Source organism: Thalassotalea sp. LPB0316, from assembly GCF_014898095.1.
Taxonomy (GTDB): domain Bacteria; phylum Pseudomonadota; class Gammaproteobacteria; order Enterobacterales; family Alteromonadaceae; genus Thalassotalea_G.
Map to the genome: position 1 here is coordinate 576716 of NZ_CP062946.1, position 57671 is coordinate 634386.

The 57671-nt window shown below is 42.1% G+C and carries 53 protein-coding genes (2 of these 53 running past the window's edge); 34 read left to right on the forward strand and 19 right to left on the reverse strand.

Annotation, left to right across the window (positions count from 1 at the left end; translation table 11 throughout):
* A protein-coding gene (locus LP316_RS02580; RefSeq protein ID WP_193022533.1) for a DUF2909 domain-containing protein crosses the window boundary here: on the reverse strand, positions 1-51 show its beginning. The gene continues 165 nt to the left of window position 1, outside the view; only the first 51 of its 216 coding nucleotides appear in the window; the start codon lies at positions 49-51; the stop codon falls past the left edge of the window.
* Positions 52-104: 53 nt separating this feature from the next.
* Here LP316_RS02580 and LP316_RS02585 point away from each other — a divergent pair, with 53 nt between their 5' ends.
* The 5 genes from LP316_RS02585 to LP316_RS02605 are packed head-to-tail and all read left to right on the forward strand — an operon-like array spanning position 105 to position 3960.
* On the forward strand, positions 105-830 hold the full coding sequence (locus LP316_RS02585; RefSeq protein WP_193022534.1) for an SURF1 family protein: 726 nt from the start codon (positions 105-107) through the stop codon (positions 828-830).
* Between the two features lie 4 nt (positions 831-834).
* Entirely contained in the window at positions 835-1398 is a 564-nt protein-coding gene (locus LP316_RS02590; RefSeq protein ID WP_193022535.1) for a hypothetical protein, read from the forward strand.
* Position 1399: 1 nt separating this feature from the next.
* Positions 1400-2392 carry a COX15/CtaA family protein gene (locus LP316_RS02595; RefSeq protein WP_193022536.1) on the forward strand — a complete coding sequence of 331 codons (993 nt, stop codon included), beginning with the start codon at positions 1400-1402 and terminating at the stop codon, positions 2390-2392.
* Between the two features lie 9 nt (positions 2393-2401).
* The gene (gene cyoE / locus LP316_RS02600) at positions 2402-3316 is read left to right on the forward strand and encodes a heme o synthase (protein WP_226960785.1); all 915 of its coding nucleotides are present in this window, start codon (positions 2402-2404) and stop codon (positions 3314-3316) included.
* A 17-nt stretch (positions 3317-3333) separates the two neighbouring features.
* Entirely contained in the window at positions 3334-3960 is a 627-nt protein-coding gene (locus LP316_RS02605) for an SCO family protein (RefSeq protein WP_193022537.1), read from the forward strand.
* 46 nt (positions 3961-4006) lie between these two features.
* Here LP316_RS02605 and LP316_RS02610 read toward each other — a convergent pair whose 3' ends face one another.
* A complete protein-coding gene (locus tag LP316_RS02610; RefSeq protein WP_226960786.1) occupies positions 4007-5089 on the reverse strand; it encodes a polysaccharide deacetylase family protein in 1083 nt (360 codons plus the stop codon).
* A 39-nt stretch (positions 5090-5128) separates the two neighbouring features.
* Here LP316_RS02610 and LP316_RS02615 point away from each other — a divergent pair, with 39 nt between their 5' ends.
* Complete coding sequence (locus LP316_RS02615) at positions 5129-6460, forward strand: MATE family efflux transporter (protein WP_226960787.1); 1332 nt, start codon at positions 5129-5131, stop codon at positions 6458-6460.
* Between the two features lie 54 nt (positions 6461-6514).
* Here the strand turns inward: LP316_RS02615 and nfuA are convergent, their stop codons facing one another.
* Positions 6515-7093: a Fe-S biogenesis protein NfuA gene (gene nfuA / locus LP316_RS02620; RefSeq protein ID WP_193022538.1), complete on the reverse strand. Its 579-nt coding sequence runs from the start codon at positions 7091-7093 to the stop codon at positions 6515-6517.
* A gap of 222 nt (positions 7094-7315) precedes the next feature.
* Here nfuA and LP316_RS02625 point away from each other — a divergent pair, with 222 nt between their 5' ends.
* Positions 7316-9877 (forward strand): M14 family zinc carboxypeptidase, encoded by a 2562-nt coding sequence (locus tag LP316_RS02625; RefSeq protein ID WP_193022539.1) that lies wholly within the window; start codon positions 7316-7318, stop codon positions 9875-9877.
* 11 nt (positions 9878-9888) lie between these two features.
* Here LP316_RS02625 and LP316_RS02630 read toward each other — a convergent pair whose 3' ends face one another.
* A complete protein-coding gene (locus tag LP316_RS02630; RefSeq protein WP_193022540.1) occupies positions 9889-10611 on the reverse strand; it encodes a ComF family protein in 723 nt (240 codons plus the stop codon).
* 69 nt (positions 10612-10680) lie between these two features.
* Between LP316_RS02630 and bioH the strand changes: the two genes are divergently transcribed.
* From bioH to LP316_RS02645, 3 genes are all read left to right on the forward strand, one after another.
* Positions 10681-11454: a pimeloyl-ACP methyl ester esterase BioH gene (gene bioH / locus LP316_RS02635; protein ID WP_193022541.1), complete on the forward strand. Its 774-nt coding sequence runs from the start codon at positions 10681-10683 to the stop codon at positions 11452-11454.
* 106 nt (positions 11455-11560) lie between these two features.
* On the forward strand, positions 11561-11854 hold the full coding sequence (locus LP316_RS02640; protein ID WP_193022542.1) for a flagellar basal body rod C-terminal domain-containing protein: 294 nt from the start codon (positions 11561-11563) through the stop codon (positions 11852-11854).
* Between the two features lie 68 nt (positions 11855-11922).
* Entirely contained in the window at positions 11923-12891 is a 969-nt protein-coding gene (locus LP316_RS02645; protein WP_193022543.1) for a putative metalloprotease CJM1_0395 family protein, read from the forward strand.
* A gap of 118 nt (positions 12892-13009) precedes the next feature.
* Here LP316_RS02645 and pyrE read toward each other — a convergent pair whose 3' ends face one another.
* Both pyrE and rph read right to left on the reverse strand, forming a co-directional pair.
* Positions 13010-13651, reverse strand: a complete 642-nt coding sequence (gene pyrE / locus LP316_RS02650; protein ID WP_193022544.1) for an orotate phosphoribosyltransferase — start codon at positions 13649-13651, stop codon at positions 13010-13012.
* 13 nt (positions 13652-13664) lie between these two features.
* Positions 13665-14378, reverse strand: a complete 714-nt coding sequence (gene rph / locus LP316_RS02655) for a ribonuclease PH (protein WP_193022545.1) — start codon at positions 14376-14378, stop codon at positions 13665-13667.
* A 232-nt stretch (positions 14379-14610) separates the two neighbouring features.
* Here rph and LP316_RS02660 point away from each other — a divergent pair, with 232 nt between their 5' ends.
* From LP316_RS02660 to LP316_RS02710, 11 genes are all read left to right on the forward strand, one after another.
* Positions 14611-15126: a thioredoxin family protein gene (locus LP316_RS02660; RefSeq protein ID WP_193022546.1), complete on the forward strand. Its 516-nt coding sequence runs from the start codon at positions 14611-14613 to the stop codon at positions 15124-15126.
* Between the two features lie 9 nt (positions 15127-15135).
* Entirely contained in the window at positions 15136-15771 is a 636-nt protein-coding gene (locus LP316_RS02665; protein ID WP_193022547.1) for a gluconate 2-dehydrogenase subunit 3 family protein, read from the forward strand.
* Positions 15768-17474: a GMC family oxidoreductase gene (locus tag LP316_RS02670; protein WP_193022548.1), complete on the forward strand. Its 1707-nt coding sequence runs from the start codon at positions 15768-15770 to the stop codon at positions 17472-17474. Before LP316_RS02665 ends, LP316_RS02670 begins: the two co-directional genes overlap by 4 nt.
* Positions 17475-17671: 197 nt before the next feature.
* Complete coding sequence (locus LP316_RS02675) at positions 17672-19000, forward strand: efflux RND transporter periplasmic adaptor subunit (protein WP_193022549.1); 1329 nt, start codon at positions 17672-17674, stop codon at positions 18998-19000.
* 43 nt (positions 19001-19043) lie between these two features.
* Entirely contained in the window at positions 19044-19727 is a 684-nt protein-coding gene (locus LP316_RS02680) for an ABC transporter ATP-binding protein (protein ID WP_193022550.1), read from the forward strand.
* A 10-nt stretch (positions 19728-19737) separates the two neighbouring features.
* Entirely contained in the window at positions 19738-22221 is a 2484-nt protein-coding gene (locus LP316_RS02685; protein WP_193022551.1) for an ABC transporter permease, read from the forward strand.
* Between the two features lie 217 nt (positions 22222-22438).
* A complete protein-coding gene (locus LP316_RS02690) occupies positions 22439-23131 on the forward strand; it encodes a hypothetical protein (RefSeq protein ID WP_193022552.1) in 693 nt (230 codons plus the stop codon).
* Positions 23132-23210: 79 nt separating this feature from the next.
* Positions 23211-23909, forward strand: coding sequence for a 2OG-Fe(II) oxygenase (locus LP316_RS02695; RefSeq protein ID WP_193022553.1), 699 nt, complete (start codon positions 23211-23213; stop codon positions 23907-23909).
* Positions 23910-24010: 101 nt separating this feature from the next.
* A complete protein-coding gene (locus tag LP316_RS02700) occupies positions 24011-24874 on the forward strand; it encodes a YicC/YloC family endoribonuclease (RefSeq protein ID WP_193022554.1) in 864 nt (287 codons plus the stop codon).
* 205 nt (positions 24875-25079) lie between these two features.
* A complete protein-coding gene (locus tag LP316_RS02705) occupies positions 25080-26318 on the forward strand; it encodes a tyrosine-type recombinase/integrase (RefSeq protein WP_193022555.1) in 1239 nt (412 codons plus the stop codon).
* Positions 26319-26533: 215 nt separating this feature from the next.
* Complete coding sequence (locus LP316_RS02710; protein ID WP_193022556.1) at positions 26534-26872, forward strand: hypothetical protein; 339 nt, start codon at positions 26534-26536, stop codon at positions 26870-26872.
* On the opposite strand, the gene mobV is transcribed toward LP316_RS02710, so the two are convergent.
* The 4 genes from mobV to LP316_RS02730 form a co-directional block, all read right to left on the reverse strand.
* Positions 26863-27723 carry a MobV family relaxase gene (gene mobV, locus LP316_RS02715; RefSeq protein ID WP_193022557.1) on the reverse strand — a complete coding sequence of 287 codons (861 nt, stop codon included), beginning with the start codon at positions 27721-27723 and terminating at the stop codon, positions 26863-26865. The genes LP316_RS02710 and mobV overlap by 10 nt on opposite strands.
* Positions 27716-28189, reverse strand: a complete 474-nt coding sequence (locus tag LP316_RS02720) for a hypothetical protein (protein WP_193022558.1) — start codon at positions 28187-28189, stop codon at positions 27716-27718. The genes mobV and LP316_RS02720 overlap by 8 nt, the downstream gene beginning before the upstream one ends.
* A gap of 569 nt (positions 28190-28758) precedes the next feature.
* Positions 28759-29199, reverse strand: a complete 441-nt coding sequence (locus LP316_RS02725; protein ID WP_193022559.1) for a replication/maintenance protein RepL — start codon at positions 29197-29199, stop codon at positions 28759-28761.
* Between the two features lie 426 nt (positions 29200-29625).
* Positions 29626-30873: a DNA cytosine methyltransferase gene (locus tag LP316_RS02730; RefSeq protein ID WP_193022560.1), complete on the reverse strand. Its 1248-nt coding sequence runs from the start codon at positions 30871-30873 to the stop codon at positions 29626-29628.
* A gap of 88 nt (positions 30874-30961) precedes the next feature.
* On the opposite strand from LP316_RS02730, the gene LP316_RS02735 reads away from it, so the two are divergent.
* Positions 30962-32704, forward strand: a complete 1743-nt coding sequence (locus LP316_RS02735; RefSeq protein ID WP_193022561.1) for a hypothetical protein — start codon at positions 30962-30964, stop codon at positions 32702-32704.
* A gap of 134 nt (positions 32705-32838) precedes the next feature.
* Here LP316_RS02735 and LP316_RS16170 read toward each other — a convergent pair whose 3' ends face one another.
* Entirely contained in the window at positions 32839-33063 is a 225-nt protein-coding gene (locus LP316_RS16170; protein ID WP_193022562.1) for a helix-turn-helix transcriptional regulator, read from the reverse strand.
* Positions 33064-33501: 438 nt separating this feature from the next.
* On the opposite strand from LP316_RS16170, the gene LP316_RS02745 reads away from it, so the two are divergent.
* The 3 genes from LP316_RS02745 (at position 33502) to LP316_RS02755 (ending at position 37926) form a co-directional block, all read left to right on the forward strand.
* Positions 33502-34089, forward strand: coding sequence for a class I SAM-dependent methyltransferase (locus LP316_RS02745; protein WP_193022563.1), 588 nt, complete (start codon positions 33502-33504; stop codon positions 34087-34089).
* A gap of 33 nt (positions 34090-34122) precedes the next feature.
* Positions 34123-37239 (forward strand): DEAD/DEAH box helicase family protein, encoded by a 3117-nt coding sequence (locus LP316_RS02750; protein ID WP_193022564.1) that lies wholly within the window; start codon positions 34123-34125, stop codon positions 37237-37239.
* Between the two features lie 81 nt (positions 37240-37320).
* Positions 37321-37926, forward strand: coding sequence for a DUF1294 domain-containing protein (locus LP316_RS02755; protein WP_193022565.1), 606 nt, complete (start codon positions 37321-37323; stop codon positions 37924-37926).
* Positions 37927-37995: 69 nt separating this feature from the next.
* Here the strand turns inward: LP316_RS02755 and LP316_RS02760 are convergent, their stop codons facing one another.
* The 7 genes from LP316_RS02760 to dbpA all read right to left on the reverse strand — a co-directional run bounded on the left by LP316_RS02760 (position 37996) and on the right by dbpA (position 48368).
* Complete coding sequence (locus LP316_RS02760) at positions 37996-39339, reverse strand: type II toxin-antitoxin system HipA family toxin (protein WP_226960788.1); 1344 nt, start codon at positions 39337-39339, stop codon at positions 37996-37998.
* On the reverse strand, positions 39284-39544 hold the full coding sequence (locus LP316_RS02765; RefSeq protein WP_193022567.1) for a helix-turn-helix domain-containing protein: 261 nt from the start codon (positions 39542-39544) through the stop codon (positions 39284-39286). The genes LP316_RS02760 and LP316_RS02765 overlap by 56 nt, the downstream gene beginning before the upstream one ends.
* 675 nt (positions 39545-40219) lie before the next feature.
* Positions 40220-42145: an alpha/beta hydrolase family protein gene (locus LP316_RS02770; RefSeq protein ID WP_193022568.1), complete on the reverse strand. Its 1926-nt coding sequence runs from the start codon at positions 42143-42145 to the stop codon at positions 40220-40222.
* Between the two features lie 158 nt (positions 42146-42303).
* Entirely contained in the window at positions 42304-43815 is a 1512-nt protein-coding gene (locus LP316_RS02775) for a tryptophan halogenase family protein (protein ID WP_193022569.1), read from the reverse strand.
* Between the two features lie 264 nt (positions 43816-44079).
* Positions 44080-46395 (reverse strand): Tex family protein, encoded by a 2316-nt coding sequence (locus tag LP316_RS02780; protein ID WP_193022570.1) that lies wholly within the window; start codon positions 46393-46395, stop codon positions 44080-44082.
* A gap of 55 nt (positions 46396-46450) precedes the next feature.
* On the reverse strand, positions 46451-46954 hold the full coding sequence (gene greB / locus LP316_RS02785) for a transcription elongation factor GreB (RefSeq protein WP_193022571.1): 504 nt from the start codon (positions 46952-46954) through the stop codon (positions 46451-46453).
* A gap of 25 nt (positions 46955-46979) precedes the next feature.
* Positions 46980-48368, reverse strand: coding sequence for an ATP-dependent RNA helicase DbpA (dbpA, locus tag LP316_RS02790; RefSeq protein ID WP_193022572.1), 1389 nt, complete (start codon positions 48366-48368; stop codon positions 46980-46982).
* Between the two features lie 117 nt (positions 48369-48485).
* Here dbpA and LP316_RS02795 point away from each other — a divergent pair, with 117 nt between their 5' ends.
* Positions 48486-48962 (forward strand): NYN domain-containing protein, encoded by a 477-nt coding sequence (locus LP316_RS02795; RefSeq protein WP_193022573.1) that lies wholly within the window; start codon positions 48486-48488, stop codon positions 48960-48962.
* A 2-nt stretch (positions 48963-48964) separates the two neighbouring features.
* Here LP316_RS02795 and LP316_RS02800 read toward each other — a convergent pair whose 3' ends face one another.
* Positions 48965-49846, reverse strand: a complete 882-nt coding sequence (locus LP316_RS02800) for a peptidylprolyl isomerase (RefSeq protein ID WP_193022574.1) — start codon at positions 49844-49846, stop codon at positions 48965-48967.
* A gap of 307 nt (positions 49847-50153) precedes the next feature.
* On the opposite strand from LP316_RS02800, the gene LP316_RS02805 reads away from it, so the two are divergent.
* The 8 genes from LP316_RS02805 to recG all read left to right on the forward strand — a co-directional run.
* Positions 50154-50861: a DUF445 family protein gene (locus LP316_RS02805; RefSeq protein WP_193022575.1), complete on the forward strand. Its 708-nt coding sequence runs from the start codon at positions 50154-50156 to the stop codon at positions 50859-50861.
* A 181-nt stretch (positions 50862-51042) separates the two neighbouring features.
* Positions 51043-52233, forward strand: a complete 1191-nt coding sequence (locus LP316_RS02810; protein ID WP_193022576.1) for an amino acid aminotransferase — start codon at positions 51043-51045, stop codon at positions 52231-52233.
* A gap of 122 nt (positions 52234-52355) precedes the next feature.
* Positions 52356-52982, forward strand: coding sequence for a guanylate kinase (gmk, locus tag LP316_RS02815; RefSeq protein ID WP_193022577.1), 627 nt, complete (start codon positions 52356-52358; stop codon positions 52980-52982).
* A 98-nt stretch (positions 52983-53080) separates the two neighbouring features.
* Positions 53081-53356: a DNA-directed RNA polymerase subunit omega gene (gene rpoZ / locus LP316_RS02820; protein WP_193022578.1), complete on the forward strand. Its 276-nt coding sequence runs from the start codon at positions 53081-53083 to the stop codon at positions 53354-53356.
* A gap of 207 nt (positions 53357-53563) precedes the next feature.
* Positions 53564-55675 carry a bifunctional GTP diphosphokinase/guanosine-3',5'-bis pyrophosphate 3'-pyrophosphohydrolase gene (gene spoT, locus LP316_RS02825; protein WP_193022579.1) on the forward strand — a complete coding sequence of 704 codons (2112 nt, stop codon included), beginning with the start codon at positions 53564-53566 and terminating at the stop codon, positions 55673-55675.
* 6 nt (positions 55676-55681) lie between these two features.
* The gene (locus LP316_RS02830) at positions 55682-56071 is read left to right on the forward strand and encodes a RidA family protein (protein ID WP_193022580.1); all 390 of its coding nucleotides are present in this window, start codon (positions 55682-55684) and stop codon (positions 56069-56071) included.
* A 196-nt stretch (positions 56072-56267) separates the two neighbouring features.
* On the forward strand, positions 56268-56981 hold the full coding sequence (gene trmH / locus LP316_RS02835) for a tRNA (guanosine(18)-2'-O)-methyltransferase TrmH (RefSeq protein ID WP_193022581.1): 714 nt from the start codon (positions 56268-56270) through the stop codon (positions 56979-56981).
* A 19-nt stretch (positions 56982-57000) separates the two neighbouring features.
* Positions 57001-57671, forward strand: the beginning of a protein-coding gene (gene recG / locus LP316_RS02840) for an ATP-dependent DNA helicase RecG (protein WP_193022582.1). It continues 1432 nt past the right edge of the window; the window shows 671 of its 2103 coding nt (coding positions 1-671); it begins with the start codon at positions 57001-57003; its stop codon lies beyond the right edge, outside the window.

Genomic DNA, 57671 nt, shown 5'->3' on the forward strand with positions numbered 1-57671 from the left:
AGCCATAAAAAATAGAGCAGCTACAAGTAGTATTTTAAAGAGTAACAGCATGCGTTTTTTTCCACCTTTTTTGTTGTATCTCGCACGAGTTGCGGTTGTTTAGTATGGGAAAATTTTCCTATCAACACCTGGTGTTAACACTGTTTACCTTGCTAGTTTTTTCAGCATTAATCAAGTTGGGTTTGTGGCAACTCAACCGCGCACACGAAAAAGAGGCGCGTATCGAACAAATGGCTATTTGGCAACAACAAGGCGGTATTTCACTCGCTAGCGCCCTACAGGTTTTCAGTAAAACCCCTGAGATAGCCAACGATTTGTTAGTCAACGAGCGAGGGAGCTTTACTGACGACCCAATATTTTTACTCGACAATCAAGTCAGCAATGGCCAATTTGGCTACCGAGCACTGCAGGTTTTTGAGGTTGATCAGCAACATATTTTAGTTAACTTAGGCTGGCTTGCAGGTGATCGCAGCCGCCAAGTGATGCCAAGTGTCCAAGCCATAAGTGGCGAATATTCGCTCAGTGGCGCATTGCGCATAGTTGAGCCGGGTATAACGCTTAAGTCACTAGAATTAAAAGAGAATAATGGCACTGTTTTGATTCAACAAATCGAGTTGGAAAAAATTTCTCGTTTAATTAATAAACAGCTATTGCCCTTTGTCTTTTACTTAGATAAAAATGAAGACATAGGATATGAAAAAAATTGGCAACCTATCGTTATGCCACCAGAAAAACATCGCGGTTATGCGTTTCAGTGGTTTTCGTTAGCGATTGCATGGTTAGCCCTGATGGGTTTTGCCGCCAGAAAATATAAAAACAACAAGGCGTAGCAGTATGAATAATCCTGAAACTAAAAAAAATCGACGTAGTTTTATTCTTTTATTATTTGCGTTTATCTTACCGATTGTTTTAGCCAAACTCGCGCTTGAGCAACAGTGGTTTAATTACGGTGTCACCAATCAGGGTCAACTCGTTGAAGGCGAGCTCACCCTTGAAAATACCGGTATTAACCTGCCGAGTGTCGCAGAAAAACAATGGTTAATGCTCTATGTTATGCCGGATAACTGCCAAGACAAATGCGATCAAGTACTCAGCGGCGTTAATAATACCTATATCGCGCTTGGCAAAGAAATGCCACGTGTCACGCCTGTTGGTCTATTCCAGCAAGTGATCACGCCAAATTCGCTCACCAATATCCGCCAACAAGATTGGCAATTTATCAAACTCGCCGATACCACCAAGCAGCGATTACAACAAAACCATATCTATATTGTTGATCCGTTGGGCAATATTGTTGTGAGCCACGTTATCCCAGAAAATTCAGATGCCATTCCAGCATTTGGTAAAGCCGTTGTCGCAGATTTTAAAAAATTATTGAAGTATTCAAGGATTGGTTAAGATGAAAAGTTTACGTACCCTAGTTTTAATTTCGATTATCTTAGCCATTGTCGTTGTTACCCTTGGAGCCTATACTCGCCTGACACATGCGGGATTAGGTTGTCCTGATTGGCCGGGTTGTTATGGCCAAATTGATGTACCACGCACTGCCGAACAAATAGCCAAAGCAGAGCAGGCGTTTCCCGAGCGCCCAGTCGAAGTACAAAAGGCTTGGAATGAAATGATCCACCGCTATTTTGCCGGCGCATTAGGCTTATTTGTTTTAGCTATCGCTGTTCTTTCATATCGCAAAAGGCATTTGGGCACACCGCTGTTTTTACCCATGTCTATCTTGGCCTTAGTCATTTTTCAAGCCGCACTCGGGATGTGGACCGTCACCATGAAACTCATGCCGATTGTTGTCATGGGGCATTTATTAGGTGGCTTTACCACCTTGTGTTTATTGTTTTTACTGTACTTAAGGCTGTCGAATTATCGCATTCCAGAAGGTGATTTTGCCGTAAAAAAATACGCGAAATTTGCCGGTATTGGCGTCATTATTTTAACCTTGCAAATCGCCCTTGGTGGTTGGACATCATCAAATTATGCTGCCTTGGTGTGCACTGAGCTACCGATTTGCCAACAGCCTTGGGTAGAAAATTTAACCTTTGAAAACTCATTCGACCCCATTCCACCTAAGCGCGATACCTATGAATATGGCCACTTAGATCATTACGAACGGGTCACTATTCACGCTATGCATCGCATTGGCGCAATTATTACTGCCGTGTATTTATTGTGGTTAGCACTAAAAATATTTACCCGATCACAAAGCCAACTAGTTAAGCAAACCACCGCGATACTCACCCTGGTTTTGTTCGTTCAAGTTGGCTTAGGCGTGAGTAATATCGTGTTATCACTGCCGCTAGCGATTGCCGTTAGCCATAATATTATCGCCGCCTGCTTGATGATGGTGCTGATCAAGCTCACCTATACGCTAAAACGGAAAATTTAAGGAGCATTCATGCCAAAATCTACCAGTATTCATATGCCGTTAAGTGTTACAGCTAAAGCCACGTGGCGAGATTACTATGAATTAACTAAACCGCGTGTTGTCGCGCTTTTAGTGCTTACCGCGCTGGTTGGCATGTGCCTATCAACACCGGGCGTTATCCCGTGGCAAGTGCTTATTCCTGCGATGTTGGGTATTGGTTTGTTATCATCTGCGGCCGCCGCTATTAACCATATTGTCGATGAGCGCATTGACGCCATTATGGCGCGCACTCACAAACGCCCCTTACCTGAAGGAAAAATTAGCCAAGCCAATGCTATTGCTTTTGCCAGTGGCATCGCTATCTTAGGCTTTGCGATGTTGTACGCCTTAGTTAACCCGTTAACCGCTTGGTTAACGCTATCTGGCTTAGTTGGCTACGGTTTTATTTACACCATGTACTTAAAACGGGCAACGCCACAAAACATTACGATTGGTGGTTTAGCGGGTGCTATTCCTCCCCTCTTAGGTTGGACGGCAATGACCAATGAAATTCACCCTAATGCCTTGTTATTAGTGTTATTAATTTTCACTTGGACGCCACCACACTTTTGGGCACTGGCGATCCATCGCAAAGACGATTACGCCAAAGTGAACATTCCCATGCTCCCTGTCACTCATGGCGTTACTTTCACCAAAACCCAAATATTACTTTATACCGTCTTACTCTTTGTCGTCGGGTTAATGCCTTATTTGGTGGGCATGAGTAACTGGTTGTATTTAATCGGCTCGATTGTGCTGAATTTGATTTTCTTTGCGTACGCTTGGAAGTTAAAATTCAACGCCGATGAAAACACAGCAATGGATACTTTCAAATTTTCTATTATCCATTTAATGCTGCTCTTTATCGTGTTACTTGTTGATCATTATTTATTACCGGTGAGTTAATTCGAGGATATTACGCTATGAACAAAGTGGTATTGCCGCTGATTATTGCTGTTATTGCGGCGTGCGCAGGCGTTTTTCTGTATCAAAAAACCATGCTTGCTCAACCTGAGCACAGCTTGTATTACGAAAACCCTCGCGAAGTCAAAGCGTTTGAATTTACCGATCACAATGGCCAAGCATTTACTAACAGCCAATTAGAAAATCACTGGACGTGGGTATTCTTCGGCTATACCTCGTGCCCAGATATATGTCCGACAACCTTGCAAGAGCTCAACTTTGTTTACGACGATTTAAAGGCCGTAGCAAATAACACGCAAGTATTAATGGTCAGTGTTGATCCAAATCGCGATACCCAAGCGCGTCTATCGCAATATATTCCCTACTTTAACGATGAATTTTTTGGCTTAACGGCCGGCCATGACGTGTTATTCCCATTCTCGAGAAATTTGGGCTTAATGTACTCAGTCCATGACGATACCACGGAGCAGAATTACTTGGTTGATCACAGTGCCTCAGTAGTTCTGATCAATCCGGCAGGTAAGATAGCGGCGATTTTTAAACCCGATCACGAATTAGGTAAACTCCCGATTGTTAAAGGGGATGACCTGCTAGCTGACTTTAGTAAAATCGTTCGCCTACATTAAAAACTACTGGGGTCAGAGTCATTTTACTCTGACCCCAAATTGGCTGCTACAGTGGGAACCATTGGCCGTCTTGTTGTAAAACAAACCAAGGTTTTGAATACCAATAATAACGGCTTGGCATACTTATGCTAGGTGCTGTGCAGTTACAACGCTGACGCCCAGGCTTTAAATCTTGAGTAAAGCTCACTTTAAACGTTGTCTCATCCAGCCAAGTAACCTCTTGTTTACCTAAACCTGAAACATAACAAGCTAAAAGCTTAGGATGAAAGTCAAGATTATTAACTTGCATCACCAACTCTTTGACTGAGCCATAACTAACCACTGTGCTTTTACTGGTGGCAAGCGGTGTTAGGTCAAAGGCTAAAGTATTGAGTTTATCCGATAAATTAGCAATTTTGTCGTAAGGTTGTGACACGGGAAAACGCGGTACAATCGTTAAATCAGTAAAGTCGCCTACCGCACCAGACTGTTGTGAAAAAGCAATAAAGTCATTGTCTTTTAACCACGCTTGCCACTCTGGCGTATACTCACCGTAAGGGTATGCAAACAATCGATAATCTTGCCCCGTTTCCTGAGCGATTTTAGCTTGGGCAGCAAGTATTTCATCGCCTTTTTGTTTGACCCATTCAGCAATTGAGGTGCCAGTGGGAATACGCGCTAAAGAGTCGTGTGTTAAGCCATGATTAGCAATAGTTGCACCGCGCTTGGTCAATGCTTTTAATTCAGCCCAAGTGAGCGAGCTCGCGCTTTTTTGATCGACAACCTGTGGGTTGATAAAAATTGTGTAGGCAAAGCCATATTTTTCCAACTCAGGAATAGCATGCTCAAGTAGGTTGTTGTAACCATCATCAAAGGTAATGGCGACGTGATTAACAACATTTTGCCCTGCGGCAACTTTAGTCATCAAATCGGGTAATGAAACAACTTGATACTGCTTTTCCTGTAGCAAAGCTAAATGTTTGGAAAATTGCTCCGGTGCAATACTGGTTATCTTAGGCGTTTGTGTACTGACATGGTGATACTGCAAAATAACCGCAGCTTGTGCTTGGTTGACCATCGTCGCGATCAAGCTAAAAAACATCAGCAAAAAAGCATAAAACGATTTATGAACTACCCCTAACCGTTGCATAATATTTACCTTACTTCTATTTATCTGTTGAGTATTTACGTGACACCAATTTCACAAATGGTCCACAAGCCATTGTTTGCGCTCGCCTTCCCCATGATCATTTCGAATATCACGGTGCCGTTACTCGGCTTAGTTGACACCGCAGTCATTGGTCACTTACCACACGCCTATTATTTAGGTGCCAGCGCCGTGGGCGCAATGATTATAACCTTTATTACTTGGTTATGTGGATTTTTGCGCATGTCTTCAACAGGATTATCCGCACAAACATTAGGTAAACAAGATGTAGCACAAAGCCTACAGGTTTTATTACGCGGTTTATTGGTTTCACTCACAATTGCCATCGTATTTATTTTGGCGCAATCACTGTATTTCGATATCGCTTTCTTTTTAGCCGGAGGCTCTGCCGAAATACAGCACTATGGCCGAGAATATGCCGAAATTAGGATTTGGGGCTTACCTGCTTCACTCGGCAGTTTAGTGATTTTGGGTTGGTTGCTGGGGCAACAACAAGCTCGGCCGGTAATGTGGCTGTTGATCATCACTAATCTATGTAATTTAGTCCTCGATCTCTTATTTGTTTTAGGCTTTAACTGGGGTTTACAGGGTGTTGCTTGTGCAACATTAATTGCCGAATACCTCGGCTTTATCACCGGATTAGCATATATCGCTCACTATATTCACCGTAAGGTTGCGATAACAATAGATATTAGCGCAATGTTCTCGAGTATTTTTAAAGCGGATAAACTCAAGCAATATTTTGCCCTCAACCGCGACATTTTAATAAGAACACTATGCCTTGAGGTGTGTTTTGTTTTTATTACTTTTCAAGGCGCTCGCTTAGGTGATGAGGTTGTTGCAAGTAATGCGATTTTAATGAACTTTGTCCTGCTGATATCTTTCGGCCTTGATGGTATCGCCAATGGCGCGGAAGCGATGGTCGGCAAAGCCCATGGCGCTAATGACAACCAACAACTCAAACGGGTTGTTGATACGTCTTTACTTTGGACCTTTATTTTCGCACTCGGTTATAGCCTGTTTTTCGCCTTTTTAGGCGAGCAATTTATCGCATTGATCAGTGATATAGAGTCAGTTAGGGCGTTGGCGAGTACTTACCTTCCTTGGATAGTCATACTGCCGATACTCGCCTGTTGGTGTTATTTATACGACGGAATTTATGTTGGTTTAATGCAAGCGGATGTGATGCGAAATAGTATGATTTTCTCAACCTTTGGCTGCTTTTTTCCTGCCTGGTACCTTTTACAATCGCTGGGTAATCACGCTATTTGGGGAGCTTTTTCAATCTTTATGATCGCTAGAGGGCTGTCTTTAGCTTGGCATTTTCACAATAAAAGCTTGAGTTCAGAGTAATAAAATAGGGGTCAGAGTCAATTGACTCTGACCCCTATTTTGTAACACAAGGGTTTAGTAGTATGAGTGCTCACCACGTTGGTGCTCAGTCATATCGCGAACGCCTTTAATTTCATCGCCCATCAATTCGATTAACTGTTTTTCAATGCCGTCTTTCACCGTTACATCGATTTGGCTACAACCATTACAGCCACCACCAAATTGCAATACCGCGTAACCATCTTCGGTAATTTCCATTAACGTACATTCACCGCCGTGGCCAGCAAGTTGAGGGTTAACTTCTGCCTGAAGAAAGTAGTTTACTCGGTCGAATAATGGTGCATCATCAGCTACTTTGCGCAGTTTCGCATTCGGTGCTTTTAATGTTAATTGCGAACCCATTTGATCTGTGGTGAAGTCAATTTCCGCGTCTTCTAAAAATGGTTTGCTATCGGCGTCAACAAATGCAGAAAAACCATCAAATTTAAGTTCTAAATCTTCAGGCTCAACCGCATCAACAGGGCAATAAGAGACGCCACATTCAGCGCTTGCAGTACCAGGATTAACAACAAATACACGAATATTGGTACCTTCAGCTTGTGAAGATAAAAGCTTTGCAAAGTGTGCTTGTGCCGCTTCAGAAATAGTGATCATAAAAACTCATCTCTCGTTTAAACTACCCGACAGTATTGCCCGAGCATAGTACCCGAGCAATTTACTCAGGTATAGTATTTTACTCTGCATTGCAGACAATAACTAGTGGTTGAAAATAACAAATACGAATAAATTAACCGACAACTTGAGTTAACAGCTCGCTAACTGGTTTAAAGCACAATTGTTTGGTATCTTGGCTTACGCACATTTAGGAGAAATATCATGTCGTTATCACGTATACTAATGCTGTTTGCTTTATTCAGTACTAGTGTTTTTGCTTTACCTGTTGAACAGTTTTTACCAAAGAACAGTCAACACGATATTGCCATTGCAAAACCTGAACAGGTTTTGGGTTTTGAAGTCGGTGAACGCCACGTTCGTCATTTCCAAGTGGTCAACTACATGCAAACGCTTGCTCAGCAAAGTGATCGCGTACTTATTGAAGAATTTGGCCGTACGTTTCAGCAACGCCCGCAACTCTTATTAACAATATCTAGCCCGAAAAATCTCGCGCGATTAGATGAAATTATTGCTAATCGTCAATTGCCTAATAAGCAAAAGCCCAAAGATGAGCCCTTGGTAATCTGGTTAGGTTACAGTGTGCACGGCGATGAAATCTCGGGAACCAATGCGGCTTTGGTTGTCGCCTATCACCTTGCTGCAAGCCAAGATAACGCTGTTAAACAGTTACTTGATGAAGCCATTATTGTGATTGAACCATCGATTAACCCCGACGGCATGGACCGTTTCGTCAATTGGGTTGATACCTTTAGAGGTGCAAGTTTTAACAGTGATCCAAACCACATTGAACATCACCAAAATTGGCCAACCGGCCGCACTAATCACTTTTGGTTTGATTTAAACCGAGATTGGTTACTACTCTCGCAAATCGAGTCAAAAAACCGCATCAAACAATTTCACAAATACGCGCCACACGTACTCGGTGATTTCCATGAAATGGGCGCGAACAGCACATACTTCTTTCAACCAGGTATCCCGTCACGCACGCATCCGCTGACGCCTGAAAGTAACATTACGCTCACTAACGAATTAGCTAATTATCACGCCAGTGCGCTTGATCAAACTAAACAGCTTTATTTCAGCCAAGAGTCGTTTGATGACTTTTACTATGGCAAAGGCTCAACCTATCCAGATATCAACGCAAGTGTCGGTATTTTATTTGAACAAGCGAGCTCTCGAGGCTTCGCTCAAGAAACGATCAATGGCTTATTAACCTTTGATCAAACCATTGCTAATCAAGTGACAACCTCTTTCTCAACCATCGAAGGCGCATGGCAAAACAAAGATAAACTCAAAGCTCATCGCAAACAGTTCTACCTAGACGGTTTTAAACTCGCAAGTAATCAAGATTTCAAAGGCTATTTATTTAGCGTAAATAACGATGATTACCGCTTACACAGCTTTATTGAAAAATTACAAGCGCACCAAGTCAAAGTCTACCAAACGAGTCGAGATCAAACCATCAACGGCAAATTATTTAAAGCTAAGCAAAGTTTTTATGTCCCGTTAGCACAAGCTCAGTATCGAATGATTGAAGCTATGTTTAATCAGCAGACAGATTTTAGAGACAATACTTTTTATGATGTATCTGGCTGGACGATACCATTAGCGATGAATATCACTTTTGAGGCCATTACTAAAACCTCTGGCCTTGGTTTAGCGAAACAAAATTACCAAATAAACACTCAAACAACTGCGCCATTTACCTCAGGTGCATATGCCTATGCGTTTGATTGGTCACACTCGTTAGCGCCTAAACTGCTTAATCAGTTGTTGAAAAAAGACATTAAAGTCCGCGTATCAACACAAGACTTCAGCGTAACGAGCCAAGGCAATGTCGTCGATTTCAACGCCGGCACTATCGTTATCCCGGCAGGTATCCAAACCGCTGATAACTGGGAGCAAACACTCTCGGCCTTGAGCGCTAAAAATGGTATTGAAATATCAGCACTTGATACCGGCTTAACGGTTAAAGGCATTGATTTAGGTAGCCGCAATATGCAGATTATTAGCCCGATTAATGTCTTATTGGTTGGCGGTAAAGGTGTTTCGCAATACGAAGCCGGTGAAGTCCTTTATTACCTTGATAATTTAATGCAAATCCCAGTGAGTGTGGTGGAGAAACAACGTCTTGCAAGCATCGATTTAACTCGCTACAGCCATATTATGCTCGTTAATGGTCGCTACCGAGATTTATCAGAAGTCGCGATAAATAACCTCGCCCTGTGGCTAGAAAACGGCGGCGTGATGATCGGCCAAAAAGCAGGTGCACAGTGGCTAGCTCAGCAGTCTTGGTTACGCGCTGATTTTGTCAGTAAAGCAACGTTAGACGACTTATTCGACACGAGCTCACTCGGTTATGGCGATAAAGAAGCACTAGGGGCTCGCAAACGAATCGCAGGGGCGATTTATCAAAGCGAATTGGATCTCAGTCATCCGCTAACCTTTGGTTATCAGCAAAAAACCTTACCGTTATTTAAAAACTCAACCCTGATCATGAGGCAGCCACAAACGCCATTTATTAGTGTTGCTACCTACAGCGATAAACCATTAATGAGTGGTTATAGCGATCGCAACTTAGTTAATCAAATCGCAAACAATTCAGCGATCATCGCACACAATTACGGCAAAGGTCGGGTCATTGGCTTTACTGATAACTTAACGTTTAGGGGCTATTGGCTGGGAAGTGCCAAGTTACTCGCCAATAGTTTGTTTTTCTCAAAAGCCTTTTCAGCTCAGGCACCACGCCAAGCACAAGACTAAAACTCAAAGCGCTAGCGCTTGATACTAAGCGCTAGCGTAAACACCGAAACACTGTTCGCGCCAGCCGCTTTTAGTAATTTTGCCAACGCATCGACGGTACTTCCCGTGGTTAAGACATCATCAAATATCACAAGGTCTTTGCCCCTAACACTGTATTTGGCATTTAATTGAAAATAGCGCCTTCTTCGCCGACGTTCTTTACCAGATAAGGTTTTTTGTTGTGACTGCGCTTTCGTTTGATGGAATAAATCTGGCCGGTAATCGCACAGGTCTTTATGCTTAATACGCTTAATAATTTCATGACACTGATTAAACCCACGCTGCCCCCAACGCGATGAATGTATCGGCACTATGGTTAAAATAGGAAGTTGCTCGCTTGATAAAGCGCGTAGTAATTGCTCGAGATGGCTTTCGCTGAGCTGCGCGAGCAATCGAGCGAGCATCAAATGACGCTGATATTTTAATTGGTTAAGCCAGCGGCTAAGCGGCTTTTGATAGGGTGCCAGACAATGAAGCTGATCGATCTCGGTCTGCTCAACCGCATTTGAAATAGCTGGATAAGCTAATAAATTGGTGACTGGCCAACGGTTAAAGTCGGCGAGGCAAGTGGCACAAATCGCTTGATTTATATAGCACGGCAACTGACACAAATAACAATGCCCGAGCGTTGAACACACCGATAAACGCATCGCCTTATCGGCAATTTGTGAGACCACAAATGACAAATTAGTCATAGAATTCCTTTCCATAACAAATAGCGCTCACGTAAAATAACTATTTCAATTGGTACAATACAATTAATCATGGCTGAAAATAACAGTAATTCCACCCCGATAACCAAAAAAACGCTAGTCCTGTTGCACGGCTGGGGTGTTAACTCAGCTATTTTTGAGCCATTAAGCCAGCAACTCAGCCCTTATTTTCAGGTCGTTTGTCTTGATTTGCCCGGCTTTGGCGACAGCATCAACACTAGCCCAATCCCCTATGTTCTCGAAAGCGTTGCAGAGATGGTCGCTAACCAAATACCTGACAACTCGATACTCGCAGGCTGGTCGTTAGGCGGCTTAGTTGCGACAAAGATTGCACTAAACCACAGTGAAAAAGTCAGTAAACTCATCCACATCGCATCAAGCCCTTGTTTTGTTGTCAAAGACGCTTGGCCAGGCATAAAAGCCAATGTGCTAGCGAGCTTTCATCAACAACTTGACGCCAATATCAGTAAAACACTGTCTGGCTTTTTAAAACTACAAGCCATGGGTAGCCCGCATGTAAGAGAAGATATTCGGCTCATTCAGCAGCTCGTTGAACAAAAGCCGCAACCATCAAAGTTGGTGTTAGATAGCGGCTTAAATATTCTTGAACAAGTCGACTTACGCGATCAGTTAGCCAATATTCAGCAACCGTTTTTGCGGATTTACGGCAAGCTTGACTCGTTAGTACCAAATAAAGCCGTCGAACTCATTGATCAACTAGCGCCAAACAGCAAAAGCGTTGTTGTAGAAAAAGCTTCACATGCCCCTTTCATTTCCCATCAGGTTGAATTTATTGATATTTTAAAAGCGTGGCTAGACAATTAAAAAGATGTTAATCGAACTCCACCAAAGCCTAATAAATACTGGACTTCAGCCGCATTTTGGTCAATAATTAAACGAATGAATTATCTCATATAGTGTGGAGGCTGTTATGGAAATTCAATCTGCGTTTAATGCTGGCGTTGCTGGTTATAACAACGCTACCGAAGCGGCGACAGAAGCGGCGAGTAACATTGCACGTGAAACAGCGCGCAATGATCAAGCTCAGCAAACACTGGAAACTGAGCAAACGCCAGCACCGCAACCAACAACAACCAATGAGCCAGTGAATTTAACTGAAGAAGTGGTTAATTTACGCGTAGCGGAACTGCAAGCTCAAGCCTCTGCACAAGCTATTCAAACAGCTGATGACACCTTAGGCACACTGCTCGACGTGCGCGTTTAATCAGTTTTTTGGATAACAGATAATTAAAGGTTTTCAGCAAAATTTTTAGTTAGGGTTTACGTAGCAAGATGAACATTACACCGCAAGCAACACAGCTTCCACTCGCCACTGTGGTTAATCCGCAGACGGATAGCTTGCGCCGTGAAAATGTTCAACGCGAAGTTATCACCCAACCTGTGGCAGTAAAGCCATCACTTGCCGAACAAAAACCCGCCGGCGATAAAGAGCGGGCGAGAACGCCAGGCCAGCTCAATGAGCAAGTTGATTTTGCCCAATTAGAAAAAAATGCGGCCCAAGCCAAAGCCACGATTAACGGTCAGCAAGAGCAAAACAGCGAGCAAAACCCACAACAACAGCAAAACCAAGATCCTTCGTCGGAAGATAGCGGCAACAAAGAATCGGCACAACCAAGCCAAGAGCAAGTTGTAGAGCAAAAAGTCATTGAGCAAATGAAAGCTCGAGATACCGAAGTAAGGCTTCACGAGCAAGCGCATGACGCAGTGGGCGGCTCTTACACTGGTGCGCCAAGTTACACTTATCAAACTGGCCCAGACGGTAAACGCTACATTGTTGATGGCGAAGTGTCAGTCGATCTTTCTAAAATACCCAATGATCCGCAAGCGACAATCGTTAAAATGCGCAAGGTTTACAGCGCGGCATTGGCACCGGCAGAGCCATCTGCGCAAGATCGACGAGTAGCTCAAAAGGCAAATAAAGCTATCGTTGAAGCTCAAGCAGAATTACGCGCTGAAAAAACCGGGATGAGCGAAGCAAAATCGTCGTCGATTGGGCCAAATAAAGTTGATTTAGACAAGCAAGGCTCGATAGAAAGCGACGAATTATTTGCCGAGAGTTCGCGCCAGCAAAGTAAAGATTTTGATCAGTTTATCAATGAAACACTTGCTTCTCAGGAAACCATTGCGCCAAGCCAAGACAGCCTATTTAGTCAGCGAGCCAATGTTATCAATAGCTTCTACAGCAATATTGGCAATGCTTATGATAGGCCACCACGCTCACAGTTTGAGTTGACGGCATAAAACCGAAAACAAAGAACAAACGATAAAGAACAAGCACAAAAAAGGGAGAGTAAACTAATTACTCTCCCTTGTTTGCTATCTAGACATTATTGCTTCAATTGGCATGACACCAAACGAATTAAATGCCGTAATCTTGGCGATATTGCTTAATGTTCGCTAAGTGCTCAGCCATTTCTGGTTTATCTTCAAGGTAGCTAATGAGATCAGCAAGGGTGACAATCGAAATCACTTTCGTGCCAAAGTCACGCTCAACTTCTTGGATTGCAGATAACTCACCTTTGCCTTTCTCTTGGCGATCTAAGGCAATTAACACGCCTGATAACTCAGCGCCATTGGCTTGAATAATTTCCATTGATTCGCGAATCGCGGTACCTGCGGTGATCACATCATCAACCAACATCACCTTGCCTTCAAGCGCACTACCTACTAGGTTGCCACCTTCACCGTGGGTTTTCGCTTCTTTGCGGTTAAAGCAGTATGGCATATCCATATTATGGTGATCGGCCAATGCTACCGCTGTTGTTGTTGCGATCGGAATACCTTTGTATGCTGGACCAAATAATAAATCAAACTCAATGTCGGCATCAGCTAAGGCTGATGCGTAAAAGCGACCTAAACGCGCTAAATCGCCACCGGTATTAAATAAACCAGCATTAAAAAAGTAAGGACTTGTGCGGCCAGATTTCAAGGTGAACTGACCAAAACGCAACACCTGCTTTGACAGTGCAAATTCAATAAACTCTTTTTGATACGCTTTCATGTTAGTTCCTTTCTTAATTTAGAGCCGATTTTTGGGCGTCAAATAATTCATTAATGCCATGCTTAGCAAGTTGCATCATTTCATTCATCTCATCAAAGCTAAATGGCTCTTCTTCTGCTGTGCCTTGTACTTCAATTAACTTGCCTGTATCTGTCATGACAACGTTCATATCAGTTTCAGCAGCCGCATCTTCAAGATATTCTAGATCAGCAATTGGTACGCCTTGGTAAACACCAACAGAAACCGCAGCAATCATGTGCTTTAATGGGTTGGTTTTGATGATTTCTTTTGCGCGCATATAATTAAGTGCTTCAACTAATGCAACACAAGCACCCGTAATAGAAGCCGTGCGCGTGCCACCATCAGCTTGAATGACATCACAATCAATCGTAATAGTATTTTCACCCAAGGCAGCTAAATCTACTGCTGCACGTAACGAGCGAGCAATTAAACGCTGAATTTCCATCGTGCGGCCACCTTGTTTACCCGAAGCGGCTTCACGGCGCATACGCGTATGAGTAGAGCGTGGCAACATACCATATTCTGCCGTCACCCAGCCTTTGCCCTGACCTTTCAAAAAGCGCGGTACACCTTCTTCAACGGTTGCTGTACAAATGACTTTGGTCTCACCAAATTCAATTAAGATTGAACCTTCAGCGTGTGCGGTAAAATTACGAGTAATGGTAACTGGGCGAATCTGCCCTGGAGTTCTGCCACTTGGACGCATGTTATGACATTCCTATAAAACTAAAATTGGCGTAATTATAAAGGTATGTGAATAAATATAACACAGCCAGATGAAATCAATTTTCACGCTTAGCCATAAACCAAGCTAAGATCTGTAAGCCTCAACGATAGCGACATCGACCAATTGATAACATATACTGATAATTAACTGAAAGAATGTCTGACTTGGCTAGGTCTGTTAAAACAGAATGTAAAAATGGAATATCAGTATTATGAAATTTGTTGTTAGTGTGCTACTTGCCTTAGCACTTGTCACCAGTACTCAAGTGTTAGCCTCTTCCCTTCAGCACACGTTACCACAGTACAGTAAACAATTTGACGACACTCGCGATCCCTTTAAAGATGCGATCCATGCAATAAATCTTGCCAAAGAAACCAACCGCAATATCTTGATCAAAATAGGCGGAGAATGGTGTGGTTGGTGTCACAAAATGGATAAATTCTTAAAAGATAACCCAGATATTTACGCCCAACTTCACAACAACTTTGTTTTACTCAAAGTTAATGTTAGCGACACCAATGAAAACGCAGAATTTATGAAAGGCCTACCACCTGTGGAAGGCTACCCGCATATGTATGTCACGACAGCTACCGGTAAAATGCTGTTGTCGAAAGATACTGCGGAGTTTTTAGATGACGAAGAGTATTCTCGTACTCAGTGGCTAACTTTTATTGAAAACTGGCAACCAACGGGCGCCAAAGCAATCGCCATTCAAGCGGGTCATTAGGAGGAGCAGGTGTCGTTTTTTGATAAAAATTACCAAACACCAAGTTGGTACAAAACCAAAGTATCACGCCGAAGCATTTTAAAATCAGCCGCTGGTGCTAGCGCAATCGTTGCAATGCCAAGTATCGCGTTTTCGGGTGGCAAGACATCGGTTAATTTAGCCCAAGAGCCTTGGTTAACCTTAGATGCAGTGGTTAATCATTTACTGCCAAGCTCCAATTCAGGCCCAGGCGCAAAAGAATTACAAATCACCCAATACCTCTATTTGTTGATCAAAACCCAACCTATCGATGATGCCGAAAAAACCTTCATTCAAAATGGCGTAGGCTGGTTAAATGGCTATAGCCAAAGCCAAACCCAACAAGATTTTGCGCAGCTCGACAACGACACTAAAGAAACTATGTTACGGGCGATTAGTAACTCCGAAGCTGGCTACAACTGGATCAATACCCTGATCAACTATATATACGAAGCATCACTTTCCGCGCCAAGCTACGGCGGTAACCCCAATGGTATTGGTTGGCAATGGCTCGAGCACAAAGCCGGCTTTCCACTACCGCCAAAAGGCAAACGCTATTTCGAACTCCCCGGCAGCCACCGTATATCTGTGAGTCAGGTCACCAAAGAGGAATCTACCAAGTCATGAGTTTTGATATCTGTATTATTGGCAGCGGCGCTGGCGCATCTCCTATTGCCTATGAGCTCTCAAAAGCCGGTGCGAAAGTTATTGTGTTAGAAAAGGGCCCTTGGCTGACCGAAGACGACTTCTACAAAGACGAAATAGCCATTAGCCTGCGCGATGCTTACAACCCAAAACTCACCGAAGAGCAGCACGTTATTGAAGAAGAATACGAAGATGCCAATGGTGAATCATTCTGGCAAAAACAAGCAACCAGTGATTCGGGTTGGAGTTTTTGGAATGGCACGGTTGTTGGCGGTTCATCAAATTTTATGAGCGGCTACTTCCACCGCCTCAAGCCGATTGATTTTCGCTTAAAATCTGAGTTTGGCGAAATTGACGGAGCTAATGTGGCCGATTGGCCCATCTCGTATGACGAGCTAGAGCCGTTTTATACGAAAGTTGATCACCTCGTTGGGGTGTCAGGTAAAGTCGTTGAACATCCATATAAAGAGCCGCGCAGTGAAGCCGACTACCCATATCCACCCATCGCTGAACATCCAGTTGCGAGCTGGATAGACAAAACCGCAAGCGAGCTAAATTATCACAGCTTACCCGTAGCCCGTGCGGTATTATCTCAACCAGCTATGGGTAGACAAAGCTGTGAATATTCTGGCTATTGCAGTAGCTATGGTTGTTCATCTGGCGCTAAAGGCAGTGGCAGAGCTGCACTACTAAATCACGCCGTAGCAAGCGGAAATTGCACCATTACCCCGCACGCAAAAGTTTATAAAATTGCCACCGATGATAACGGCGACATTACCGGAGTGTGGTATTACGATAAAAAACACCGCAGCGTAGAGGTTAAAGCCAAAATTTACGTTGTTGCTTGCCAAGCAATTGAAACCTCAAGGCTGTTGCTCGCCTCTACAGGTAAAAAGTTTCCCAATGGCCTTGCTAATAATCACGGCCAAGTGGGTAAAAACCTCGTATTTAGCGCAGGCGGTACTGGCCGAGGCGATTTTTTCTTTGATGAGCTCACAAGTGAACAAGTAGCGCAACTAAAAGCGGTTGGCCCTTTTATTAATCGCGCCCTACAAGACTGGTACGAAATAGACGACAAAGCCTTTGGCAAACGCGCAAAAGGCGGCACGATAGACTTTCTGTTCTACCAAAACCCAATCGCTCGTGCTCGTGGTTCGCAATACGACAACAACGACAATCTCGTTTGGGGCGAACAATTAAAAGCCAATCTAAAACAAGAGTTTACTACCTATAAAACCTTGCGTTTTGAAGTATTTAACGACTGGCTACCAACCGACAACTGTTTCGTTGAGCTAGACCCTGACGTAACCGATAAATGGGGAGATGCGGTTGCTAAAGTGCGAATTGGTTTTCACGAGCACGATTTAAAGGTAGGTGAATATATCGCTGAAAAAGCCGAAACGGTATTAAAAGCCATGGGCGCGAAAAATGTTAGCTCATCGGTTAGCTCATATCCACCAACCAATTTAATTGCCGGCGGTTGTCGATTTGGTAATGATCCCAAAACCTCAGTATTAAACAAATACTGCCAAGCGCATGAAGTTGAAAATCTTTATGTCACCGATGGCTCATTTATGCCAACCGGAGGCAGCGTACCTTATACCTACACTATATATGCCAACGCCTTTCGGGTGGCTGAGCATATCAAAGAGCAGTGGCAAACTATCGCTAAGAACATTGATTGATACAACAATATATGACCGAGGCTCGCCTAATAAACAATTACCAAAATCACCACTTAATGGTTTTATTGGCTAATCAAGGGTGGTTAATTTACCTAACTCAAATTCCAAACCAATAAAACCCCTTAAAAAACAACAAGGTAAAATCTGGCACAAGCTCTGCTGAAGGTTCGTTAACATTCTCAAACAACGGACCTAACATGAGTCAGGTATTAAAAGAGCAACCAACAAAACCGACCGCGGTCAAGCTGACGCCGAATTCCGGCCAGACAATGGATCGTAAGATCGCAAAAACTACCACACCTTATAAAAAAATCATTATCGGGCTTTTGATCACCACTGTAGCAGTCGGCGCTGGTTACCACTATTTGGGTAACGACACCGGAAAAACCCTGTCACTAGATAACCAACGTCTTAATATTTCCACGGTTAAAGCTGGTGTCTTTGATGATTTTATTCCGATCAGAACGCGAGTGGCACCACTAAAAACCGTTTATTTAGACGCCATTGAAGGTGGCCGTGTTGAGCAGGTGCTGGTAGAGGATGGCAGTGTTGTTACCAAGGGCCAGCCGATTGTCAGACTTTCTAATACTCAACTTCAACTGGATGTAATGCGCAATGAAGCGGCGGTAACCGAGCAGCTAAACAATATGCGTACTATTGAGTTATCGTTAGAGCAAAACCGCTTAAGCCACAAACGCAACCTAATCGAATACAACCACGAAATCAAACAATTGACCCGCCAACTTGATCGTGAACGTGTGATCCGTGCCAATGGCAGTATTTCTGAAAGTCAGATACAGGAAACCGAAGACGAGCTTGAATACAACAAGCAAATGCGCGAGTTGACGCTAGAAAGTCAGCAAACCGATGCTCGCATGCAGGAGCAACAACTAGCGTTCTTAAAAGAAACTAATGAGCGTTTAGAAGCTAGTCTGGCCTTTGCCCGCGATAACATGAATAACCTCAATATGCGCGCGCCAGTAGCAGGCAAGCTGTCTGGCTTTGATGTTGAAGTAGGACAGTCAATTAATCGCGGTGAGCGCATTGGTCAAATTGACGATCCTGATAACTTCAAACTCGAAGCCAGCATTGATGAGTACTACCTCGAACGTATTCAGCTTGGTCAGAAAGCCAGTGTCAGTAAGAGCTCAGAAACCTTTATGGTCGCTATTAACAAGATTTATCCGGACGTTAAGAATGGCCAGTTTCAGGTCGATCTAACTTTTGATGGTGATCAACCTGACAATATCCGCCGGGGACAAACACTACAAGCCAAACTAACGCTCGGTGATAGCGCGGAAGTGTTACTGATCCCCAACGGTGCCTTTTATCAGGATACCGGCGGTAACTGGATCTTCGTGGTCAGCCCTGACGGTAAAACAGCGGTTAAGCGCAGTGTCAAATTGGGCAGAAAAAACAACCAGTACATTGAGGTGATTGAAGGGCTTGAGGCGAATGAAAAAATTATCACTTCACCTTATTCGAGCTTTAAAAGCATGGACACCCTGATTTTAACCAATAACTAAAGCAGAAAACTAAGAAAGATAACGAGAGTAGCAGAGAAAGACTATGATAAATCTAAAAAATATCCACAAATACTACCGCACTGAAGACGTTGAAACAGTTGCGCTTAATGATGTTTCAATTGATATTGCGGCGGGTGAGTTTGTTGCCATTATGGGACCTTCGGGCTGCGGTAAGTCAACCTTGTTGAATACTCTGGGAATGCTCGACAGCCCCTCAGAAGGGCAGTACCTGTTTGACGATGAAAATATTGCCGGCTATGGCGAAGCACGCCTAGCTGACCTGCGCAAGCGCAATATCGGGTTTATTTTCCAGAGCTTTAACTTAATCGATGAATTGTCGGTCAGTGAAAATATTGAGCTGGCCCTGCTTTATCACGGCATCCCCGCGCAAGAGCGCAAGGCACGAGTACAGCAAGTGATGGAAAAGGTTGGCATTGCTCACCGTGCTAACCACATGCCCAGTCAGCTATCCGGTGGTCAGCAGCAGCGGGTCGCGGTCGCGCGCGCTGTGGTAGGAAATCAACGGGTGATTTTAGCGGATGAGCCAACAGGTAACCTAGATACCCAGCACGGCATTGAAGTGATGGAAATGCTTCAGGCACTCAATAAAGAGGGCACCACGGTGATCATGGTAACTCACTCACCAGAGCACGCGCGTTATGCTTCTCGCACCATTAACCTGCTTGATGGTCAGGTTCAAACTGAACAGTTGCGCGCGGCATCGTAGGAGAGCGGTTATGTTATTAACGAATTACTTAACTTCCGGCTGGCGTAACTTGTTTAAGAACAAGTTATTTTCTGCCATTAATATCTTTGGTCTGGCGATTGGTATTACCGCAGTTTGCCTGATCAGTTTGTTTGTTCGTTCTGAACTCAGTTATGACAAGTTCTGGCAAGATTCAGATCGCATTGCTCGCGCCCATGTAACCTTTAGCGTGCCCGGTCGAGACCCTATTGCTTCGGTAGCAACACCTGGCCCTTTTGTGCATGCTCTGAAAAAAGACTTTGAGCAGGTTGAATACGCAGCGCGCCTTGGTTTGGTCAGCCCGTTGATCACGCATCAAGAGCAAAGCTTTATTGAACAAATTTCAATGGCTGATGCCGATATTCTAAACATCTTCAACTTTGACTTTATACACGGCAATGCAGAAAGCGCACTCTCGAATCCGCATTCGTTGATACTGAATGAGACATTAAGTGAAAAGTACTTTGGCGATCAAAATCCGGTAGGGCAAACACTGACCATGGATTTTGGCGAGTTCAAACGCGATTTTAAGATCACTGCAGTGATTGCCGATTTACCCGATAACACACAGCTTGAAGTGACTGGATTAATGCTGATTGACGAGGCAGACTGGCAAGATCAACCGTGGCGCTTGGAAGCTTGGTTTTCAGTCAACACGCAGACTTACTTTAAAACCTATCAATCTGACGACCTAGCGTTTATTAATAGCCAGTTAGATGACTTTACTGAACGCAATTTTCCTACGTTACCAATAGGTGACGAGTCAGCAAAGAAAACCGACTTTATCGCACTCTCTGCCATGCCGTTAACCGAGCTACATTTAAATGCAAGTGGTATGGGAGAGTATCGCCCTACAGGTAGCAAAACCACAGTATACACCTTCAGCACTATCGCTATGCTGATCTTGATCGTTGCCGCCATTAACTTTATGAACCTATCAACCGCACGTGCCAGTCAGCGCGCAAAAGAAGTATCACTGCGCAAGGTAATGGGGGCATCACGGAGCAATTTAGTGGTGCAGTTTTTAGGTGAATCAGTACTCATTACGCTGATCTCGCTGGTTATTGCCGTTGTTTTTATTGAGCTCGCTTTACCTGTTTATAACGAAATGCTCGGTAAAACCCTAGCGGTTGATTATCTCTCAACCGATTTGCTGGCGTTATTAATACTTTCGTTAAGTGTTGGCGTACTGGGCGGTTTGTATCCAGCTTTTGTATTGTCAAACTTCAGACCGGCGACCGTGCTTAAAGCCAATAAATCGGCTGAGTCTGGCGCTTCAATGAGCCTGCGTTATGCACTAGTAGTATTGCAGTTCGCGGTATCTATCGGCTTATTTATTTCAACCAGTGTGGTCTATAGCCAGATGAAGTATGCCGACAGTATGGATGCCGGCTTTACCAAAGATAACTTGTTGGTCGTTCATCGTTTAGGCCGTGATGCAGCCAATGAAAAACGTGAAATGCTGGTTAAGGAAATCACTAAGATGCCGGGTGTAGTTGATGTGACTTGGTCAAATGAAACACCTGCCAGTGGTAATGAGAATAATACCATGGTGCGCACCGAAGGTATGGCGGCCAAAGATTCGATGTTGATAGGCCAGCGCGGAGTGGGTTACAACTTCTTTAAAACCTATCAAATACAACTGATTGCCGGACGCACTTATCAGCGTGATCGCAATGACACAGCACTTACAGCTGATGAATTGCGTGAGGGCAATAACAGAAAGTCGTCAATTATCGTTAACGAATCAGCGGTAAGACGACTGGGTTTTGCTTCACCTCAGGAAGCTTTGGGACAGTCAATCTTTATGGGACGCGGTAATCCAGAGGAAGAACTCGAAGCGGAAATGGAAATCATTGGCGTGGTTGGCGACGTACACTTTGAGAGTCTGAAATCTTCGATTCGTCCGGAAATTTATAACCTGAATACAGAATGGGGCGCAGCCTTAACCATACGTTATCAGGGAGACGCTGATGCGGTCGTTAAGCAGGTTGAATCATTATGGGAGAGTGAAGTTGCCACCGTACCATTTTCTTACGCTTTTGTTGCTGATGATGTTGCTGAGCAATATCTGGCAGAACAAGGGCAGGCGAGCATGTTTGCTGGATTCTCAGGGTTAGCAATTTTAATTGCCTGTCTTGGCTTATATGGCCTAGCAAGCTTTACTGCTGAGCGCCGCACCAAAGAAATAGGTATTCGCAAAGTGATGGGCGCATCAGTTAGTAACATTATTAGTCTGCTGGTCTGGCAATTTAGTAAGCCAGTTATCCTAGCTAACCTAATAGCCTGGCCAGTGTCGTTTTATCTAATGAATAACTGGTTACAGTCGTTTGTTTACCGCGTAGACAGCAGTCTTATCCTAATATTGTCGTTGGCTGCGGCAATTGGAGCGTTGTTGATTGCTTGGGTAACGGTTGCCGGCAACTCGTTTTCAGTGGCCAGATCTAATCCTATTCTCGCACTCAGGTATGAATAAGGCTGTAGTTAGTGTGATCTCTAACCCAACAAAAAGCGCGGCTCATACCGCGCTTTTTGCTTGAACTACCCTTTACTACCATGTCAAATTCCACCCTATTACACGCTTTATTTAGATTCCTGAGTAATAACTATTGGTTTACTTTACCTTCGTGAGCATTACTGATAAAAAAGGTAATAAAAATAAATTGATACGTTAGCACAAGAAAGGATTCGACATGTGGAAATCAATCACACTGATCATTACTGGGGTAATCGGCCTTATAATTTCCATGTATACCTTTCAAAAAGGTAGTTTAACTTTTAGTGATATCGCCTCATTTTTTAATGGCGAAAAAACATTTTATCAAGTATTTGTCGAACCCCAAAAGCCACTAATTGCGCCTTCAAGAGCTAAGTCATATAAGCAATCTGAAAGTTTTGAAAATACACCCAATACCTGCCTTAATCTGAATAATAGCCGAGCCTTTATTGCACAATATTTACGTCAATATATAGACCTAGATTCAACCTTCACCACAGAGCTTCAAAAAGTCACGTTACTCAAAAGTTATTTCGATACGCTCCAAAACGATTATTACATTGGTGAATATGAATTTAGTGGCCAAAAAGCGCTAATGTTTCACAGTGCACCAGTGCACACACAAATGGATTGTGCCAAACCCCTCAATAAAATCTCTGATATTGTATACAAAATTGCATCGAACTCCTCTAGACAACAAATAAAAGAGTTTTCAGGCTACATAGAGGGAAATGATAGCCACCCTTTTGAAAATGAGCAGATAATGGTTTCGCACCCCTTTGTGTTTCAGTTTTCTAAAGGCAAGTTGATTGACTTCAAATACAAAGCATTGAGTGAGAGTAATTATGCAAACCACTATCTTGATGAAATGCTTTGGCCTAAAAATTAATGCTATAAATCACTATTGATGTTCTGCACCTTGTTAATATAAAGTTAACACCCCTTAAGCCATAATCAGATACGTATCTATGCAGCATTTTATCGTTGAGTTTAAACAAGCACTTTCCGCTGAATTTTGTCAGCACCTCATTGAAAAATTTGAACAAGACGATAATAAACAACAAGGAAGAATTGGCTCAGGCGTAGATACTACCAAGAAAAACAGCATTGATATTCACCTCTCAACCTTGCCCGATTGGCAGCAAGAGCATCAACAGATCAACGCGCTCGTTTTACAAGGCTTGGTGCAGTATGTAAAAGCCTATCCTCATATCATCACAGGTGCGATAAGCCCAAGTATCAAAGATGCCAAAACCGGACAATTAACCACGTTAACACCTGAAATGATCAGCCAACTCGACGACAACCAGCTATCATCAATCATTCAAAGTATTTTTAGACTCGACGATATCAATATGCAAAAGTACCCCGTACAAGAAGGTAACTTTGGCCATTGGCACGCTGAGCACTACCCTCACCCAAGTGATCCGGAACAAAAAAGCTTACATCGAACACTCTTGTGGCTAATTTATTTAAACGACGTACCACAGGGCGGCGAGACAGATTTTTTATATCAGCAAGCGAGTATTAAACCAACAACGGGCAGCTTAGTACTCTCCCCATGTGGCTTCACCCACACCCATCGCGGCAGAACCCCTTTATCAAACGATAAATATGTACTGGCTTCTTGGATTATGTATAAGCCAGCAAGTGAGCTCTACCGATAAACTTCCCCCGTGATTTAAGCGATACACACTGGCTGTTGTAGCCTAACTCAGGCATAATCTAGCGGTTCATTCTTATAAAACTAATTAATAGGAAAGATATTATGATCCATAGTATGACCGCCTTTGCTCGCCATGAAGTAAAAGGTGATTGGGGTAATGCCGTGTGGGAAATCCGCAGCGTTAACCAACGATTCTTAGAAACCTACTTTCGCCTACCAGAGCAATTTCGCAGCTTAGAGCCTGTTTTGCGCGAACGTTTTCGCAAGCAGCTAAACCGCGGCAAAGTAGAATGCGCCCTGCGATTTAATGCCAACCCTGCGGCCAAAAGCAACTTAACACTCAACCAAAATTTAGCCAATGAGCTAATAAAACATGCCAACTGGGTAAATGAGCAAACATTGAATAGCCAAATCAACCCGCTTGAAATCATGCGTTGGCCGGGTGTAATGGAAGCTGAAGAATCAGATATGGACGCTATTCAAGCTGAAATTCTGGCCGGCTTCGACCAAGCGCTTAAAGACTTCATCGCCGCCCGCGCAAGCGAAGGTAGCAATATGAAAGCGTTAATTGAACAACGCCTAGAGTTGATTATTGAGCAAGCCAATAACGTAAAAGCACACATGCCAGAAATCATTCAATGGCAGCGCGACCGCATTATTGAAAAATTCAATGACGCCGGCATTGAACCTGAATCACAGCGCCTAGAGCAAGAGCTTGTACTACTCGCTCAAAAAATGGATGTTGATGAAGAAATCGACCGCCTATACAGCCACGTAAAAGAGACCAACAAAATCCTCAAAAAAGGAGGCCCACAAGGCCGCCGTTTAGACTTCATGATGCAAGAATTTAACCGTGAAGCAAACACTTTAGGCTCTAAATCAATCAACGCAGACATCACCGCAGCAGCTGTTGAATTGAAGGTGTTAATTGAGCAAATGCGCGAGCAGATCCAGAATATAGAATAAATGTTTCACTGTTTTTCAACACCATTCAAATCAAACCTAAAGCCCTTATTTTAAGGGCTTTTTAATGTCTAGCATCCCCATTTATGTTTCAACTCTGTTCAGTAATTTTCAATCTGTTTAAATTTATTGGTGGCAGAAAAAGTGACAGAACTTCGATATTCATGTGCTATTATATATCTGTCTGCCACCAGTAAAAGGAATTGAAATGTTAGACACAAACAAAGATTTACAGAAGAAAGTACGCGAGGGAGTTGCGAACAAATGGAGCTGCGGGAGATCTTTATACTTTCGCATCAGTCATGAAGGAACTGCCTTTTTCATGGTTCGTTATACCTTTGAGAATAAACGTCGTGAAATGATCATTGGTAGGTATGGCAAGCTTGCTGATGAGATGACACTCGAACAGGCCAGAGACAAAGCAGCTGTAATAAGGGCAATGGTTAACCGCGGTGAAGATCCTCGACTTAAAAACGTAAAGCGAACAAATGAGAAAACTGTTAACTCAATCGCTGAAGTCTTTTTATCAAAGAAGAAGCGAAGAGTTCAAGATATCAGGCCTACAGAAAGAGTTTACTGGAATGATATATCGCCGGTAATAGGTTCATTGCTGCCTAAAAAAGTAAGTGGAGAGCACATACAAGACTTACTTGATCAGATTGTTGAGTCTGGACGTCCGACAGTTGCAAATGACGCTTTGCTTATATGCAAAGAACTACTTAACGAAGCAATGAAGTTCAACCATGTACGATACAATGTGGCGTTAGCATTTAATATGAAAGATGCGGGTGGCAAAGAGAAATCTCGAACTAGGGCTCTTAGCTTTGATGAGATAGAAACGTTTTATTCTGAGCTTGCAACACACCCGACAGAAATAACTCGCGAAAACTATCTTGCATTTGCGCTGTTAAATACGCTTCTAGTGCGTAAGGGCGAGTTAATAAGCGCAAAGTGGCAAGAGTTCGACTTTGAGCTGCAAACATGGACTCTTGAAGCAGAGCGAACAAAAACAACTAGTCGACTTGTGATTCCACTTCCCAACCAGTGCGTCGACTGGCTCAGAGAGTTAAAGATGCGAGCTGGTAAGTCAGAATATGTATTCCCCGCGCGTCGCGCTGGTAAGCGCAGAGAGTATATTAGTGATGATACACTAAATCACGCCCTATCAGGCTGCTTTAACAAAAAAGTGATGCGTAAAGGAAAGAAAACGCTAGTTGAAGGCGTATTGGCAAAGGTTGGCTTCAAACACTTTGTAGTTCACGATCTACGTCGAACAGGCCGCACCTTACTGGCTGAATTGGGTGTAGACCCTTTTGTTTCTGAGCGTTGCCTCAACCACAAGCTTAAAGGCGTTGAGCGTGTTTACGATCGTCATGACTACTTTGAACAACGTAAGGCGGCTCTGCAAAAGCTGGCTGATCGTATTGCTCCGCTGGTGAATGTTTAGTCACAATCATTGAAATGTGTAGTCAATTGTGAGGTGTGAGTTAGACAATTGTAATTGTCTAACTCACTACACAATTTTTATACGCTATCGCTAAAATTGTCGTTCGCAGGCAAGCCTGTTGAAAATAACTTCGTTATTTTAATGGCACATATTTCATTCTATCGCTAAAGAAGATCAGAAACTTCTGCTAGAGGTTTAACATAAGGAGAGTTTTAGTGCATGTTATGGTTCACGGCTTTTTTGGCAAGTATGCTATCGAACACGTAGCAGAAGATGACGTTATCGAGATGAAAATCGACAATGAATTGTTAGCCGGAGTGTTTGAAATGGTCAGTAGTCTAAATCGCCGTTATTGCGTTTCAGCAACATCAGGTAATACGAATAATTCGTTCAGCAATGATTGTGTCGTGAAAGTTGAAGATTTGCCAGATTTTATGCGTGCAATAATGTTTATGGTAAATTGCAAAAACGTAAAAAATTTAAATGGCTTAGCAAAGCTATCTGCGTTAATACACACGGCACAGCGATACAATGCACCAATTTATTACCTGTAACAAGGCTTGCCTAATCTCGGCTTCAACTCACGTTTAAGCTCAGTGTGTTGCATTTGAATAAGCTGTTGCGTTAAAGCTTTCTCTTGTGCCAGTTGAGTTTCGAGTGACTTTATTTTTTTACTATGCTCGCTGCTTAGCGCGTCAGCAATTTTTGACATTGCGACCGTCCAGTGACCAAAGTCTTTAGGATCTCTACTCGCTGGTTTTTTAATCGCTAATTTCTCGCAAAGAGCTTCAACTTTATTAAGAGCGGTATAGTACGATTTGATGCTTTGATGTTTAGCTCTACTTCCTTTTACACCTCTAACCAAGCCTAGCGGCTTCATAACCTCCGCGTATGATGTTTGTAGCTCGGATAGCGTATTGCGTCCGCCAAAGAATTTTCTAGCATTCAGCTTCCATGAACCATCTGGTTTTTGATCGGTTAAAACCAATATACAGTGGAGGTGGTATGTCTCTTCATCGCCGTGGCTGACACAGTTTATAACACGATCTCCGTACCTTTTGTTTAGCCAACTCAAATTTAGTTTTACCCAATTTTGAAGTCTATGTTTTGCATCTTGAAAGTAAGAACCATCTTCTTTCTTCAAAAAACAGGGAGAAAATGACAGTATCATTTCAACGGCAATCACTGCATTTTTTCTAATCTTTTTAATGCCTTTTTTATCAATATAGTTCTGCCAGTCAGCTTTTAAGTCATTAGAGCCGATAAAAACACGGTTATATTTTCGTCTTTTAGGATCAGCGTTAATAACAGGCCTTAAACGAAAGTTATGACTCCCCCGTTGTGCTAATTCCTGCTCTGTTTTAATTTTTTGTATGCGACATACAGTTCTCGGTAGGTTACTCATAAGAGTAACCTACCGTTGATTCTTTCTGGTGCTGGATACTAGCCTTTGCGACTTTCATTTGCTGCTTGATAAGCTCGTTATGAACTATATCGACGGCCTGCTCTATGCTCATTCTGCCAGCTAACTTATCATTTAACTGATCAATTAGTTTAGCTTTGCGAGCATTGCAATTTACTTTCGCACGATTAAGCTCCAGTTGTTCGTGAAACAGCTCATAACTCTTTGCACGTTCATTAGCCTCATTTTTCTCTCCTGTCGCTACGTACAGGTCCTTTGTTAGCTTTGCAATACGACGCTCGGCTTTATCAAGACTGCTTTCAGCAGACGTTGATAATATGACACACTCATGTGAGCTAGAGAGTAGTTTACCTGCTTCTTTGAGTAACACCTTGATTGGTGTTGAACCTGTTGGAGAGAGTAGCTTTTCGAGCTCTTGCGGTATCTTGATTATCTTGTTCGTGTTCATGAAAAATTCCTTTTTTCTTCACTAAGAGACAAAATCCTTTTTTGTCTTACTTTGTATATAATAACGTAATCTTTTTGCGATTTACGTGTATTTTGCGAAAAAGTCCAGATTTTGCTTATTTACAAAGCGTTTTATATGAAAACCTTACCAAGTTGTCTCATTTGATTTTTTCAGTGCGAATCGCAATACTTTGATAACGTAAATATTGGGTAATATTACATCGCTTTTTCAATTTATTTGTTCACAGATAGGTTACCACTACTTTCAATTCATGTGGCAACTACTACATTAATAAGTTAGTTACGAGTATATAGCTAAGTAATTTGATGAAAGATGAATCCTGTCAATGACAGTCGGTTTATTTGCTATACTACTCGAGCATTGCGCAGAGTACTCACATAATTACAGCTATTCAACTCCAGAGTATTAGTAAAATATTATCAAATATACTGTGGATTGTGATAACAGGTATAAATTCACATTATCCCTTTATTTGAATTGCCCAATAAAAACAGTAAGTTAAAACCCTAATACACGTCTTCTTATGTAATAGGGCTGAGCGGTTATTGTTAGCCTAGCTTGCCAAATTCCTCTTTTAGATTGAGCGCTGTCGCTAAACTTCCTTTGAACGCGATTTCAGGGTTTACCATGAAGGAGTTATTACCGATAGCTCGTATTATCCCCGCTTTTTTCAGGGCACATAAGTGATTGTTAAGGCTACCAACTGAAATACTCAACTGATCAGCCATTTCTCGTCTGATCGTCGAATTAAGGTCGATACGATTCGTATTATAACCGAGGCTTATGCAAAACAGATCAAACACATTTCTCTGCTGCCTTGTTAGCGCTCTGAGCAAAGGAGTGCAGGTTTGGAACACTGAAAAGTAATGTTCGTTACAACGCTTCTGCTTGTATAGCTTTACAACCTTTCTTGATGAATACTCTATTTCACCAGTTAATGTGTTTACGTTTTCGCGTTTAGTTAGCTCTTCCATTGCTAAATTTGACATAATTATATCCTTTTTTGTCATTTGGCTTCATGCCATACAAACAACATCATGTCGTTTGAGTCACTAATTTAGCACATAATCAAAGGATTATACTTTTTTTGTACTTTTAGCCATTATCAGTGCGAATCGCATCTATTTATATCTATTTAGGCTGCGAATCGCACTTATATTGCCACATACATATTTTTTCAATCAATCAACTCAAGGAAAAATTAAAATTACGATCAATATAACACTATATTTTCAGTTCTTACGTTATGTTAGCAGCGACAAATGGTCGTTTTTACTGGCTGGCACTATATAAACAGTTATAAGGAGCTCATAAGTTAAAACCTGTATACAGCTGTATGTGGGGCAATATTTGGTTCTCCCCTCATACTAGCTTCAGCTAATAAGTACGGAAGAGAGAACCAAAAGCAAAATCTATCATGACTTTCTATACAGTGATACGTCACTTATATGTTCTGAACACCATTGAGCAATTGGCTCTATAATACTACGAGCTAACTCTACAGGTACGGCGTTACCTATCTGCTTATATTGCTTGTTTAACTGGTTATTTATAGAACCCTTAGGGTTAATACCTTTTGAAAAGTTGAACCAGTCGGGGAAAGTTTGAATCCTTGAAATCTCTTTTACTGATAACCTTCTATGCAATGAGTCTTCTGGTAGATGCCATTCATCTTTACCTAATTTAATCATGTCGCTTCCAGAAGGGTGCAGTGGCGCTTGCCTTCCTGATGCCTGAATTGTAAAGCTCTGCTCTGACCATTTTTTCTTACGGTTTCTTGATAAATAAATAGGTGAATAACTTCCAGTGAAAAACTCACCTGGTGACGCTTCTAAATCACCAATAGCTTCCCGTAAAGAAATAAATGGTTGTAAGCCCTCACCTTCTCCGTGTGATGGCGAGGGGAATTGGTATTCAAAGTCAATATCAGAACGAACTCCGATAAGGAACACTCTTTCTCGAAGTTGAGGTACGCCATAATCTCTCGAGTTAGTTAGTTTCATTTTGACTTTGTAGCCTGCCGATTCAAAGTCTTGCTTTATTTGCTCAGCAACAGCACCTTTCCCAAGCGTTAACATGCCTTTCACGTTCTCCGCTACGAAAAACAACGGTTTTGCTTGCATCAAGCACCGAATAAAATGCAAATATAAAAAGTTACGAGGATCATCGATTAACCTTGGACCTCCTTCACTAAATCCCGGACAAGGAAATCCTCCAAGCACTATATCTGCTAGCGGGAATTTATTAACTTTACGAATATCTTCTTTTATTTGCAGGATATGTTTCGGGAAGTTGTCTTTATAACTCTGATTTGCTTCAGGGAAGTTATCTAACGACGCAACAGTATGAAAAACAGAGATATTTCTCTTCACATCAAATGCTTCTCGAGATAAGAGCGACTGATTGGTTTCGTTTCTACCAATAACTACATCCATACCTGCCAACTCAGCGCCTAGGTCTAACCCCCCACACCCTGAGAACAGGCTAACTAAATTGAACTTTGGAGGCTCATAAGCTAACATCTCGCGAGTTATTTCTGTGCCGTTTTGAGCAGCGAAAGATTGCTCTTGAGCTATTTTATCTTGTAGTAAGGACCTTACATCTTTCTCATCAATATTTTTTTCTGGTCTGAACTTCGCACGACCACGTTCTGCAATCTTCATAGTACCCTCATGTTATCAAAAGGGAATTTACCATTGATGCGGACAAAAGGCCAGTGTCTATTTAAAGTTTTTTGTAAAAAGGATTCAAATGAACAAAATTAAACCACGATTAATTGGGGATGAACATTTGCGGGACGTCGCCTTGGCTGTTGCTGGGTATTGTATGAATAGTTCACAGCCCGATAGTTCTATCCCTAGCGGTGCAACCGCAAAATATATAATAGAAAAATACCCAAATATAAGGTCAGTGATAAGTAAATTAGATATGGAAAATTGCGATTCTCATCCAGATCTCACTATCACCTTATCTGATGACTGCGTAGTTGCTGTTAACCTATACAAAATTAAGGGCAAAGGAAACATTCAACCAAAAAACTTAGGTGCAAAAAGTTTCCTTTCGACTTATTTTCAATCACAAAAACTTCAGGATGATTTTAATCATGAATTTGAAAGAGCATATCGAAAATTTTTGCTGAGTACAGCTGAGATAATATCAGGGCAAAGCTTTGAAAGTATAGACACAAAAGAAATAAGATCTTACATAAGAAATCAAACTAATTCATTTACAAATGAAATAGAGCCGTTTAGAGAGCGCTTGCTATATCATATGAGAGAAAAGTGCTTTTTGTTGTTATCTAATGAATATAATGAAAAAAGCGAGTCAATCCGAAATGCTTTTAATGAGTTATTTATGACCGACTCAGTAAACATTATATGCAGATATAAAGACAATAATGAAGTCATTGATGTGGAAGAATTTAAAGCCGAAATAGATAAAATTGATGAAATAAGTGTATCCAAGGTTGGAACTTACAGTTTAGGAATTACAGCTGAAGAACACACTCTGCTTATCCGTTTCAAGTTTGAAAGTGGCCCAAGTTCCTCTGTTAAATTAGCGACAAGCTTTAAGGTTGCTCAAAAAACAGATGAAGTTAAGAAAGGTAATTTAAAATCTATTGCAACTTTTAACTCAACACTAGGTGAGCGATTAAGAAAAACTAGTAATAAAAAAGATAGCGACGCTATTGGTAAGTGCTCTGAAGCAATATTTTACTACACAGTGTTGCAAGCAAATAGCAGCCTTAGGCGTGTAGACGAGAATAAATACATCGAAATGTTCGAGAAATATTCAGTGTTAGTGCCGAACAAAGACATTGAAAATATTATCCACACGACTGCTCAAACTATTACCAAACTTCAAAAGTACTTAGAGGAAAAACACGGTCAATATACGATTGATTCTATTGAGTTAGTCCCTGATAGTTATATTGCTGATAGATTAGACACAGCAGACATAGAACTAATTCTTAGATCAAACTCCAAATACATCATTGAACCTATTTCAGTTAAAGCAACGGCACTAAAGACTGGTAAAATAACCTCGAAGAATGCTGGTGTAGGACAAATAATGGGTCCAACATATTTCGACATGGATCAGAAAGCACTAACAGCATTAGTTAGCCAATTAAAAGAAGAATATAATAAAGGCGCAATTACGCACAGAGATGCCCAAGAATCAGTATCAAGTAACATCGGGAAACAATTATCCGATGCACCAATAGAGAAACTTAAAGGTGGAGTAGAGGCTTTACTTGGCAAAGCACTAGTTGTGATAGTCTTTTATAAAGTCAATAGCTGCCTTATACACGAGCATGGGAGTTCTATTTCTGATATTGAAGTGCAAAGAGATACACCAACAAAAATACAAAACACTATTCGCTGGGGGAATGGTAGCGCTGAGATTTCAATTCGTGTGAAATTCTCTGCTGGCCAAAATAAAGGATGGAGCTCATTAAAGTTAGCATGCGACTATAATTACGCTCTCAGTTAATCTTGTAACTAACTACTTATTTAGTGTTTGTTAGTGCCAGCTAATAAACAATATATACTTATAAAAGTAACTTATAATCATCTCTGGTCATAGTTTACCAATAAGTATATATTGCTTTTGCTTACAGGCTGAATTTAGCGAGCTCTTCGTTGCAGAGCTAGCCAGCTATAGAACTCGGCAGAATCCCAACCCAGCATATGTTTACCTGATGTTAACTGGCGGGGGAAATTGGGGTTTTGTCTCATTCTGTAAAGCGTCGTTCTTGATACCTGCAAAATTCGCATCAAGTCACTTTGCTTCAGAACGTGAAACATCTCTAGTTGGTGGGGGGCGTATTCTTTATTAGTTTGCACTTCCATTGCAAATTCTCCGTTTGTGATTGATTACTGTCATTCCTCTGACCTTATTCATATATCACAAACGCAAAGGCGATTGACGATTATTTTCAAATTAATTTACAATCATTAACTTAAGTAATTGTTCTTAAGTAAATATTGTGAAAGAAAATTTTCCCCTCCTATCGCCGGTGGCAGAAATGGTTAAAAACAAACACAAGACCACTTAAATAATATTTAACTAACTGATAATTAATAATAAAACAAAAGTTACAGCATTCAGATCCAGAATATTGAGTAATACACACTGACCAAGAACATCTTTAAATCCCTGAAATTCATTTTGAAACTCGGGGATTTTTTGTTTTTTCTGCCTAACACAAACACAGATCAAAAATGGAACAAAATACTTAGCGTTCTTCGGGTATACTGTTTTGGTTTTGAATTTCTTATACTGATTTCATGAATACAACGCTTACATATTATCAAACTCATGCAGCAGAATTTGCACAGTCAACGTTAGATGTTGACGTTTCTGCGCTATACGCTGAATTTGAACCTTTGCTCCCTCAAAATGCTAAGGTTTTAGATGCAGGCTGTGGCGCAGGTAGAGATTTAAAGTACTTTACCAGTAAAGGTCACAACGCAATAGGTATCGATGCTAGCAGCAATCTAGTTGACATAGCTAAGCAACAATCAGGTTGCAATGTATTGTGTAAAACCTTTGAGCAAATTTCTTGGCAGAATGAATTCGATGGCATTTGGTGCTGTGCTAGCCTATTACACGTTCCAACAAACCAATTAACAGATGTCTTTAAACGTCTTGAAACGGCATTAAAACCTCAAGGTGTTTTATATGTTTCGTTCAAATACGGCAGTGAAGAAAAAGAACGTAATGGTCGGTGGTTTAGGGATTTAAACGAACAACTGCTCACAGAGTATTTGCTTAGCGTGCCAAAACTAAAAATTAAAAAACACTGGATAACTGGCGATGCTCGGCCAGGCAGAGCAGATGAAAAATGGTTAAATGCCATTTTGCTCAAAGAGTAAGATTAGCCGTTAGTAAATATAAGGACATTTGTATTGGCCAAGTTTACAGCTCAAGAAAGTACCTCAAATAAGTTTACTCAACTCGATAACCATATGGCTGAACTTGGCTATCAACTCACTCAAGTATCGAAAACTAGTCGACTTTTTGAAAATGATAATACAGCTGGTAGCCAAGCCAAACCGGTGTTAGTCGACACGACACTCTATCAGCACAAGCCTACTGAGTACCATTACGTAGAATACACCAGTATGCAAAATGCCTTGATGCATAAACATCAGGGCATCTTACGGTTTTTATACGATGATCACACTGTTTTTACCAACGAACTCACAATCTTTTTAAATGACACTGATGACCCCGAGCAAATTCGCATCTATGGCCAGCAACGAGATGAACATCACCTAGATCCAACACCACCAGAGCATAATTTTGCTGTCATTTATGAGCGTGTTTTTGGTGGTAAAGCAATCCATGCGCTAAAGGCCGAAGACAGCTACATTGATCGCAATGGCTCGCGCAGATTTATCGATTTTACGCTCAAGCGTTCTTCCTCACCTATAGCTATCGAATTAAATGGCGAGAGTTATCACCACCCATTAATAACTGGCCAAAAGCAATATCGCTCACAATTGTTTAAACAAAACTCGCTGGTTAGTGATGGCTACTTAGTATTCCGCTGGTCTAATCGCGGGATGGAAGATCACACTAAAATCGAAGATCAATTACGTACTTATTTTGGCTGTGCGAGTAACTTTTTATCGGCGCCACATTTTCGGGCAGAAAGAAGTATCAGCTCTTTCGATTTATATCAGCATCAAGAAGAATCGCTACAACGAATAAACAAAGAACGTGAGGCAGGTAAAAATACATTCTTAGTGGTATTACCCACCGGCACCGGTAAAACTGAAGTTTTTATTGAAGACATGCGTCAGCAATTTGCTGAAGATAACATTCAACGTGTCCTCGTAATCGTGCCAACCACCGCACTTAAAGATCAATTTGTTGAAAGGCTAAATCACCAATTACCTGAATTACGCGTTGGCTTTTCATTAGATTCATCGGTCACAGATATTGTCGTGCAAACCAGTGCTTATGTACTTCGCCACTTTGTTCATCAGCCCAAAGACAGCTTTGATTATATTCTTGTTGATGAGGCACATCGAGCCGCAGCTCATGGTTTAAGAAAGGTGCTTGAGCATTTCTCTCCCAAAACCTTAATAGGTTTAACCGCAACTGACGAGCGCCTCGATAAGCAAAAACTCGAAGATATTTTTGGTAGTTACGAAGTTGATTTAACCCTAGAGCAGGCCATTGCTAAAGGGCTAGTACCGCCGATCAGAGCGTTTCGATTATCGTCAAATATTGACTTAAGCAAAGTGCGCTTTAACGGCAAAGATTTTGTCAAATCAGACTTAAATAAAACCGTACAAGTCCCTTCGCGCGATCAGCTAATTGTTGATGTATTGCTCAAATACTTTAATGCGCCTTTGCAAACTGAAAAGCCGATTTCACAAGGGATCATATTCTGTGTTGATGTAAAACACACCAAGCGCATAGCAGACTTACTCAACAGTCAAGGTATTAGCGCGGCTTCAGTTCACGGCAAAGATCGCAAAGGCATCGAACAATATCAAAATAGAGAAATACGTTTTTTATGTGCGTGTGAGCTATTAAACGAAGGCTGGGATGCCCCACAAACTGAAGTTGTAGTAATGGCGCGTCCAACCATGTCAAAAGTACTCTACACTCAGCAACTTGGGCGAGGCACGCGTAAATTTGCAGGTAAAGAAGCGCTTTACGTCATTGATGTTGTTGATAGCTACGGCGCAGCATTACAACCTTGGAGTCTTCACAGTTTATTTAACCTAAATACTTATTGCCCATTTGAAAATGTCATTCATCCTGAGCAACATCTTCCTGAAAATGAGCTGATTGTACTAGACGGGCTCTGGGAAGGTGAACGACGCATAGAGCCAATCAATATTTTTAATTTTGAACAAGAATATGGCGATCTGATTAACGAAGAGCAGCTAGCTCGAGAGCTTTTTGTTTCAACGGGCACCGTAAAGTCATGGCTGAAAAAAGGTGATATTAGCTCAGATAAAAGCCTGCCATTTGGCCGCGCAACATTACATTATTTCGAGCCTGAGCAAATAGAGAAAATTCGCCAACTAAAAGGCTTGAAGGTACGCACGGAAGAAAGCCGCTACCAAGATTTTTTCGAATTCCTAGAGCAACGAGATTATACCTTCTCATATAAAATCGTGTTTTTGCTGTCATTACTGAAGCATTGTAATGACCAAGGTGAAGCCAATATTGCCCAAGTGACGCAAAGTTATCAGGCTTTTTATAAAAAGCTACTCACACGTTTTGGCAAAGCCGAAAAAGCCGGCAATCCATTGAATGATGTTAATAAACTCGATGATGAAAAATACCTTCAACGCAGTATGCTACAAAACCCGTTTGAAAAATTTGAACGTAAGCGGTTTGTCTATCAATGTAAGGATCTCGCACTGGTATCGTTTGATACCGTGTTATGGGAAAAATTAACTAGCGATGACCTAAATAAGATCCGCAGCCAGTATATTGACGATGGTATTACTTATTTTGAAAAGTTTGATGTGCAGCTTGTTAACAGTGATTTTGATGACCTAATGCCACGTGAGTCAATAACCGCTAATGATAACGTGATTACATTTGAGCCTGTTACTTTAGAAGATGCGACAGAGTTAACCGAAATCCCATTTTTCCCTAATATCAAAATTGCCTGTGGCCACTTTAAAACGGGCTTTGCAGATGTTGTTGAAACCATTGAGCTTGGCATCGAATACGGCAAACTTGACCCGAAAAGGCACTTCGTTGCTTGTGCTAGTGGTAATTCCATGAATGGTGGAAAAAATCCAATCTTAGATGGAGATTACTTATTACTCGAGTGGATAACACCAACCAGTGCAGGCTCCATTACCAATAACATCATGGCAATTGAACGATTGGATGAAACAGGTGATGGTCAATATCTCTTGCGCGTCATCAAAAAAGATCCAAATGGCCGCTATCGCTTAAAAGCTAACAACCCTGATTACGACGATATCACAGAGACAGAAGGGCTAAATACTTTTGCTCGGTTAAAGTCGATTATTAGAGATTAAGATAGTTTTACTTAACAAGATTTCACAATGATTGGCTGTAATTTATAGTTGTTAAACCTATTATTTATTCAAGGAAGATTTATGCGATTAAAAGGAAAGCTAATAAAATGGGATGCAGATAAAGCATACGGCTTTATTGCGCCTAACGGTGGTGGCGATCATGTTTTTATTCACAAGCGCGGTTTTGCCAACAAAAACCGTACACCACAATTAAATGACGTGATTACATTTACTTTATCTAAAGACAACCACGGTCGTCATTGTGCTGATGAAGCCACTTTTTCAGGTGAAAAGCTAAAGAAAAAACAGGCCAAGAAGGTCAGTAAATTCTCTATTTACCTCTCCCTACTCTTTTTGATTGCATTAGGCGCTGGTGCCTTATTGGGATTTGTACCTGTAAATCTCGTATTGATATATATTGGCTTAAGTATCGTTACCTATATCGCCTATGCTTTTGATAAAGCCAGAGCACAAAGTTGTTCATGGCGTATCCCTGAGGACGCACTGCATATGCTTGCCCTGTTCGGCGGTTGGCCTGGCGCTGCTGTCGCGCAGCAGGTGTTGCGCCATAAATCTCAGAAAAAAGCATTCAGAATCGGCTTTTGGTTTACGGTTGCTGTAAATGTTGGCCTGTTGTATTGGTTACTATCGGCAAGTGGTAATCCTATACTCGCTGCTCTTCAATAGTTTAAAAACACAAGGGATAGGATATAAACATTTTTATGCGCATAGAAGCGTTTAATTTATATCTGCGTGTTATCTCAATTTTTTAGTCGACTGAGCTCTTAGTCCTGCAAAGATAGTGGTTGCAACATATTCAGGAAAGTTAGCTGGTATTTTATTTTCAACTTCAGTAATAGCATGTTCGACATTATCAATGAAGTACTCATAATGTTGAGCCGCTTTTTCAACTGGATACTTAAAGTGTGCAGCAGTTGAGACAAAGTGGCGAGGCTGTATTCTGCTCCACTTAAAATGCGTGTTTTTTCCTTTCAACGACATTGCCATCTTGATTTTTTGAGATTGTAACGTGCTTTTCGACATCATAGGATATGCAGACAAAATGTCGTATAGTGGTGTCATTCGGTATTTATTGTTTGGCTCTAAAAACACACTGAAGTTTTTTCCATGGCCATCGATGGCAGCCAACAACCAAAAAAGTATTTGGGTCTTAAAAAAAGTTTCTCGATCCTGCGTATTTGAAGACGCGCTTAATAATTGCAGGCAATCACCAATACCTGGACCTCCATCAGCTTGGTATTTCTTGGCCGACGAGATCCCCTTAGCCTGACAAAAATCTTCTTGGGGCAAACGCATAAGCCACGTTCTATCTGAAGAATATTTACGGTCAAATCGCTCAATACTCAGAACTTTCTGTTCACCAAAATGAAGCACCTGAGTATTTGCAACCTCAAAACCAAAGGCTCTGGCAAGCTCTAAACAGATAAATTCATTTTCACAGCTATCTGTTAAGTCTATTCCTACCTGCGGTAATACTCCCATCGGCAATTTTATTATATGACTCGTTGGCGTTGTGCCTATTGGTTTAGCCCACTGCCCATCAATATTTAGCAATGCGGTTTTCTCTTGAGCGCCAGCAATAGAGATACGGAAGTCTTCATCATCGATTTCCATCCCTAACGGAGTATGTTTATAACCTTGCAGTAGCTTTTCTATTTCTAGCTCTGATAATGGAGTAAAGCTCAACTTATTAAGCAACTCAGGCTCAGCAGTTGATAACTGAATTGCCCCCACGCAGTCATTACCAATCGCAGCTAAAAGATCAAATGCATGCCCTGTTGCTACATCAAAGCGCGCTTGTATTTTGTTCCTGATATCTAGGTTATCTGGTAGCAGATTATCAAAGAAGTTATAAACTACATCACCAGAGTATTTTTGCTTAGTTATTGGCAATGACAAAGAAATGGGTCGGGCACCACTTCGTTCCATCCACTCTTGAGTATAAGAAAAATGTAAACCACCATTCTTATCTTTAGATAAAACACCAACCTTGATGCCATTAAGGCTTACATTTAGGTGCATTTTACCACTCCTGATCCCAGCCTGACTCTTTACTCTTACCGCTCTTAGTCTCTCCAATAGGCGTCAACTCAAACGATAAACCTAATTCATGGGCAATTTTAAATAAAGTATCAATACGAGAAGAACCCGCTGAATTTTCCATTCCTGATATCGTTTTTTGCTTAAGCCCGATGTGCTCAGCCACATCAGTTTGTGTACGGCCCTGTTTCTTTCTTTGCAGCTTTATATAGTCAGCTAACTCTTTCGAATTATTTAACCTCATAGCAACACCTTAAATTAACTTTCTATTTATACCCCCAAGGGTCTATTCATACCAATATACCCCTAAAGGTATACAAGTCAAGCGATTCAAATTAATACCCCACAAGGTATAAACACAACATTACCCCCTATAGGGTATAAATAGAAAAAAATAATTAATCTTAAACACAACGGCATAGGTTGTACCCAATTTAACAATGTTGTTTGTTGAACGTTTGCTATCTTGGGTGAATGAGTTTAACTGACTAAGCTGAACGACGGTAAGTATCACTAATATGAAGTTCGGCAAAAGCGCTAAACAAATATTATGTTCAAGTAGCGATCTGATTAAGCATAGGTCTTAAGACCTTATGCCTATTTCTCTTAACATCCTTAGATCGCCAGCTTTCGCTGTATTGACGGTCGAAAATTCAACTTCTTTGTATAGCTGGTTAAAGCGTACGTTAATACAGACTAGTAAATCATTGATGATTTTATTGGCAGCTTTCTCTGGGATGCTAAGCTCTTTTGCAAATTGAACGGTAGCATTTCAACCATAGATGTATAACGGCAATTTTTACAAAGTAGGGTAGCTAGTTATTTGTTGATAGCTAAGCTATCTCGGTATAAACCGATGCTGACTTATTTCCAAATCAGTTAATAGGGTTGAGCCCTTAAAACTAAGGGCTTGTCATTGCTATTTTAAGTGCTGTTTTAAAAATGCTAACACGTGATTCATGTATTGCTTTTTGTTATCTGGATCAAAAAAACCGTGATTTTCTTTTTCAAAGGCGTGCCATTCATATGGTTTGTTGGCTGCATCGAGTGATGCTTTTAACCTTAGCGAATGCTCATAGGGCACTTGTTGGTCTTCTTCACCGTGGGCGAGCATCAATGGAATTTTGATTTGTTGTGCGTGGTGCACTGGCGACATTTTTGCAATACGAGCGCTATCTGTACCTATCGTTTCTTTAATATAGGCTTTACCAAAGCCCAAGCGTTGAATATCACCTTTTTCACTCAGTAATTGTAAATCGTACACGCCAGCATAACCAATGGCGCACTGGTAAGTATCTGGGTAGTTAATTGCACTTTGAACTGCTGAATAGGCACCAAAACTAGCGCCCATAATACACGCCTTACCTGCTTTGGCTTTGCCTGATTTAATCGCCCATTGATAGGCCTCAAAAATGTCTTGTTGTATCAAACTTCCCCAGTTCTCATAACCGGCCGCTTGGAAGTTATGACCGAATCCAGCTGAGCCTCTAAAATTTACCTGCATTACCGAAAAGCCATTGAGAGCAAGGTATTGCACGTCTGCTGAATATTCCCAGTAATCTCGGCTATGAGGGCCACCGTGCACTAATACCACTAGCGGAGCATTTTTTGACTTCCCTTGGGTGAAGTAGCCAGATATCGTCAGCCCATCTGATGATTTAAACTCAAACGGATCAGTATAAACGAGCTGCTTACTCTTCACTTTAGGGTAATACTTGAAAAGCTTTTTGAGCTTGTTCTTTTTCAGATCGTAAAGGTAGAATTGCCCAGCCTCAATGTCTGACGACACTCTGACAATATATATTTCACCGTTTTCACTTTTACTCGTAATATCAACTGTTTGACCAGGAAATGCGGCAATTAGCCCCTTGAACACTTTTGCTTCGTTAAGCTCGTTATTTAAGATGTAATAACTTGGAAAGCCGTCATCAACACCTAAGGCATAAATGCTGTGGCCATCACTGGTGTATTTTACGTGGTTAATATCGACTTTTTTGTCGGTGATAATTTTCTTCAAGGTGCCCGATGCGAGGTTTAACTTAAATAAGCCGGCTTTATCTTGATTAAAATTATCGATAACGAATAGGTTTTCTTCGCTTTCATCAAGGGTTAGCGGCCAAAATTTATTACCAAAGTTCGAGGTGGGTACTTGCTGCCAACTATCGCCTTTTCTCAAGTGAACTTCGCGGTTGAATTTCTTATTGATCCCCGTAACTACTTTAACATCGCCATTCGAGTTCGTGATGTAATCAGCGTAAGGAACTGGTGAGCCCATTACCAATTTCTTTAATTTGCCGTTATATATATTAAGTTTATACAACCCTGGCATTCTATCGCCTTGGTTATCATAAGGAGTTGATTTAATAAGGATATGGCGCTCTTCATCGGCTAGCCTGTCGACAACATCAGCCCAACCCATGGTACCTTCTTTTTTCTTGAATCGAGAGCCTAATGACGATTCAAAATTTCGATAACCATAAATAAGCTCGCCTCTTGAGCCATCTAAATCTACCGCAAATAATTCACCGTAATAAACCAATTGCTCTTGCCACGGTTCACGCTGATTAATTTTGATAACCACCCGTTCATTGTTCGCCCAAAAATACTCTCCGACTTCATTTTTGCCCGGCAGTTTAGCCGAGCCAACCATTTTCATGTTTTCTCGAGAGATAAAAGCTAACGCGCGTTTGCCTTCTGAGTTAACAGCTACCGCTAAATGCTTGCCGTCTGGTGAAATTTTAACGCTGTGGTAGGTGGCTGAATCAAACAAGTAATCCCACTTGTTGGCGAAACACACGGTTGTCATCAGTGTGTAGATCAGCATGATAGCTAGGTACTTTTTCATTGTTATTATTCCTTGTTAAAGCAATCCTTTGGGCAAAACACTAAGTTATCAGGTAGATAGATGCAACAAAAAATGCCATACACAATGTTTATGTATGGCATTTCTAGTTTACTGGTTAAGCAATTACTGCTTTTTCACACCATCTATTCCAGTATCAGTTACGCTCGCTTAGCAGCATTAAGCGTATTGATAATGTATTGATCGTGGCTTGGCAATTGCGATAACGCCGTTTGTTTTACATCTTTAATTCTGCGCAGCATATTCAGCAGTTGAGCTTCAGGCATACTATCAGCTAGGCAATGGTATTCTTGTGCTGACAGGCCTTGGCCAACCATTACTTGCAACCAAGAAGCCTCTAAAAACAAGTCGTTTTGATCGCGGAATATCAAGCCCTGCTCTTTAAACAATGACAGTTTATTCACTAGTCGCTCTGGCAGTTCCATATGCTGTAGGTCTAACCAAAAGTCGCTGTCAGTTCTTTCATTCTGATGGTAATGCAACACCAAAAAGTCGCGTACTTGCGTGTATTCAAGTTCAGTGAGTTGATTGTACTTTTCACTTAACGCAGGGAAAATTTCGCCGTTTGGAAAGAGGTGTAATAAGCGTGACAAACCCGATTGAATAAAATGAATACTGGTGCTTTCAAGCGGCTCTAAAAATCCTGCCGACAAGCCGATGGCAACCACGTTTTTATACCAAGGTTTTAGGCGTCTTCCGGTAGTAAATTTAAAGGTTTTAGGATCTGAAACGGCCTTTGTATCAAGATTAGACATCAACAAATCTAGCGCTTGTTCATCGCTGTAATGGCTATCGCTATAAACTAGGCCGTTGCCGTTGCGATGTTGCAGTGGAATGCGCCATTGCCAGCCCGAACTATGCGCAATTGAGCGCGTGTATGGCAAGGTAACGTCTAATCGCTCTGAAGCAACGGCTACCGCGCTATTACAAGGCAGGTATTTGCTCCAGTCATCAAAGCCAGCACCCAGTGTTTTTTCAATTAATAGCGCAGCCAAACCCGAGCAATCGATAAATAAATCGCCGCTAATCGATTCGCCACTTTCCAATATTAACGATTCAACATCGCCAGAGAGCTGACATTGAGTTACCTTGTTTACTTTACCTTCAATACGTTTTACGCCTAAGTTTTCACTAAACTTACGTAAAAATGCCGCATACAAGCCCGCATCGAAATGATAAGCATAGGGCAGTTTTAACATGGGGCGTTCAGAGTTAATTTTGGCGAATTTACCTGCTTCAGCCGACATAGCGTTCAAATCGTAGTGCCAAATATCTTCCGATGGGTCAACTAACCCCTGCTTTTTAGCTCGAGCTAAATAATGATGAAATTGGCAAAATGTTGTGTCTCTGCCTGGTGCGCCAAAGGTGTGAAAATAGCTCTGCCCTTGTTTTTTCCAGTTCTCAAACTTGATCGCTAACTTCATCGTCGCTTTCGTTTCTTGAATAAACTGTCTTTCATCAATACCGAGCTTATTATTAAATGCTTGTATGGGAGGAATGGTTGCCTCACCTACGCCTACCGTACCAATAGCTTCAGATTCAACCAAAGTTACCGCGGTACCTTCAGGCAACATTTTTTTCAAGAAAGCGGCGCTCATCCAGCCTGCCGTGCCGCCGCCTAATATCACGACTTTTTTTATTGTTTTTTTCATAAGTATCTCTGCCACGTAAAACAAAAAACAGCCAAAAATCGCTGTTTTTTAGCGCTATAAACCATTCTTAACATACGAAAACAAGAAACTAAAGCACCATTAACGCCTATTAACAATCTATTGATGCCACATTAACATTAATGACTATTGAGCGGTTGTTGTTGATTAATTACACACATAAAAAAATGCCATATACAGAACGAGCATATGGCATTTATCGATGTAAAAAGCGTGTTTTTAACGTGCGGCTGTTAACTCACCGCTTTACTTTTTCATTTTGGCAAAGGCATCGGCAAAGGCGTTGCCCATAGCCGCATTGGTGACCGGCTTGGCTTTTTGCTTCGGCCTATTTTGCTGTTTTGGTTTATTCTGCTGACCGTTTGCCTGGTTAGCTTTGTGTTGCGGCTTGGCTTGTGCCTTATCAGTTAAGCGCATGGTTAAGGTAATGCGTTTTCTATCTGCATCGACTTCTAACACTTTAACTTTTACGATATCGCCCGCTTTAACCACTTCACGGGGATCTGAAATGAACTTGTCGGTAATCGCCGAAATATGCACTAATCCATCTTGATGGACACCAATATCAACAAAGGCACCAAAGTTAGCAACATTGGAGATAACCCCTTCTAAGATCATCCCCACCTTAAGATCGCTGATGGTCTCAACACCTTCTTGAAAGGTTGCGGTTTTAAACTCAGGGCGCGGATCACGCCCCGGCTTTTCTAGCTCAGCAATCACGTCGTTAACGGTGATTTCACCAAAATCATCAGAGGTTAATTCTGCGGTATTTACCTTACTTGCTATGCTAGCTTGACCAATGACCTCGTTAATCGGTTGGCCCAGTTGCTCGATAATTTTCTCAACAATGGCGTAAGTTTCAGGGTGAACGCCTGACATATCTAACGGGTTTTCACCTTCGCGAATACGCAAGAAGCCAGCTGATTGCTCAAACGCTTTTGGCCCTAAACGCGCGACTTTTAGTAACTGTTTACGCTCGTTAAAGCGACCGTTTTGCTCGCGATAAGCGACAATATTTTGTGCAATAGTTTTATTTAACCCCGATACCCGAGCTAGCAACGGCATTGAGGCTTGGTTTAAGTCAACACCAACTTTGTTTACACAATCTTCAATCACATCATCTAAGCTTTGGCTTAATAAACTTTGGCTAACATCGTGTTGATATTGGCCTACACCTATGGCTTTCGGGTCAATTTTCACGAGCTCTGCTAATGGATCTTGTAAACGACGAGCAATTGACACCGCGCCGCGCAATGATACATCAAGCTCGCTAAATTCTTCAGCGGCAAATTCTGAAGCCGAGTAAACCGATGCGCCAGCTTCCGACACCATCACTTTTGTCGGCTTGTTGTTTTCTAGCATTTGAATGGCTTCAGCCACTAACTTGTCGCTTTCTCTTGAACCCGTACCGTTGCCAATCGCTATTAATTCAACCTTATGCTGACGGCATAAATTAACGATGGTGCGCATCGACTTATCCCAATTATTTTGTGGCGCGTGTGGGAAAATCGTATTCGTTGCCAATAGCTTACCTGTGCCATCAACAACCGCTAGTTTACAGCCCGTACGCAAGCCAGGATCTAATCCTAAAGTAACTTTTTCACCAGCAGGCGCTGCCATTAATAAATCGGTTAAGTTTTTAGCAAACACTTTAATTGCTTCAAGCTCGGCTTGTTCGCGCAATTGCCCTAGCGCCTCATTTTCAAGTGAAAGGCTCAATTTGGTTTTCCACGCCAAGCGAATGACGCGTTGAATGAAGGCCGCGCCAGCTTGCTTGGTTAAACGAAAATTAAAGTGCTCGGCAATCATTTGCTCTGCGCTTGAAACGCTTGTGCCTTCGGGGTCAATGGCAATCGCGAGTTGTAAAAAGCCTTCATTGCGCCCGCGCAACATCGCAAGTGCTCGATGTGAAGGTACTTTCGCTAGCTTTTCACTGTGCTCAAAATAATCGCGATACTTCACCGCTTCGTTGTTTTTACCTTTAACTACGCTTGAGGTTAATTGCCCTTGCTTTTGCATTAATCGACGCAGTTTTTGTACTAAAGTGGCTTGCTCGGCGATGTGCTCAATTAAAATAAAGCTGGCACCGTCTAATACCGCTTTGGTGTCGTCTAACCCTTTGGTGGCATCGATGTAGGCATTCGCTTCTTGCTCAGGATCTTTGTGAATATCAGTAAACAATGCCATCGCTAGTGGCGCTAAGCCTGCTTCAATTGCTATTTGGCCTTTCGTTCTGCGCTTGGGTTTAAACGGCAAGTAGATATCTTCAACTTGTGTTTTATTTTCCGCACGCTCAATTGCCTGTTTTAATGCGTCGGTTAGTTTACCTTGCTGCTCAATGTTGATTAACACAACTTGCTTACGCTCATTGAGCTCACGTAAATAGACTAATCGCTGGGCGAGCACCCTAAGGTGATTGTCATCTAAACCTTGAGTTGCTTCTTTACGGTAACGAGCGATAAAAGGTACGGTAGCGCCTTCATCGAGCAATTTTACTGCGGCATCAACCTGCGCCGCTTTTACATTAAGTTCCGTTGCTATTTGTTGTGAAATAGATGACATTCTGTTGCCTTTGAAAATAATTTTTTATCTTGCTCATTGTCATGAACAATCTAGTTTAGGTTTTATTTGATTGATTTATATCAGTTTTTTCATATGTGATCTGATTAATTAACCACACTTTTTCACCTGTTGGCGTGCGAACAACGGCTTCGTCGTCGACTTCTTTTTTCAGCAATGCACGAGCCATTGGCGCATCAATTGAGATATAGTCTTTTCGGCCATAAATTTCATCTGGCCCAACAATGCGAAAGGTGAGTGTATCGCCTGCTTCATCTTCAATTTCGACCCACGCGCCAAAAAACACTTTGCCGTCTTGCTGGGGATTGTAATCAACAATTTTTAAACTCTCGAGTCGTTTTCTCAAATAACGCACGCGGCGGTCAATTTCGCGCAACCGCTTTTTGTTATATTGATAATCGGCATTTTCTGAGCGATCACCTAAGCTTGCTGCCCACGCCACTTTCTTGGTGGTTTCAGGTCGCTCTTCGCGCCATAAATGATCGAGCTCTGCCTGCAATTTCGCAAAGCCTGCTCGGGTAATTAAGTCAGTTTTTTTCATTCTTTATTTGTTACTTAGTTACTCACTACCACGTCATTAAACGGGCGCGAAAGGTTTTGCCTTTCATTTTATCGCGCTCTATTTTCTTTAACGCCACTTTCGCAACATTCGACTGTACCGCAACATAGGCTTTTAGATCGGTTACTTGAATTTTGCCAATTTGATCGCCCTTTATCCCTTGTTTACCGGTTAAACCACCAACAATATCACCGGGGCGAAGTTTGTGCTTTTTACCACCGTCGATTTGAATCGTCACCATTTTTGCTTTTGGCGGCGCAATAGCTAATACATCAGGTGTAGGTAGCGGTAAAGGCTCAACCACCATATCAAAATATTCTTCAAGATCAGCGATTTTACGAGTGTCTTTATCGGTATAAAGTGAACAAGCAATACCTTGAGCGCCAGCGCGACCAGTACGACCAATGCGATGCACGTGTACTTCTGTGTCACGGGTTAAGTGATAGTTAATCACCATTTCTAAATCATCAATATCTAAGCCGCGAGCAGCAACATCAGTTGCTACTAAAATTAATGCACTTTGGTTAGCAAATCTTAACAAAGTTTCATTGCGTTCGCGTTGCTCCATATCACCGTGTAGTGCGAGCACGCTAAAGCCATCGTGTTGTAGTGCTTGATAAATATCGTTTACTTCCGCTTTGGTATTGGCAAAAATAACCGCTGAGCTCGGCTGTTTATCGAGTAATAATCGCTTGGTAGCATCGATGCGCTCGGCACTATTTTCTAGGTGATAAAACGCTTGGCTAATGGCACTTTCTTGATGAACACTCGCCACTTTAATCAGCTCAGGCTGATGCATAAATTTCGCTGATATTTGCTGAATTTTTTCTGGAAACGTAGCACTAAACAACAAAGTTTGCCGATCGTTTGGACACTGTTCAACAATATTATCTAATGCCGCCTGAAAACCCATTTCAAGCATGCGATCGGCTTCGTCTAATACCAGTGTGTTGACGTTTTCAAGATTTAAACGGCCGCGAAATAAGTGATCTTCAATCCGCCCTGGTGTGCCAACAATAATATGTGCGCCGTGCTCTAATGAACCAATTTGTGGCCCCATCGGCATACCGCCACACAACGTAAGTACCTTAATGTTGTGAATACCTCGGGCAAGCGTTCTAATTTCTTTGGCCACTTGATCGGCTAACTCACGCGTAGGGCAAAGCACTAACGATTGGACGCGAAACTTTTTCACGTTAAGTGCTTGCAACAACCCTAACGCAAAAGCTGCGGTTTTGCCCGAGCCAGTTTTTCCCTGACCGATCACGTCTTTCCCAGCAACAATTAACGGCAAGGTTTGCGCCTGAATTGGGGTCATTTGGTGATAACCCAAGCTCGCTAAATTATCGAATAACGCCGGCTTTAAATTTAGGGTAGAAAAGTCTGTTGAATGCACGTTGGCCAACCATCAAGAAAAATAAAGCGGCATTGTATCACTGCATTGCACATTAGTTGAAACCTTTGTCGCAATAGTGTGCTAAATTGCACCAATAGCGATAAAAAGAAGACTGTGATGAAAGCCAATACTGCAATATTTGTTGATGTGCAGAACATCTATTACACCACGCGCCAAGCATTTGGTCGCTCGTTTAACTATCGACAATTTTGGCAAGATGTAGCGCATACTCACGATATTTCACTGGCCAATGCTTATGCCATTGCTCACCAAGACGATCAACAACACAAATTTCAAAAAGCGCTTAGCCACATTGGTTTTACGGTTAAAACCAAACCTTATATTCAACGCAAAGATGGCTCAGCTAAAGGCGATTGGGACGTAGGTATCACACTTGATGTGTTCGAACACGCAAGTGAGGTTGAGGAAGTTATTCTACTCTCAGGTGATGGCGATTTTGACTTGCTGCTCAAACGCATCAAAGAAAAATTTAAGGTCAAAACGACCGTTTATGGCGTTGAAGGGTTAACCGCGGCGTCTTTAATTAACGCCGCAGATAACTTTATCGCGATAGATCAGCGCTTATTGCAATAAGGCTATTTTGGTCGATAAATTAGCTTAGTTGCTACAGGTACTTGGCAAACATCGAGCACCGGCGGTGGCTTTTTGTAGAAAAACGCATTGTCGCGCTTACGGCGATCATCAAGCTTTTTAACAAAAGCTTCGCTATTGGTATCTTCAACGGCAATTTGCCATTGCTTTTCTTCAGGTAAATCGCTCATTAACTGCATATCGAGAATTGGCGTGTACATTTCACTCGGCACTTGATCATCACCTTCGATCACAGCGGTGCGCTGGATCGCCTGTACGTGATTCATCCCGTAAATCACTCGGCCAAACACTGACATAATGCGATCTAAATACCTTGGCGCTTGGCCATTGGTAATATAAAAGTGGCTCGTTGCGGTGTCGGGCTCATTGCCTCGGCCTAACGCAAGAATGCCCGGGCAGTGGGTTAACCATGCTTTACCGGCTTGCTCGTCAACGCCAATACCAAAACCATTTTTGAAGCCGGTAATTGGTGCGAACAAGTCATTATCTTGCACCTTGGTGTAATACCAGTTTTTATCAATGGTGAGATCTTCTTCGATTTTAAGGGTGTTAATCTCAAACTTCTTTTCGGTTGCTTCATCAGGCCCACCTTGGGCGACAAAACCATCGATCACACGATAAAATTTGTTGTCTTTATACAGGCCATCACGGGTTAATTTTTTAAACTGTTTCACATGCTCAGGTGAAAAATCAGTTGATAGCTCAAACACCACATCACCGTGGGGTAAGGTCATGATCACCATATTTTGCGGCGAAACATTGCGCCACTTAACGTCCTGCGCAAAGGACATTTGCGTTGAGCCAATAGTTAGGCCGATAACACTTGCCACTATCGCCACTTTGCTGTTTAAAAACTTGTTCACCATGTAATTCCTTATTGTTTTTCTTTTGAGATTACCGTCTCGATAATTGCTCCTGCATTATTCTACTTACCTACATCCATGTAGGCATCCACGGTAATGACGGCATAGTATCATGCCCGAGTAGTCGGGTATCTCATTCCCAAACCGTCATACCCGAGCAGTCGGGTATCTCTGCATTTGATTACAACCATAGTTAGCTGTCCAACACTACGCTCACCCATCTAATTTAACCAGTTTTAAGCCTCTTGTATATTAGCGCGACTGTATTAGATAATAGCGCCACTTGTCTAACCAACAGTTGAGAACAAACGTGAATAAAAGCCTGATCACAAACCTTATTGCCCTACTAACCACGCTTGCGGGTTACTTCCTAGAGTACCCCATTTTGTATGCGATTGGTCTATTCGCATTATCAGGCAGTGTTACCAATTGGTTAGCTATTCACATGTTATTTGAAAAAGTACCAGGGCTTTATGGCTCAGGCGTTATTCCTGCGCGTTTTGAAGACTTTAAACTCGGTATTCGCCAACTTATGATGAGCCAGTTTTTCACCAAAGAAAATATCGACCGTTTTTTATCAAGTAGCTCAGCAAGCAGCCAAATCGATTTAACGCCAGTGATTGATAAAGTCGATTTAACACCGGCGTTTGATAACTTGGTCGACGTCATTGAAGCTTCGTCTTTTGGCTCAATGTTAGCCATGGTTGGCGGCCGAGAGGCGGTTGAGCCCATGCGCGAGCCATTTATTGAAAAAATGCGCGCTAGCGTGATTGATATTACCCAAAGTGAGAGCTTTCACGACAACTTAAAAGACGTTTTAGAAGGCGATTCAAATATTGCCAATATTCAAGATAAGGTCAGTAATATTATCGAACAGCGCTTGAATGAGTTAACCCCGCAATTGGTCAAAGAAATTATCCAAGAGATGATCAAAAAGCACTTGGGGTGGTTAGTTGTTTGGGGTGGTGTTTTCGGCGGTATTATCGGCTTTATTGCAGCTATCACGGGTAATTTTTAAGTTAGCGATTTGTTACTTTTATTTGGCTGTCCAAAGCTGTTGCCACACCTGTAAAGTTTTAGGGAATATTTTATTCCGTTTTATCTGGATTTTTTGATCTATTCCCCTTTAACTTAGCCATCTAAATAGCTATGCTTAAGCCTCACAATTTCCTCCCGTTAACAATAAGGTAAATGGAGTCATGTTCGGTAACTTAAAGGCGTTGCCTGCCGATCCTATTTTGGGTCTTTTGGCAAAATATCGTGAAGATGCAAATCCTCAAAAAATCGATTTAGGTGTAGGTGTTTATAAAGATGAAGCGGGTCATACCGCAATCCTCGACTGTGTTAAAGCAGCAGAGAAATATCGTCACGATAACGAAGATACCAAGGTATACATTGGCCCAACGGGTTCACCGTTATTTAACGAGGAAATGTCAAAATTAATCTTCGGCGACCACCAAGTATTATCGACTAATCGCTCACGCACGGTATCTACCCCTGGTGGTACTGGCGCATTGCGCGTAGCTGCTGAATTTATTAAGTCGTGCAAAGCGGGCGCTACTATTTGGGTGAGCAACCCAACATGGGCAAACCACACCGGCTTATTCGAAGCCGCGGGTTTAACGGTAAAAACTTACCCGTACTACGACTACGAAACGAAAGCATTAGATTTCGATGGTATGTTAAACGCACTTAAAGAAGTGAGCAGCGATGATGCGGTATTGCTACACGCATGTTGTCACAACCCAAGTGGTATGGATTTAAGCCAAGAGCAATGGCAACAAGTTGCAGCCGTAGCTAAAGACAAAGGCTTCTTACCTGTTATCGATATGGCTTACCAAGGTTTTGGTGACGGCTTAGACGAAGACGCATACGGCCTTCGTTTAATGGCTGATACGGTTGAAGAGATGATCGTATGTAGCTCTTGTTCGAAAAACTTCGGTTTATACCGCGAGCGCATTGGCGCAACAACCATCATCGGCAAAACCTCAAGTGCTGTTGATGTTGCTTACTCAGTATTACTAGCTGTTGTTCGCGTAATTTACTCGATGCCACCTGCACATGGCGCAGCCTTAGTCGAAACCATTTTAAGCTCAGATGAACTGCGTCACCAATGGTTTAACGAACTAGCGACCATGCGCGATCGCATTAATGGCAACCGTCGTTTAATCGTTGAAAAGCTGATTGAAAACGGTGTAACGCGTGACTTTAGCCACATTACACGCCAAAAAGGTATGTTCTCATTCTTAGGCATTACCCCTGAGCAAGTACAGCGCTTACAAGACGAATACTCAATTTACATGGTTGGCTCAAGCCGCATGAGTATCGCCGGTATTGCTAACAGCAACGTCGATTACTTAGCGAAATCAATCGCAGCTGTCATTAAATAAGCGAAAATAAACTTTATCTTTAAAGGCGACCTGTTTTACCGCAGCTCGCCTTTTTTATTTTGCTATTAGCTAAAAAAATGCGAAAATATGGCGCTTTATATCTCTCAAGCAAAGGGCATATCGTGACTGTTCCAGGTAACCTATTCATATTATCTGCACCAAGTGGTGCTGGAAAATCTAGCTTAATTAGCGCCTTATTAAAGTTAGAATCGCCTCGTCCGGTTGAAGTATCAGTGTCAACAACGACTCGCGATCCTCGCCCAGGTGAAGTTGACGGCCAGCATTACCACTTTGTCAGCAAGCCAGAATTTGAACTGCAAATTAGCCAAAATCACTTTTACGAATACGCCGAAGTGTTTGGTAATTATTATGGTACTTCAGAAAAAGCAATTGATGAGCAACTGGCCAAAGGCATCGATGTTTTTCTTGATATCGACTGGCAAGGCGCCCAACAAGTGCGCTTGAAAAAACCTGAAGTAACAACGATCTTCATCGCACCACCGTCAAAAGCAGAGTTAGAAAAACGATTAAAAGGCCGCGGCCAAGACAGCGATGAAGTGATTGCTGATCGCATGGCACAAGCACAATCTGAGTGCTCGCACTACCAAGAGTTTGACTACATCATAGTGAATGACGACTTTGACCAAGCCGTTGAAGACTTAAAAACAATCGTCAACAATCAGCGTTTAAAGCGCGATCAGCAAATTGCCAAGTATCAGGCGATGTTTGACGATCTTATTGCTGATTAAAAAAGATCCTAAATCAGTCACTTATTGATTGCAGTTAGTCAGCCCCTCAAGTAAAATACCGGGCTGTTTTATAAAGTTTTAAATGTTGGAGTAGCTAAATGGCTCGCGTTACAGTTGAAGATGCCGTAGAACAAGTAGGCAATCGTTTTGACTTAATTTTAATGGCTTCTCGTCGTGCACGTCAGATTGCAACAGGCGGTAAAGAACCTCTAGTTGAGTTAGAAAATGACAAGCCGACAGTACTCGCATTACGTGAAATCGAAGAAGGCTTAATCAACAACGAATTGATGGACGAAGCAGAGCGTCATCAACAAGTTGAAGAAGAATCAGCCGAGTTAGCTGCTGTTGCAGCAATCGTTGGTGGTAACAGCTAATCTAAGCGTTACTCACAAAAACAGAAAAACGCGTAACCATTTACGCGTTTTTTTATACCTAAAAATAAACAATCAAATAATAATAACAATTGCCTATTTAACGTTGGCAACAATCCCAATTCAACGTATGCTATTCATACAGAATAGGGGCTTGCTAGCTGTTTCTATTTACAATAATTAAACAAATGAGTCTCAGGGGAGCTTTTAGTGTATTTGTTTGAACCATTAAAAGAATTGGTTTCTACTTATCTTTCCAAAGTACAGGTTGACCTATTAAAACAAGCCTATGTTGTCGCACGTGATGCTCACGAGGGACAAATGCGCTCAAGCGGCGACCCTTACATTACACACCCTGTTGCCGTTGCCATCAACCTTGCCAAAATGCATCTCGATCACGAAACCTTGATGGCGGCATTACTGCACGATGTTATTGAAGACACAGAAGTGACTAAAGATGAGCTCGCAGAGCTCTTTGGCTCAACGGTTGCAGAATTAGTTGAAGGCGTATCGAAACTAGACAAACTCAAGTTCGATAACAAAGAAGAAATGCAGGCGGAAAACTTCCGCAAAATGATCATGGCGATGACCCAAGATATTCGCGTGATTTTAATAAAGCTTGCCGATCGCACCCACAATATGCGCACGCTCGAATCACTTCGCCCTGAAAAGCGTCGCCGCATCGCTCGTGAAACCTTAGAAATTTACGCTCCTATCGCCAACCGCCTCGGTATTCATGACATTAAAAATGAATTAGAAGTACTCGGTTTTGAAGCCATGTACCCGATGCGAGCTCGAGCGCTCAGAAGTGCGATTAAACAAGCACGCGGTAATCGCAAAGAAATTATCAACAACATTCACGATGAAATTGTCTCGCGCCTAGAAGAAAGTGGTATTCAAGCTGAAGTTATCGGCCGAGAGAAACACTTATATTCAATCTATCGCAAAATGAAAAACAAAGAGCTAATGTTCAACGAAGTGATGGATATTTATGCCTTTCGCGTGATTGTGCCTGATAAAATTGATGACTGTTATCGCGCGCTAGGTGCGGTACACAATTTATTTAAGCCAATTGAAACCCGTTTTAAAGACTACATTGCTATTCCAAAAACCAATGGTTACCAGTCACTGCACACTTCATTAATTGGCCCGCACGGTATTCCAGTTGAAATCCAAATTCGTACCACAGACATGGATCAAATGGCAGATAAAGGTGTTGCCGCCCACTGGTTATACAAACAAGATAACAACGAAAGCAGTGGCACTACCGCACAGATGAAAGCCCATCGCTGGATGCAAAGCTTACTTGAATTGCAACAAAGCGCCGGGAGTTCGTTTGAATTTATTGAAAACGTTAAGTCAGATTTATTCCCTGAAGAAATTTACGTATTCACCCCAGATGGCCGTATTGTTGAATTGCCAATGGGCGCAACCGCTGTTGATTTTGCCTACGCAGTACACACCGATGTCGGTAACTCATGTGTTGGTGTGAAAGTCGATAGAAAAACCTATCCTCTGTCAAGGCCACTAGATTCAGGGCAAACCGTTGAAATTATTACCTCGCGTGCAGCCAGACCAAACGCGACATGGCTTAACTTTGTGGTAACGGCCAAAGCGCGCTTACAAATCCGGACATACTTGCGCTCGCAAGAGAAAACTGAATCACACGCACTAGGTTTACGCTTATTAAGTCATGCATTAGGTGGAACCAAAATTGAAGATATTCCGACTGAAAAAGTTCACCAAGTCGTGTCAGAAACCGGTCATAAGTCATTTGACGATTTACTGATAAATATTGGTTTGGGTAATGCACTAAGCATTGGTATTGCTCGTCGTCTCACCGATGAATTCACCGACGAGCACGAAAGTACCAACACAAATCCGAAAACCAAAATGCCAATTAAAGGCACAGAAGGCATGTTGGTAAGCTACGGTAAATGTTGTCGACCAATTCCTGGCGACTCAATTATGGCTTATCTGAGCCCAGGTAAAGGCTTGATCGTTCATCAAAATGGCTGTGGCAACATCAAGAGCCAAGAACAAGGCAAGTTATTCCCAGTGAGATGGGATACTGATATTGATCGCGACTTTATCGCGAAATTGCGTATCGAAATTATTAACCACCAAGGCGCCTTAGCTGCACTGACCAATGTCGTCGCGCGCTGTGGTTCAAACGTTCACTCACTTAACTCGGGTGAAAAAGATTCTAACTTGTACGTTATCGACTTGGAGTTAACCTGTCGAAACCGTGTCCATTTGGCTGATATCATGAGAAAAGTCAAAGTGATGGTCGACGTACAACGCGTAATAAGAAACAAGTAGGAAACCATGAAAACAATTATCTCAACAGAAAATGCACCAAGCGCAATCGGCACATACAGCCAAGCAGTTAAGGTTAACAACACGGTCTATTTATCAGGCCAAATCCCATTAGATCCACAATCAATGGAAGTTATCGGCGACACCTTTGAAGCGCAAACTCACCAAGTTTTCAAAAATTTATGTGCCGTGTGTGAAGCAGCAGGCGGCGAAATTAACGATATGGTAAAAGTGAATATCTTCATGACCGACTTAGCTAACTTTGCCACAGTTAATGAGATTATGAGCCAGTACTTTAGTGAGCCATACCCAGCTCGTGCTGCTATTGGTGTATCGCAGTTACCCAAAGGTGTCGACATTGAAATTGACGGCATCATGGAATTGCCAAACGTTTCATAAGGCAATGGCTTCATAAGCCAAGAGAATCACGTACACAAAGTACGTGATTCAGTTTAAAATACCGCACATTAAGCACTAACATAGGTTTTTTCAAAATAATTTGGATTTAGGCAAGGCAAATTGAGCGACGTGTAGTACCACTACAGCAGCGAAATTTAACGCCGCACAAATTCAAAGTATGAAGAAAGAAAGAAGAATGACCCCAGAAAGACACCAACGAATCCTCAATATGCTCAACAAACGCCAGCCTGATCTAACCGTTTGTATGGAAGGCGTTCACAAAGCACATAACTTAGCCGCGGTGGTGAGAACCTGTGATGCCATTGGTGTTAGCGAAGTTCACGCGGTATGGAAAAACGAGCAGATGCGCGTTTCAGGCGGTATTGCTACGGGCAGTCAAAACTGGGTTGACGTGCATAATTACACATCAACCAAAGATGCAATAAGCGTGTTAAAAGACAAAAACATGCAGGTGCTCGTGACCAACTTATCTGATACAGCGGTTGATTTTCGTGAAATAGATTACACCAAACCAACGGCAATTATTCTTGGCCAAGAAAAGTTTGGCGCATCACCTGAAGCGCTAGCACTTGCCGATCAAGATATCATTATTCCAATGGTCGGCATGGTGCAATCACTTAATGTATCGGTTGCTAACGCCGTTGTTTTATATGAAGCACAGCGTCAACGTGAAGCGGCTGGCATGTATGAAAGCGCGCCAACGATTGATGAAAGCGTGCGACAGCGTATGTTATTTGAAGGTGGTCACCCAATTTTTGCCAAAGTATGTCGAGCCAAAGGTTTACCTTATCCACATATTGACGACGACGGCGAAATTATCGCCTCAAAAGATTGGTGGAACAAAATGCAAATGAGCCAAGAGTCGTGGCAAGATATCGACGATCAATAATAGGAATGGCACTAACGGCATGACAGCGCAAGTCAAGGAAGGGCTCACCAATTTATCGGCGATTCAACTCTCTTCATTGAAGGGTGTTGGACCTAGCATGGCGGAAAAGCTCGCCAAAATTGGCTTGAATTCAGTCCAAGACTTGCTATTTCACTTACCTAATCGCTACGAAGATCGCACCCGTATTACCGCGATCCGCGATTTACTCCCCGGTGTATTCACCAATATCATCGGTGAAGTGACCAATAACCAAATTGTTCAAGGCCGTCGTCGGATGATGGTAGTCACCATTAATGACGGTACAGGTAACGTGACCTTGCGCTTTTTCCACTTTAGCGCAGCCCAAAAGAACCATTTATCGGTGGGTACGGAGATTCGCTGTTATGGCGAAATTCAGCGCGGTCCACAAGGCTTTCAAATTGTTCACCCTGAATACAAAACCCTCGATAAAGATCAGGCCTTAACGCCGGTAGAAGAAACCTTAACGCCGGTTTATCCAACGACTGATGGCCTAAGACAAATCACTTTGCGAAACCTGACCGAGCAAGCGCTTATTCGTTTAAAACGCGGTCAGGTTGAAGAGTTGTTACCTGAAGAATTTCTCAATGAGCCTTATACCTTAGCTCAAGCTTTGGCGATTATTCATCGACCACCACCAGATGCCTCAACCACCGCGTTTGACGAAGGTAA

Coding starts and splice junctions, on each gene's coding strand:
- LP316_RS02795 (WP_193022573.1), top strand. CDS start 48,486: ATGAAAGCCAATACTGCAATATTTGTTGATGTGCAGAACATCTATTAC.
- LP316_RS02800 (WP_193022574.1), bottom strand. CDS start 49,846: ATGGTGAACAAGTTTTTAAACAGCAAAGTGGCGATAGTGGCAAGTGTT.
- LP316_RS16170 (WP_193022562.1), bottom strand. CDS start 33,063: ATGGAAGTGCAAACTAATAAAGAATACGCCCCCCACCAACTAGAGATG.
- mobV (WP_193022557.1), bottom strand. CDS start 27,723: ATGAGTAACCTACCGAGAACTGTATGTCGCATACAAAAAATTAAAACA.
- LP316_RS02735 (WP_193022561.1), top strand. CDS start 30,962: ATGAACAAAATTAAACCACGATTAATTGGGGATGAACATTTGCGGGAC.
- LP316_RS02670 (WP_193022548.1), top strand. CDS start 15,768: ATGAGTTTTGATATCTGTATTATTGGCAGCGGCGCTGGCGCATCTCCT.
- cyoE (WP_226960785.1), top strand. CDS start 2,402: ATGCCAAAATCTACCAGTATTCATATGCCGTTAAGTGTTACAGCTAAA.
- LP316_RS02770 (WP_193022568.1), bottom strand. CDS start 42,145: ATGAAAAAGTACCTAGCTATCATGCTGATCTACACACTGATGACAACC.
- LP316_RS02775 (WP_193022569.1), bottom strand. CDS start 43,815: ATGAAAAAAACAATAAAAAAAGTCGTGATATTAGGCGGCGGCACGGCA.
- LP316_RS02610 (WP_226960786.1), bottom strand. CDS start 5,089: ATGCAACGGTTAGGGGTAGTTCATAAATCGTTTTATGCTTTTTTGCTG.
- rpoZ (WP_193022578.1), top strand. CDS start 53,081: ATGGCTCGCGTTACAGTTGAAGATGCCGTAGAACAAGTAGGCAATCGT.
- LP316_RS02810 (WP_193022576.1), top strand. CDS start 51,043: ATGTTCGGTAACTTAAAGGCGTTGCCTGCCGATCCTATTTTGGGTCTT.
- LP316_RS02680 (WP_193022550.1), top strand. CDS start 19,044: ATGATAAATCTAAAAAATATCCACAAATACTACCGCACTGAAGACGTT.
- pyrE (WP_193022544.1), bottom strand. CDS start 13,651: ATGAAAGCGTATCAAAAAGAGTTTATTGAATTTGCACTGTCAAAGCAG.
- rph (WP_193022545.1), bottom strand. CDS start 14,378: ATGCGTCCAAGTGGCAGAACTCCAGGGCAGATTCGCCCAGTTACCATT.
- LP316_RS02625 (WP_193022539.1), top strand. CDS start 7,316: ATGTCGTTATCACGTATACTAATGCTGTTTGCTTTATTCAGTACTAGT.
- LP316_RS02755 (WP_193022565.1), top strand. CDS start 37,321: ATGCGATTAAAAGGAAAGCTAATAAAATGGGATGCAGATAAAGCATAC.
- LP316_RS02690 (WP_193022552.1), top strand. CDS start 22,439: ATGTGGAAATCAATCACACTGATCATTACTGGGGTAATCGGCCTTATA.
- LP316_RS02705 (WP_193022555.1), top strand. CDS start 25,080: ATGTTAGACACAAACAAAGATTTACAGAAGAAAGTACGCGAGGGAGTT.
- trmH (WP_193022581.1), top strand. CDS start 56,268: ATGACCCCAGAAAGACACCAACGAATCCTCAATATGCTCAACAAACGC.
- LP316_RS02675 (WP_193022549.1), top strand. CDS start 17,672: ATGAGTCAGGTATTAAAAGAGCAACCAACAAAACCGACCGCGGTCAAG.
- LP316_RS02640 (WP_193022542.1), top strand. CDS start 11,561: ATGGAAATTCAATCTGCGTTTAATGCTGGCGTTGCTGGTTATAACAAC.
- LP316_RS02585 (WP_193022534.1), top strand. CDS start 105: ATGGGAAAATTTTCCTATCAACACCTGGTGTTAACACTGTTTACCTTG.
- nfuA (WP_193022538.1), bottom strand. CDS start 7,093: ATGATCACTATTTCTGAAGCGGCACAAGCACACTTTGCAAAGCTTTTA.
- LP316_RS02595 (WP_193022536.1), top strand. CDS start 1,400: ATGAAAAGTTTACGTACCCTAGTTTTAATTTCGATTATCTTAGCCATT.
- LP316_RS02830 (WP_193022580.1), top strand. CDS start 55,682: ATGAAAACAATTATCTCAACAGAAAATGCACCAAGCGCAATCGGCACA.
- greB (WP_193022571.1), bottom strand. CDS start 46,954: ATGAAAAAAACTGACTTAATTACCCGAGCAGGCTTTGCGAAATTGCAG.
- LP316_RS02745 (WP_193022563.1), top strand. CDS start 33,502: ATGAATACAACGCTTACATATTATCAAACTCATGCAGCAGAATTTGCA.
- LP316_RS02700 (WP_193022554.1), top strand. CDS start 24,011: ATGATCCATAGTATGACCGCCTTTGCTCGCCATGAAGTAAAAGGTGAT.
- LP316_RS02685 (WP_193022551.1), top strand. CDS start 19,738: ATGTTATTAACGAATTACTTAACTTCCGGCTGGCGTAACTTGTTTAAG.
- LP316_RS02645 (WP_193022543.1), top strand. CDS start 11,923: ATGAACATTACACCGCAAGCAACACAGCTTCCACTCGCCACTGTGGTT.
- LP316_RS02780 (WP_193022570.1), bottom strand. CDS start 46,395: ATGTCATCTATTTCACAACAAATAGCAACGGAACTTAATGTAAAAGCG.
- LP316_RS02730 (WP_193022560.1), bottom strand. CDS start 30,873: ATGAAGATTGCAGAACGTGGTCGTGCGAAGTTCAGACCAGAAAAAAAT.
- LP316_RS02695 (WP_193022553.1), top strand. CDS start 23,211: ATGCAGCATTTTATCGTTGAGTTTAAACAAGCACTTTCCGCTGAATTT.
- LP316_RS02590 (WP_193022535.1), top strand. CDS start 835: ATGAATAATCCTGAAACTAAAAAAAATCGACGTAGTTTTATTCTTTTA.
- LP316_RS02660 (WP_193022546.1), top strand. CDS start 14,611: ATGAAATTTGTTGTTAGTGTGCTACTTGCCTTAGCACTTGTCACCAGT.
- LP316_RS02765 (WP_193022567.1), bottom strand. CDS start 39,544: ATGAGGTTAAATAATTCGAAAGAGTTAGCTGACTATATAAAGCTGCAA.
- bioH (WP_193022541.1), top strand. CDS start 10,681: ATGGCTGAAAATAACAGTAATTCCACCCCGATAACCAAAAAAACGCTA.
- LP316_RS02725 (WP_193022559.1), bottom strand. CDS start 29,199: ATGTCAAATTTAGCAATGGAAGAGCTAACTAAACGCGAAAACGTAAAC.
- LP316_RS02630 (WP_193022540.1), bottom strand. CDS start 10,611: ATGACTAATTTGTCATTTGTGGTCTCACAAATTGCCGATAAGGCGATG.
- LP316_RS02720 (WP_193022558.1), bottom strand. CDS start 28,189: ATGAACACGAACAAGATAATCAAGATACCGCAAGAGCTCGAAAAGCTA.
- LP316_RS02605 (WP_193022537.1), top strand. CDS start 3,334: ATGAACAAAGTGGTATTGCCGCTGATTATTGCTGTTATTGCGGCGTGC.